At 38.3% G+C, this 57,671-nt stretch carries 54 protein-coding genes, 1 tRNA gene and 5 pseudogenes (2 of these 60 cut by a window edge); 42 read left to right on the top strand and 18 right to left on the bottom strand.

Annotated features, from left to right (window positions below; genetic code table 11):
- A protein-coding gene (locus tag SMI_RS06685) for an ATP-dependent nuclease (protein ID WP_000470932.1) crosses the window boundary here: on the bottom strand, window positions 1-1,983 show its 5' portion. 204 nt of this gene lie to the left of the window's left edge; only the first 1,983 of its 2,187 coding nucleotides appear in the window; its start codon is at window positions 1,981-1,983; the stop codon falls past the left edge of the window.
- Window positions 1,984-2,865: 882 nt separating this feature from the next.
- On the opposite strand from SMI_RS06685, the gene SMI_RS10935 reads away from it, so the two are divergent.
- The 11 genes and pseudogenes from SMI_RS10935 (at window position 2,866) to SMI_RS10565 (ending at window position 13,571) form a co-directional block, all read left to right on the top strand.
- On the top strand, window positions 2,866-5,205 hold the full coding sequence (locus tag SMI_RS10935; protein ID WP_000479259.1) for a G5 domain-containing protein: 2,340 nt from the start codon (window positions 2,866-2,868) through the stop codon (window positions 5,203-5,205).
- A 186-nt stretch (window positions 5,206-5,391) separates the two neighbouring features.
- The gene (locus tag SMI_RS06675) at window positions 5,392-6,678 is read left to right on the top strand and encodes a peptidase U32 family protein (RefSeq protein WP_000169093.1); all 1,287 of its coding nucleotides are present in this window, start codon (window positions 5,392-5,394) and stop codon (window positions 6,676-6,678) included.
- A gap of 309 nt (window positions 6,679-6,987) precedes the next feature.
- Window positions 6,988-7,188 carry a F0F1 ATP synthase subunit C gene (locus SMI_RS06670; protein ID WP_001054559.1) on the top strand — a complete coding sequence of 67 codons (201 nt, stop codon included), beginning with the start codon at window positions 6,988-6,990 and terminating at the stop codon, window positions 7,186-7,188.
- 32 nt (window positions 7,189-7,220) lie between these two features.
- Window positions 7,221-7,934: a F0F1 ATP synthase subunit A gene (gene atpB, locus SMI_RS06665; RefSeq protein WP_000392858.1), complete on the top strand. Its 714-nt coding sequence runs from the start codon at window positions 7,221-7,223 to the stop codon at window positions 7,932-7,934.
- A gap of 13 nt (window positions 7,935-7,947) precedes the next feature.
- Window positions 7,948-8,442, top strand: coding sequence for a F0F1 ATP synthase subunit B (gene atpF, locus SMI_RS06660; RefSeq protein ID WP_000558549.1), 495 nt, complete (start codon window positions 7,948-7,950; stop codon window positions 8,440-8,442).
- Window positions 8,442-8,978, top strand: a complete 537-nt coding sequence (locus tag SMI_RS06655) for a F0F1 ATP synthase subunit delta (RefSeq protein ID WP_000359027.1) — start codon at window positions 8,442-8,444, stop codon at window positions 8,976-8,978. Before atpF ends, SMI_RS06655 begins: the two co-directional genes overlap by 1 nt.
- A 14-nt stretch (window positions 8,979-8,992) precedes the next feature.
- Window positions 8,993-10,498 (top strand): F0F1 ATP synthase subunit alpha, encoded by a 1,506-nt coding sequence (gene atpA, locus SMI_RS06650; protein WP_000996630.1) that lies wholly within the window; start codon window positions 8,993-8,995, stop codon window positions 10,496-10,498.
- A gap of 15 nt (window positions 10,499-10,513) precedes the next feature.
- A complete protein-coding gene (locus SMI_RS06645) occupies window positions 10,514-11,392 on the top strand; it encodes a F0F1 ATP synthase subunit gamma (protein WP_000301214.1) in 879 nt (292 codons plus the stop codon).
- Between the two features lie 85 nt (window positions 11,393-11,477).
- Window positions 11,478-12,884, top strand: a complete 1,407-nt coding sequence (gene atpD, locus SMI_RS06640; RefSeq protein ID WP_000094352.1) for a F0F1 ATP synthase subunit beta — start codon at window positions 11,478-11,480, stop codon at window positions 12,882-12,884.
- A gap of 10 nt (window positions 12,885-12,894) precedes the next feature.
- Window positions 12,895-13,314: a F0F1 ATP synthase subunit epsilon gene (locus tag SMI_RS06635; protein ID WP_000068046.1), complete on the top strand. Its 420-nt coding sequence runs from the start codon at window positions 12,895-12,897 to the stop codon at window positions 13,312-13,314.
- A 55-nt stretch (window positions 13,315-13,369) separates the two neighbouring features.
- Window positions 13,370-13,571 (top strand): annotated as a pseudogene (locus SMI_RS10565) (hypothetical protein).
- Between the two features lie 56 nt (window positions 13,572-13,627).
- Here SMI_RS10565 and SMI_RS06630 read toward each other — a convergent pair.
- Window positions 13,628-14,002 (bottom strand): annotated as a pseudogene (locus SMI_RS06630) (IS30 family transposase); the annotation flags it as partial.
- 424 nt (window positions 14,003-14,426) lie between these two features.
- Here SMI_RS06630 and SMI_RS06625 point away from each other — a divergent pair.
- Window positions 14,427-21,851: a YSIRK signal domain/LPXTG anchor domain surface protein gene (locus SMI_RS06625; protein WP_000527121.1), complete on the top strand. Its 7,425-nt coding sequence runs from the start codon at window positions 14,427-14,429 to the stop codon at window positions 21,849-21,851.
- Window positions 21,852-21,929: 78 nt separating this feature from the next.
- On the opposite strand, the pseudogene SMI_RS06620 reads toward SMI_RS06625, so the two are convergent.
- A pseudogene (locus tag SMI_RS06620) lies at window positions 21,930-22,442 on the bottom strand (transposase); the annotation flags it as partial.
- A 191-nt stretch (window positions 22,443-22,633) separates the two neighbouring features.
- Window positions 22,634-23,647: a lactonase family protein gene (locus tag SMI_RS06615; RefSeq protein WP_000665633.1), complete on the bottom strand. Its 1,014-nt coding sequence runs from the start codon at window positions 23,645-23,647 to the stop codon at window positions 22,634-22,636.
- A gap of 201 nt (window positions 23,648-23,848) precedes the next feature.
- Between SMI_RS06615 and SMI_RS06610 the strand changes: the two genes are divergently transcribed.
- The 7 genes from SMI_RS06610 to SMI_RS06580 all read left to right on the top strand — a co-directional run bounded on the left by SMI_RS06610 (window position 23,849) and on the right by SMI_RS06580 (window position 32,174).
- Entirely contained in the window at window positions 23,849-25,015 is a 1,167-nt protein-coding gene (locus SMI_RS06610) for an IS30-like element ISSmi1 family transposase (protein ID WP_000163007.1), read from the top strand.
- 404 nt (window positions 25,016-25,419) lie between these two features.
- Window positions 25,420-27,402: a peptide ABC transporter substrate-binding protein gene (locus tag SMI_RS06605; RefSeq protein ID WP_000747539.1), complete on the top strand. Its 1,983-nt coding sequence runs from the start codon at window positions 25,420-25,422 to the stop codon at window positions 27,400-27,402.
- A gap of 117 nt (window positions 27,403-27,519) precedes the next feature.
- Entirely contained in the window at window positions 27,520-28,686 is a 1,167-nt protein-coding gene (locus SMI_RS06600; RefSeq protein ID WP_000435446.1) for an AI-2E family transporter, read from the top strand.
- Window positions 28,676-29,905, top strand: coding sequence for a tetratricopeptide repeat protein (locus tag SMI_RS06595; RefSeq protein ID WP_001065935.1), 1,230 nt, complete (start codon window positions 28,676-28,678; stop codon window positions 29,903-29,905). Before SMI_RS06600 ends, SMI_RS06595 begins: the two co-directional genes overlap by 11 nt.
- A 139-nt stretch (window positions 29,906-30,044) precedes the next feature.
- The gene (locus SMI_RS06590) at window positions 30,045-30,686 is read left to right on the top strand and encodes an amino acid ABC transporter permease (RefSeq protein WP_000120838.1); all 642 of its coding nucleotides are present in this window, start codon (window positions 30,045-30,047) and stop codon (window positions 30,684-30,686) included.
- Between the two features lie 9 nt (window positions 30,687-30,695).
- Window positions 30,696-31,325, top strand: a complete 630-nt coding sequence (locus tag SMI_RS06585) for an amino acid ABC transporter ATP-binding protein (RefSeq protein WP_000891752.1) — start codon at window positions 30,696-30,698, stop codon at window positions 31,323-31,325.
- A gap of 9 nt (window positions 31,326-31,334) precedes the next feature.
- Window positions 31,335-32,174: an amino acid ABC transporter substrate-binding protein gene (locus SMI_RS06580; protein WP_000182488.1), complete on the top strand. Its 840-nt coding sequence runs from the start codon at window positions 31,335-31,337 to the stop codon at window positions 32,172-32,174.
- 61 nt (window positions 32,175-32,235) lie between these two features.
- Here SMI_RS06580 and lysS read toward each other — a convergent pair whose 3' ends face one another.
- The 5 genes from lysS to SMI_RS06555 all read right to left on the bottom strand — a co-directional run bounded on the left by lysS (window position 32,236) and on the right by SMI_RS06555 (window position 36,801).
- Complete coding sequence (gene lysS, locus SMI_RS06575) at window positions 32,236-33,726, bottom strand: lysine--tRNA ligase (protein ID WP_000102471.1); 1,491 nt, start codon at window positions 33,724-33,726, stop codon at window positions 32,236-32,238.
- Between the two features lie 238 nt (window positions 33,727-33,964).
- The gene (locus SMI_RS06570) at window positions 33,965-34,582 is read right to left on the bottom strand and encodes a histidine phosphatase family protein (RefSeq protein WP_000780836.1); all 618 of its coding nucleotides are present in this window, start codon (window positions 34,580-34,582) and stop codon (window positions 33,965-33,967) included.
- The gene (locus tag SMI_RS06565; RefSeq protein WP_001085921.1) at window positions 34,579-35,064 is read right to left on the bottom strand and encodes an aminoacyl-tRNA deacylase; all 486 of its coding nucleotides are present in this window, start codon (window positions 35,062-35,064) and stop codon (window positions 34,579-34,581) included. The genes SMI_RS06570 and SMI_RS06565 overlap by 4 nt, the downstream gene beginning before the upstream one ends.
- Complete coding sequence (locus tag SMI_RS06560; RefSeq protein WP_000954113.1) at window positions 35,064-35,906, bottom strand: DUF368 domain-containing protein; 843 nt, start codon at window positions 35,904-35,906, stop codon at window positions 35,064-35,066. The genes SMI_RS06565 and SMI_RS06560 overlap by 1 nt, the downstream gene beginning before the upstream one ends.
- 94 nt (window positions 35,907-36,000) lie before the next feature.
- Window positions 36,001-36,801: a GH25 family lysozyme gene (locus SMI_RS06555; RefSeq protein WP_001231219.1), complete on the bottom strand. Its 801-nt coding sequence runs from the start codon at window positions 36,799-36,801 to the stop codon at window positions 36,001-36,003.
- Window positions 36,802-36,945: 144 nt separating this feature from the next.
- Between SMI_RS06555 and glmU the strand changes: the two genes are divergently transcribed.
- The 8 genes and pseudogenes from glmU (at window position 36,946) to SMI_RS06515 (ending at window position 43,129) form a co-directional block, all read left to right on the top strand.
- Window positions 36,946-38,325: a bifunctional UDP-N-acetylglucosamine diphosphorylase/glucosamine-1-phosphate N-acetyltransferase GlmU gene (gene glmU, locus SMI_RS06550; protein ID WP_000073746.1), complete on the top strand. Its 1,380-nt coding sequence runs from the start codon at window positions 36,946-36,948 to the stop codon at window positions 38,323-38,325.
- A 9-nt stretch (window positions 38,326-38,334) separates the two neighbouring features.
- Complete coding sequence (locus SMI_RS06545) at window positions 38,335-38,880, top strand: NUDIX hydrolase (protein ID WP_000393827.1); 546 nt, start codon at window positions 38,335-38,337, stop codon at window positions 38,878-38,880.
- 11 nt (window positions 38,881-38,891) lie between these two features.
- Window positions 38,892-39,203 carry a cell wall synthase accessory phosphoprotein MacP gene (gene macP, locus SMI_RS06540; protein ID WP_000517854.1) on the top strand — a complete coding sequence of 104 codons (312 nt, stop codon included), beginning with the start codon at window positions 38,892-38,894 and terminating at the stop codon, window positions 39,201-39,203.
- Between the two features lie 16 nt (window positions 39,204-39,219).
- Window positions 39,220-39,912 (top strand): 5'-methylthioadenosine/adenosylhomocysteine nucleosidase, encoded by a 693-nt coding sequence (locus SMI_RS06535; RefSeq protein WP_000689784.1) that lies wholly within the window; start codon window positions 39,220-39,222, stop codon window positions 39,910-39,912.
- A gap of 76 nt (window positions 39,913-39,988) precedes the next feature.
- Complete coding sequence (rocS, locus tag SMI_RS06530) at window positions 39,989-40,480, top strand: chromosome segregation protein RocS (protein WP_000021242.1); 492 nt, start codon at window positions 39,989-39,991, stop codon at window positions 40,478-40,480.
- Between the two features lie 69 nt (window positions 40,481-40,549).
- Entirely contained in the window at window positions 40,550-40,762 is a 213-nt protein-coding gene (locus tag SMI_RS10795) for a hypothetical protein (protein ID WP_000693546.1), read from the top strand.
- 3 nt (window positions 40,763-40,765) lie between these two features.
- Window positions 40,766-41,356 carry a 3'-5' exonuclease gene (locus tag SMI_RS06520; protein ID WP_000440246.1) on the top strand — a complete coding sequence of 197 codons (591 nt, stop codon included), beginning with the start codon at window positions 40,766-40,768 and terminating at the stop codon, window positions 41,354-41,356.
- A gap of 8 nt (window positions 41,357-41,364) precedes the next feature.
- A pseudogene (locus SMI_RS06515) lies at window positions 41,365-43,129 on the top strand (glycerophosphoryl diester phosphodiesterase membrane domain-containing protein).
- Window positions 43,130-43,201: 72 nt separating this feature from the next.
- Here SMI_RS06515 and SMI_RS06510 read toward each other — a convergent pair.
- The 5 genes from SMI_RS06510 to SMI_RS06490 all read right to left on the bottom strand — a co-directional run bounded on the left by SMI_RS06510 (window position 43,202) and on the right by SMI_RS06490 (window position 46,977).
- Complete coding sequence (locus tag SMI_RS06510; RefSeq protein WP_000981526.1) at window positions 43,202-43,501, bottom strand: YbaB/EbfC family nucleoid-associated protein; 300 nt, start codon at window positions 43,499-43,501, stop codon at window positions 43,202-43,204.
- A gap of 223 nt (window positions 43,502-43,724) precedes the next feature.
- The gene (locus tag SMI_RS06505) at window positions 43,725-44,771 is read right to left on the bottom strand and encodes a DUF6287 domain-containing protein (protein WP_000732627.1); all 1,047 of its coding nucleotides are present in this window, start codon (window positions 44,769-44,771) and stop codon (window positions 43,725-43,727) included.
- 4 nt (window positions 44,772-44,775) lie between these two features.
- Window positions 44,776-45,240, bottom strand: a complete 465-nt coding sequence (locus tag SMI_RS06500; RefSeq protein ID WP_001045102.1) for a hypothetical protein — start codon at window positions 45,238-45,240, stop codon at window positions 44,776-44,778.
- A 33-nt stretch (window positions 45,241-45,273) separates the two neighbouring features.
- Entirely contained in the window at window positions 45,274-46,152 is an 879-nt protein-coding gene (locus tag SMI_RS11040) for an N-acetylmuramoyl-L-alanine amidase family protein (protein ID WP_419991999.1), read from the bottom strand.
- Between the two features lie 237 nt (window positions 46,153-46,389).
- Window positions 46,390-46,977: a recombinase family protein gene (locus SMI_RS06490; RefSeq protein WP_001268842.1), complete on the bottom strand. Its 588-nt coding sequence runs from the start codon at window positions 46,975-46,977 to the stop codon at window positions 46,390-46,392.
- Window positions 46,978-47,285: 308 nt separating this feature from the next.
- Between SMI_RS06490 and efeO the strand changes: the two genes are divergently transcribed.
- From efeO to tatA, 5 genes are read left to right on the top strand one after another with little or no spacing between them, the layout of a single operon-like run.
- Entirely contained in the window at window positions 47,286-48,158 is an 873-nt protein-coding gene (gene efeO, locus SMI_RS06485; protein ID WP_000732985.1) for an iron uptake system protein EfeO, read from the top strand.
- 5 nt (window positions 48,159-48,163) lie between these two features.
- Window positions 48,164-49,378 (top strand): iron uptake transporter deferrochelatase/peroxidase subunit, encoded by a 1,215-nt coding sequence (efeB, locus tag SMI_RS06480; RefSeq protein WP_000136413.1) that lies wholly within the window; start codon window positions 48,164-48,166, stop codon window positions 49,376-49,378.
- The gene (locus SMI_RS06475) at window positions 49,353-51,041 is read left to right on the top strand and encodes an FTR1 family protein (RefSeq protein ID WP_000252107.1); all 1,689 of its coding nucleotides are present in this window, start codon (window positions 49,353-49,355) and stop codon (window positions 51,039-51,041) included. The genes efeB and SMI_RS06475 overlap by 26 nt, the downstream gene beginning before the upstream one ends.
- Window positions 51,042-51,773: a twin-arginine translocase subunit TatC gene (gene tatC / locus SMI_RS06470; RefSeq protein ID WP_000375157.1), complete on the top strand. Its 732-nt coding sequence runs from the start codon at window positions 51,042-51,044 to the stop codon at window positions 51,771-51,773.
- Complete coding sequence (gene tatA, locus SMI_RS06465; RefSeq protein ID WP_000512112.1) at window positions 51,757-51,927, top strand: twin-arginine translocase TatA/TatE family subunit; 171 nt, start codon at window positions 51,757-51,759, stop codon at window positions 51,925-51,927. The genes tatC and tatA overlap by 17 nt, the downstream gene beginning before the upstream one ends.
- A gap of 124 nt (window positions 51,928-52,051) precedes the next feature.
- Here the strand turns inward: tatA and SMI_RS06460 are convergent, their stop codons facing one another.
- From SMI_RS06460 to SMI_RS06445, 4 genes are all read right to left on the bottom strand, one after another.
- Window positions 52,052-52,411: a type II toxin-antitoxin system RelE/ParE family toxin gene (locus SMI_RS06460; protein WP_000221464.1), complete on the bottom strand. Its 360-nt coding sequence runs from the start codon at window positions 52,409-52,411 to the stop codon at window positions 52,052-52,054.
- Window positions 52,401-52,685, bottom strand: coding sequence for a type II toxin-antitoxin system RelB/DinJ family antitoxin (locus SMI_RS06455; protein ID WP_000213593.1), 285 nt, complete (start codon window positions 52,683-52,685; stop codon window positions 52,401-52,403). Before SMI_RS06455 ends, SMI_RS06460 begins: the two co-directional genes overlap by 11 nt.
- A 189-nt stretch (window positions 52,686-52,874) precedes the next feature.
- Complete coding sequence (locus tag SMI_RS06450) at window positions 52,875-53,117, bottom strand: type B 50S ribosomal protein L31 (RefSeq protein WP_000710764.1); 243 nt, start codon at window positions 53,115-53,117, stop codon at window positions 52,875-52,877.
- 95 nt (window positions 53,118-53,212) lie between these two features.
- Window positions 53,213-54,148 carry a DHH family phosphoesterase gene (locus tag SMI_RS06445; RefSeq protein ID WP_000350289.1) on the bottom strand — a complete coding sequence of 312 codons (936 nt, stop codon included), beginning with the start codon at window positions 54,146-54,148 and terminating at the stop codon, window positions 53,213-53,215.
- A gap of 103 nt (window positions 54,149-54,251) precedes the next feature.
- On the opposite strand from SMI_RS06445, the gene SMI_RS06440 reads away from it, so the two are divergent.
- From SMI_RS06440 to SMI_RS06395, 10 genes and pseudogenes are all read left to right on the top strand, one after another.
- On the top strand, window positions 54,252-54,695 hold the full coding sequence (locus SMI_RS06440; protein ID WP_001162128.1) for a flavodoxin: 444 nt from the start codon (window positions 54,252-54,254) through the stop codon (window positions 54,693-54,695).
- A gap of 114 nt (window positions 54,696-54,809) precedes the next feature.
- The gene (locus SMI_RS06435; protein WP_000362491.1) at window positions 54,810-55,076 is read left to right on the top strand and encodes a chorismate mutase; all 267 of its coding nucleotides are present in this window, start codon (window positions 54,810-54,812) and stop codon (window positions 55,074-55,076) included.
- Complete coding sequence (crcB, locus tag SMI_RS06430) at window positions 55,073-55,447, top strand: fluoride efflux transporter CrcB (protein ID WP_000712071.1); 375 nt, start codon at window positions 55,073-55,075, stop codon at window positions 55,445-55,447. Before SMI_RS06435 ends, crcB (SMI_RS06430) begins: the two co-directional genes overlap by 4 nt.
- The gene (gene crcB, locus SMI_RS06425; protein ID WP_012972531.1) at window positions 55,441-55,770 is read left to right on the top strand and encodes a fluoride efflux transporter CrcB; all 330 of its coding nucleotides are present in this window, start codon (window positions 55,441-55,443) and stop codon (window positions 55,768-55,770) included. The genes crcB (SMI_RS06430) and crcB (SMI_RS06425) overlap by 7 nt, the downstream gene beginning before the upstream one ends.
- 118 nt (window positions 55,771-55,888) lie before the next feature.
- On the top strand, window positions 55,889-56,236 hold the full coding sequence (rplS, locus tag SMI_RS06420; protein ID WP_001068669.1) for a 50S ribosomal protein L19: 348 nt from the start codon (window positions 55,889-55,891) through the stop codon (window positions 56,234-56,236).
- A 43-nt stretch (window positions 56,237-56,279) separates the two neighbouring features.
- Window positions 56,280-56,351 (top strand) — tRNA-Arg (locus tag SMI_RS06415).
- Window positions 56,352-56,624: 273 nt separating this feature from the next.
- Window positions 56,625-56,786, top strand: a complete 162-nt coding sequence (locus SMI_RS06410; RefSeq protein ID WP_164925523.1) for a type II toxin-antitoxin system RelB/DinJ family antitoxin — start codon at window positions 56,625-56,627, stop codon at window positions 56,784-56,786.
- A gap of 46 nt (window positions 56,787-56,832) precedes the next feature.
- A complete protein-coding gene (locus SMI_RS06405; RefSeq protein ID WP_000263130.1) occupies window positions 56,833-57,147 on the top strand; it encodes a nucleotidyltransferase family protein in 315 nt (104 codons plus the stop codon).
- Window positions 57,128-57,502 (top strand): DUF86 domain-containing protein, encoded by a 375-nt coding sequence (locus SMI_RS06400; RefSeq protein WP_001257561.1) that lies wholly within the window; start codon window positions 57,128-57,130, stop codon window positions 57,500-57,502. The genes SMI_RS06405 and SMI_RS06400 overlap by 20 nt, the downstream gene beginning before the upstream one ends.
- A 33-nt stretch (window positions 57,503-57,535) precedes the next feature.
- Window positions 57,536-57,671: pseudogene (locus SMI_RS06395) on the top strand (tyrosine-type recombinase/integrase); its annotated part runs 308 nt beyond the window's last position; the annotation flags it as partial.

Here is a 57,671-nt window from a genome sequence, read left to right as displayed (position 1 = left end):
TTTTTTATAAATTGAGAGATCTACTATTTCCTGACATGCAAAAGCAATAGCATTAAGAATATACTTAGGAATTTTGATTAAAAAGTCAATTTTTTCACCTAACTCAATTGCAAACCACCCCTTACCAACATGATTGGCTAGTTTTAACATCGCTAAATTTCTTTCTAAATATTGTTCACTTTGTATTTCTTCTTTATAAGCAGTTATTGTTTTTTTATCTTTGAATGCGTCATCTATAATTGGACTGACATAAGTTAGAATATTTTCTTTATTCACATCTAAAAACTCAATTTCAAATGTTGTATTAGCATAAAAACAATTAACCCAATTGTTTTCATTAAAAAGGGAGGATAATTTTTCTTTTCTTGCTTGACCTTTCTCTTGTGCAGTGCTTTTATACAATCGATGTTCTGATGGGATTGCCTGTTCATCTAAATCAGTTACAATAGCACACTTTCTCTGTATTCTATCATCGTCAAACAAGCTAGCGATATATTCAAACGAAGTACTACCAACATTAATCAAACCTATTCCAAGTTCGTCTAAGTTTATACCAAATAATTTTTTTACTATTTGAGGAATAAGTATTTCTTCAGCATCTCCTTCAACTAAGATAACACCTTTAGAAAAAAGCAATCCATTTCTTTTAACATCTAAATATCTCTCTACTGCGTTTATTAGATTTAGATTGTTCTTTTTTAACTTTTCTTTAGCAAATGAGTTCAGATTATTTGCTGGATTCATAACGATAGATTTGCCATTAAACGATTTTAATACATTCATCCGAGATATTTCAGACACTTCAGCTAAATGTACAGAATGTGTGGTCATGAGAATCTGAGTATAGTTTTTTTGAAGATTTAATCCTTCGAACAGAGTTTTTTGAATATGATGATGAATATGAGCTTCTGGTTCTTCAATCAACATAATATTAAGTAGTTCTCTTGAACGACACGCTTCAAATTCGACTATTTTCAAAGCTAAATAAATCATATTTAGATGTCCTAACCCTAGTAAGTCTAAGTCGATATTTTGTTCTGGCTTCATTGAAAGAAATTTTGCTAAAGAACCCATATCATCTGACATAGTTGAGGAAAGAAGATTAGGAGAATACACTGAACCAATTATGCTATTTAGTTGCCGATTAATATTTTCGCCAATTTTCCTAATTTCAGGAACACTGGTAATAGTCTCATTTAATTGCTGTATAATTGTTTTTAATGACTCAACATTATCTGATGATATTTTTGATTCAATTGTTTCCATGATTCTTTTGACAGGGTTTCGATTGTTTTTCATTTCTCTAAGAACATCTCGAAGAGCGTCAACATAAACAACCGAAATATGCTTGAAAATATCTGACATGTCAATTCTTGAGCCCAAAAGAGCTTCATCGTCTTCTTCAGGATTACTAGCTATATTGTCATTGAGTCTTCCTACCAATTTATCATAATTTTCATTGATACAGAAATTTAGATTTGATTTAGATGTGTAGTAAAATTCATAGTCGGATAGACGAATAGAATTTCTAAATTCGTTAAATTGATGAGAGTCTAATTCAGTGGAAATATCAAATAATTGCTTTCTAATAGCTTTGTTAGGTCTAATAAATAGAGAAATACTACCTACACCTTTATCTGCATTTGAAATCAATTCTTCTAAGATTGTTTGACTTTCAGAATTTAAAGAAATGGAAGCACAAATCTCATTGTCAAATTCTTCTTCGCTGATTCCTTCAAATGTCGCAGAGATAATAATCCAATGCCCTTGCCACCCATTTTGAATTCCATGAAAAAAATCTGATTCTTTCAGTGTTTTACTACTATAGTAATAACTATCATCTAATAAGATTCTCAATGCAGTAAGAGCATTGGTTTTCCCTGAATCATTCTCACCTATAATAGTATTTGTCTCATTATCGAATCGAAAGATTTCGGATTCATAATTTCTAAAATTTCGAATTTGAAGAGTAGATATAAACATAAGCAGATCTCCTAACTATTTAATTAATATGATTATATAGTAAGTTTATCATAAATTATGTTAGTAAAAGTTCTCATTATAACAATTGGGTTAAAAAGAAAATAGATAGTATTCTACCTCATATTTATTTGAAAGTAATATATAAAAGACGTTCAAATTCGAACGCCTCTCGTTAACCAAATATTGGATTCAGAATCTAGTTTTCATATATAAACAGAGTATGATTAGGTGCAAAAATTGCACTTTTATTGCACTTTTATTTTTATTTATAGTGTTTTACTGTTCTGTATATTGTTTTAACTCCCTTGATAGTATCGCATTCTGTTTTATACACTTTACGTTGAAAACAGAGTGGGAGTAAAGCTATAAATACTTTACTCTTATAGTAAATGAAAAATAAGGATTTCGAGAGAACAAAATCGTTCTCTCTTTTTTTATCTGAATATTTTAAGTAAAAGGTTAAGCTATTCTTTCATAAAACAAGACAGAATGGTTGCCTCCAAAGTCTCATCATAAGAGAACAGTTATATTCTCTGGATCTACTTTTGAGATGGTAAAAATAGATATACTGATATCCATTCCTTTTATCATATCCTTGATTTCTTAAGTTTTAAAGACAGTTTAATCAGGATTCCTTTTATATATCGATTAAGAAATAAATAATCTGTCTTGAATCCTACCATAGATGTATAAACAGTCATTTTGTTTTTTTGTTTCGTATCAGTATCAATCCGTTCTGATATTGTTTTTTGAATTTTAGAAAATTCTAGTACAGTAGTTAGGAAGTTTTTATAAATTTATTGTATTTAATTCTTGAGTTGATACCTTTACTTTTTTAGTTAATTATGTAATAATATTAACAATACAAATAAATGAAAGTTGGTGTTTCTATTGCATAAAGCAGTAAAACAAGAAAAAGGTCATGGCTATCTCCGTAAAACTAAGTTAGGTTTGTTAAGTGGTATTGTCCTAACTATGGCTTTAGGGAGTTTATTTTTAAATAGTGTTGTAAGCGCTAACGAACAATCTACTAATCCAACAACAAGCGTCCAACCAAGTCAACCGGCAGGTGAAAGTTCACAAAACGAGTTTGAAACTAGTACATCCTATGCTGTAAAAGAAGCAGAGTTGAAAGCAAAAGTAGAAGAAGTGAAAGCGCTAGGTATCACTGTAAATGAAACACCAGTTGAAAATGTTGGTACAGCTAATACTCTTTCTGAAGTAAATCCGTTACGAAAAACTGCTGAAGAAAAAGTTGACGCTGAAATTCAGTCTTTAGAATCAGCAAAAGCGGAACAAGCTCAAGCTGATGCTGATCGAGCTAAGATTGAAGAGATTAAAAATAATCACCTTATTGCAAATTATGTCAACGTAAAAGATAAGATTGCAAGTCAAGTGAATTCAAGATTAGCGTCCGATGATGTTAATAAAGAAATGACACTCAGTAATTTTACTTCTTCTGAGGGTGAAGTTCATTATTTAAATACGGGCTCAGTAGATGTAAGAACTAGAAAGGGCGTTGCAGATGCTTTAGGTCATGATGTAACTACGACTGACCCACATGTTACTGTTAAAACTGGAGCAGCTAATCTTCCGGGTTTGGAGGAACTTAGAGCTAGAGATAGTAGAGCTGGCTATAACGGATATATTGTAGAAGCGAAAAATGGTGAAACTTTTACTTACACAGTGAATCTAGATCCAACCAGTGTATTAACATCTAAATATGGTGTTGCAAGTATTGATACAAGTCTCCGTTTGAATTACACTTTACCTGAGGAAACGAAAATCTATGCAATTATTCGTGGTCAAGCAATTTTACAAGAAATTTTCGTTAAGAACTTATCTAGACGGGTTGCAGGTCAATCGGACTTAGTTAAGTACACTAAGACATTTACTTATAAAGATGCTAAAGGCCAAGAAATTCCGTTAGATAAATTACTCTCTACAATATTAAATGAACAGGCTTTCGGTGGTAAATCTGTAATTAAACCATCAGATGTACCTGAGAAAAAAATTAAAGAGTTCGAATTAAGGTCACCTATTGGCTCAACAGGACAGGTACTATACGAGTTAAGGAGAGAAAATTCTCTTATAGGTGAAAATACGATTTCATCAAGTAATTATCTAAATGCGCGTATGCCAAGAGGACAAATATCTGCTTATTTAAGTCAAAATACCTTCACCAATAAGATTCCTAAGGTTGAGATAATAGATCCAGATAAGGCTTTGAACAGTGTATCTCGTGACTATCATTTGGTGACTTATACAGAGGTTCAACATAAAGGTAAGGTTACTCAAAAGTTTGTTGATGAACAAGGTGCTGAGATTCGACCGTCTGTTACAAGTGAGGTAAAAGCAGTAGGGGAGCAAATTACATTAACTCATCCGACCGATTTGGACTTTGAAAACAAGCGTTACACCTTTAAAGAACAAGATAAACAGGATATTACTGAGATTATAAAAGGTGAAACTGTCATTACCTATGTGTATAAACAGAAGTATGAGAACAACTTACCACCTGTAGAAACAGAAACAAAAATTCCAATTACAACAACTTATGTAGAAGACAAAACAATCGACTATGGTACGGAAATTGTTGAATCGAACGGTAGCGAAGGTAAAATTGTAACTACAACACCTAAAATTGTGAATGAACTTGATGGTACTGTAACTGACGGTAAGCCGACTGAAAAAGAAACTCCTATGGTACCAAAAGTGGTTAAAGTAGGTACGAAACCAACAGTTGTAGAAACAACCATTCCATATACAACACGTTACGTAGAAGATAGTACAAAAGATAAAGATTATCGTGAAGTAACAAGACCTGGTAAAGCTGGTAAAATAACTACTACGACAACTTATACCTTGAATCCTAATACAGGTGCAGTAACACCGAACGAACCAACCACGATTACTGAAGAGGCAGTAGAAGAAGTTATCACAGTAGGTACGAAACCAAAGGTTGAGGCACCAAAGGTTGAGGCACCAAAGGTTGAGGCACCAAAGGTTGAGGCACCAAAGGTAGAAGTACCAAAATTAAAGACACCAACTGAACAATCGACAAAAGAAACTTCACAAACTCCGACTTCTGTAGCAAGTAAGAGAGAGGAATTGCCTAATACAGGTACGGAAAATCATGCTAATCTTGTAGTCTTAGGACTTCTAGGAGTTTTGAGTGGATTTGGATTTCTGGCACACAAGAAAAAAGAAGTGGAGAAATAGTTTTTCTAACTTATATTAGGAAAGGGCTCACATCTGTGGGCTTTTTCTCTTTGACAATCTTTTTGATTTAATAATCTAAAAGATTAGAATTGTCAAAACAATCTGTCTAGGCTTGATTTTATGGCTTATTTACTATAAAATGAGAAGGAAAAACGTCAAACTTTTATATTGCAAATAGGAGAAAACATGACAAAAACATTAAAACGTCCTGAGGTTTTATCACCTGCAGGGACTTTAGAGAAGCTAAAAGTAGCTGTTCAGTATGGGGCAGATGCTGTCTTTATCGGTGGTCAGGCCTATGGTCTTCGTAGCCGTGCAGGGAATTTTACCTTTGAACAGATGGAAGAAGGTGTCCAGTTTGCGGCTAAGTATGGTGCTAAGGTTTATGTGGCTGCCAACATGGTTATGCACGAAGGAAATGAAGCTGGTGCTGGTGAGTGGTTCCGTAAGCTACGTGATATCGGGATTGCCGCGGTTATCGTGTCTGACCCAGCCTTGATTATGATTGCAGCGACTGAAGCACCAGGTCTTGAAATCCACCTCTCTACCCAAGCAAGTGCCACTAACTATGAAACTCTCGAGTTTTGGAAGGAACTGGGCTTAACTCGTGTCGTTTTAGCGCGTGAGGTTTCAATGGAAGAATTGGCAGAAATCCGTAAACGTACAGATGTTGAGATTGAAGCCTTTGTCCATGGAGCTATGTGTATTTCCTACTCAGGTCGCTGTACGCTTTCAAATCACATGAGTATGCGTGATGCCAACCGTGGTGGATGTTCTCAGTCTTGCCGTTGGAAGTACGACCTCTACGATATGCCCTTTGGCCAAGAACGCAAGAGCTTGAAGGGTGAAATTCATGAAGAATTTTCAATGTCAGCCGTTGATATGTCTATGATTGACCATATTCCAGATATGATTGAAAATGGTGTGGACAGTCTAAAAATCGAAGGACGCATGAAGTCTATTCACTATGTTTCAACAGTAACCAACTGCTACAAGGCGGCTGTGGATGCATATCTTGAAAGTCCTGAAAAGTTTGAAGCGATCAAACAAGACTTGGTAGACGAGATGTGGAAGGTTGCCCAACGTGAATTAGCTACAGGATTTTACTACGGTACACCATCTGAAAATGAGCAGTTGTTTGGTGCTCGTCGTAAAATTCCTGAGTATAAGTTTGTCGCTGAAGTGGTTTCTTATGATGATACGACACAAACAGCAACTATTCGTCAACGGAACGTTATTAACGAAGGCGACCAAGTTGAGTTTTATGGCCCAGGTTTCCGTCATTTTGAAACTTATATTGAAGATTTGCATGATGCAAAAGGCAATAAAATTGACCGCGCTCCAAATCCAATGGAACTCTTGACAATCAAAGTCCCCCAACCTGTTCAAGCTGGAGATATGGTTCGAGCTCTCAAAGAAGGTCTTATCAATCTTTATAAGGAAGATGGAACCAGTGTCACAGTTCGTGCTTAATAAGCAAGCAGGAGATGAAAGATTTCTAGTTGCTTTCCCTTTAATCCTGCTCACTAAAAGAAGTCAAAGAAAATATATCAATTTCCATCCGAGATTTCATCTCGGATTTTTTCAATATTTTTCAGAAAGACTTAGATAATGGACGAATTTATAACAAGTTTTTTACAAAGTTTTCTATACAATAGACTCAAAAATAGTAAAATTATAAATAATTTTCATTAAACGCTTTCAATGTTAGTAAAAAGTTGACAAATCCAATTTTTAGGACTAAACTAAGTAAGTAAATTTTAATTAAAAGGAGAATTCGTCATGAATTTAACATTTTTCGGTCTATGTCTTGCCTGTATGGGTGTATCTCTTGGTGAGGGTATGTTGATGAATGGTTTGTTGAAATCAGTAGCTCGCCAACCAGATATTATCGCTGAGTTTCGTAGTTTGATGTTTTTAGGGGTTGCCTTTATTGAAGGAACTTTCTTCGTAACTCTTGTCTTCTCATTTATTATTAAATAACGAAATATAAATTGGAGAAGGGAGAATGTTAGATGGAAGAAAGTATCAATCCAACCATCAATATTGGTCCTGTTACCTTTGATTTAACTTTGACAGCCTTGACTTTGCTGTCTGTGTTTCTGATTTTTGCATTTATCTATTGGGCAAGTCGTAATATGACGTTGAAACCCAAAGGTAAACAAAATGTACTAGAGTATCTCTATGATTTTGTAATTGGATTTACAGAACCTAACCTTGGTTCCCACTACATAAAAGATTACTCACTCTTTTACTTATGTTTATTTCTTTTTATGGTCATCGCCAATAATCTTGGTTTGATGGCTAAACTTCAAACAACAGATGGGACAAACCTTTGGACATCGCCAACTGCAAATCTTTCATTTGACCTTGTCTTGTCTTTCTGTATTATTTTGATGGCGCACATTGAGGGGATTCGTCGCCGTGGGATTAAACAATACCTAAAAGGTTTTGTAACTCCTGCATTTATGACACCGATGAATCTACTTGAAGAAGTCACGAATTTCCTTTCTCTTGCTTTGCGGATTTTTGGGAATATCTTTGCAGGTGAAGTAATGACAAGTTTGCTTCTCTTACTTTCACATCAGGCTATTTTTTGGTATCCAATCGCATTTGGAACAAACTTAGTTTGGACTGCATTTTCCGTGTTCATTTCTTGTGTACAGGCCTATGTCTTTACACTATTGTCCTCTATGTACCTAGGAAATAAAATTAATGATGAAGAGTAGAAAGGAGTAACTGATGCACGTAACAGTAGGTGAATTAATTGGTAATTTTATTTTAATCGCTGGCTCTTTTATCCTTTTGCTAGTCTTGATTAAAAAATTTGCATGGTCTAATATTACAGGCATTTTCGAAGAAAGAGCTGAAAAAATTGCTTCAGATATTGACAGAGCTGAAGAAGCACGTCAAAAAGCGGAAGTATTGGCTCAAAAACGCGAAGATGAATTGGCTGGTAGCCGTAAAGAAGCTAAGACAATCATTGAGAATGCGAAAGAAACAGCTGAGAAAAGTAAAGCTAGTATTTTAGCAGATGCTAAACTAGAAGCAGGACGCTTAAAAGAAAAAGCGAACCAAGAAATTGCTCAAAATAAAGCTGAAGCTTTACAAAGCGTTAAGGGTGAGGTAGCAGATTTGACAATCAGCTTGGCTGGTAAAATCATCTCACAAAACCTTGACGGTCATGCCCATAAAGAACTCATTGATCAGTATATCGATCAGCTAGGAGAAGCTTAATGGACAAGAAAACAGTAAAGGTAATTGAAAAATACAGCATGCCTTTTGTCCAATTGGTTTTAGAAAAAGGGGAAGAAGATCATATCTTTTCAGACTTAGCTCAAATCAAGCAAGTTGCTGAAGAAACAGGTTTACCTTCTTTTTTAAAAAAAGTGGCAGTAGACGAGTCTGACAAGGAAAAAATAATTGCTTTCTTCCAAGACTCTGTGTCACCTTTATTGCAAAACTTGATCCAGGTTCTTATCTACAATCACAGAGCAAATCTTTTTTATGATGTGCTTGTAGATTGCTTGAACCGACTTGAAAAAGAAACAAATCGATTTGAAGTGACGATTACTTCAGCTCATCCTTTAACTGATGAACAAAAGAGTCGTTTGCTCCCTTTGATTGAGAAAAAAATGTCTCTGAAAGTAAGGAGTGTAAAAGAACAAATCGATGAAAGTCTCATTGGTGGTTTTGTCATTTTTGCCAATCACAAGACAATTGATGTGAGTATTAAACAACAACTTAAAGTTGTTAAAGAAAATTTGAAATAGAAAGTGGTGTTCTTTTGGCAATTAACGCACAAGAAATCAGCGCTTTAATTAAGCAACAAATTGAAAATTTCAAACCCAATTTTGATGTGACTGAAACAGGTGTTGTAACCTATATCGGGGACGGTATCGCGCGTGCTCACGGCCTTGAAAATGCCATGAGTGGAGAGTTGTTGATTTTTGAAAACGGCTCTTATGGGATGGCTCAAAACTTGGAGTCAACAGACGTTGGTATTATCATCCTAGGTGACTTTACAGATATCCGTGAAGGCGATACAATCCGCCGTACAGGTAAAATCATGGAAGTCCCAGTAGGTGAAAGTCTGATTGGTCGTGTTGTGGACCCACTTGGCCGTCCAGTTGACGGTCTTGGAGAAATCCACACTGATAAAACTCGTCCAGTTGAAGCGCCAGCTCCTGGTGTTATGCAACGTAAATCTGTATCAGAACCATTGCAGACTGGTTTGAAAGCTATTGACGCCCTTGTACCGATTGGTCGTGGTCAACGTGAGTTGATTATCGGTGACCGTCAGACAGGGAAAACAACTATTGCGATTGACACAATCTTGAACCAAAAAGGTCAAGATATGATTTGTATCTATGTCGCGATTGGACAGAAAGAATCAACAGTTCGTACGCAAGTAGAAACACTTCGTCAGTATGGTGCCTTGGACTACACAATCGTAGTGACTGCTTCTGCTTCACAACCATCTCCATTGCTTTTCCTAGCTCCTTATGCTGGGGTTGCCATGGCAGAAGAATTTATGTACCAAGGGAAGCATGTTTTGATTGTTTATGATGATTTATCAAAACAAGCGGTAGCTTATCGTGAACTGTCACTCTTGCTTCGTCGTCCTCCAGGTCGTGAAGCTTTCCCAGGGGATGTTTTCTATCTTCACAGCCGTTTGCTTGAGCGCTCAGCTAAAGTTTCTGATGAACTTGGTGGTGGATCAATTACAGCCCTACCATTTATCGAGACACAAGCAGGAGATATCTCTGCCTATATCGCAACCAACGTGATTTCTATCACTGATGGACAAATCTTCCTCGGTGATGGTCTCTTCAATGCGGGTATTCGTCCAGCCATCGATGCGGGTTCATCTGTATCACGTGTAGGTGGTTCTGCACAAATCAAAGCCATGAAGAAGGTTGCTGGTACACTTCGTATCGACCTTGCTTCATACCGTGAGTTGGAAGCCTTCACTAAGTTCGGTTCTGACTTGGATGCAGCAACACAGGCTAAGTTGAACCGTGGACGTCGTACAGTTGAAGTCTTGAAACAACCTGTTCACAAACCATTGCCTGTTGAGAAACAAGTAACCATTCTCTATGCTTTGACACATGGTTTCTTGGACACTGTTCCAGTAGATGATATTGTTCGTTTCGAGGAAGAGTTCCATGCCTTCTTTGATGCTCAACATCCAGAGATTTTGGAAACCATTCGTGATACAAAAGACTTGCCAGAAGAAGAAGTCTTGGATGCTGCGATTACAGAGTTTCTCAATCAAACCAGCTTCCAATAAGAATAGAGGTGTCAGATGGCAGTATCTCTAAATGATATTAAAACAAAAATCGCCTCAACAAAAAATACGAGTCAAATCACTAATGCCATGCAAATGGTATCAGCTGCTAAGCTTGGTCGCTCTGAAGAAGCTGCTCGTAACTTCCAAGTTTACGCTCAGAAGGTTCGTAAACTTTTGACAGATATCCTACATGGTAATGGAGCTGGTGGTTCAACCAATCCGATGTTGATTAGCCGTCCAGTTAAGAAGACTGGCTATATCGTCATTACTTCAGACCGCGGTTTGGTTGGAGGGTATAATTCTTCTATTTTGAAAGCCGTTATGGAGTTAAAAGAAGAATACCATCCAGATGGTAAAGGATTTGAAATGATCTGTATCGGTGGAATGGGAGCTGATTTCTTTAAAGCTCGCGGTATTCAACCACTTTATGAACTACGTGGCTTGGCAGATCAACCAAGTTTTGATGAAGTTCGTAAGATTATTTCAAAAACTGTTGAAATGTATCAAAATGAGCTCTTTGATGAGCTTTATGTCTGCTACAACCACCATGTCAATACGCTAACCAGTCAAATGCGTGTGGAACAAATGCTTCCGATTGTTGACTTAGATCCAAATGAAGCGGATGACAGTTACAGCTTGACCTTTGAATTGGAAACTAGCCGAGAAGAAATTTTGGAGCAGTTGTTGCCTCAGTTTGCAGAAAGTATGATTTATGGTGCTATTATCGATGCTAAGACAGCTGAAAATGCTGCGGGTATGACAGCCATGCAAACAGCGACAGATAATGCTAAGAAAGTCATTAATGATTTGACAATTCAGTATAACCGTGCCAGACAGGCGGCGATTACACAAGAAATTACAGAAATCGTAGCAGGAGCTAGTGCCTTAGAATAGGCACTAGTCCAGCTCGTATGAAAATGAACTTAGGACCTAGTTGAGCTAGGAACCGACAGTATCTTATATAGAATAGGAGAAGGAGATGAGTTCAGGTAAAATTGCTCAGGTTATCGGTCCCGTTGTAGACGTCTTGTTTGCAGCAGGGGAAGAACTTCCTGAGATTAACAATGCACTTGTCGTCTACAAAAATGACGAAAGAAAAACAAAAATCGTCCTTGAAGTAGCCTTGGAGTTGGGAGATGGTATGGTCCGTACTATCGCCATGGAATCAACAGATGGTTTGACTCGTGGAATGGAAGTATTGGACACAGGTCGTCCAATCTCTGTGCCAGTAGGTAAAGAAACTTTGGGACGTGTCTTCAATGTTTTGGGAGATACCATTGACTTGGAAGCTCCTTTTACAGAAGATGCAGAGCGTCAGCCAATTCATAAAAAAGCTCCAACTTTTGATGAGTTGTCTACCTCTTCTGAAATCCTTGAAACAGGGATTAAGGTTATCGACCTTCTTGCCCCTTACCTTAAAGGTGGTAAAGTTGGACTTTTCGGTGGTGCCGGAGTTGGTAAAACCGTCTTAATTCAAGAATTGATTCACAACATTGCCCAAGAACACGGTGGTATTTCAGTATTTACCGGTGTTGGGGAACGTACTCGTGAAGGGAACGACCTTTACTGGGAAATGAAAGAATCAGGCGTTATCGAGAAAACAGCCATGGTATTTGGTCAGATGAATGAGCCACCTGGAGCACGTATGCGTGTTGCCCTTACTGGTTTGACAATCGCTGAATACTTCCGTGATGTAGAAGGCCAAGACGTGCTTCTCTTTATCGATAATATCTTCCGTTTCACTCAGGCTGGTTCAGAAGTATCTGCCCTTTTGGGTCGTATGCCATCAGCCGTTGGTTACCAACCAACACTTGCTACGGAAATGGGTCAATTGCAAGAGCGTATCACATCAACCAAGAAGGGGTCTGTAACCTCTATCCAGGCTATCTATGTGCCAGCGGATGACTATACTGACCCAGCGCCAGCAACAGCTTTCGCTCACTTGGATTCAACAACCAACTTGGAACGTAAGTTGGTACAATTGGGTATCTACCCAGCCGTTGATCCACTTGCTTCAAGCTCACGTGCCTTGGCACCTGAAATCGTTGGAGAAGAGCACTATGCAGTTGCTGCTGAAGTAAAACGTGTCCTTCAACGTTACCATGAGTTGCAAGATATCATTGCTATCCTTGGTATGGATGAGCTTTCTGATGAAGAAAAGACTTTGGTTGCTCGTGCCCGTCGTATCCAGTTCTTCTTGTCACAAAACTTCAACGTTGCGGAACAATTTACTGGTCAGCCTGGTTCTTATGTTCCAGTTGCTGAAACTGTACGTGGCTTTAAGGAAATCCTTGATGGTAAACATGACCACTTGCCAGAAGATGCCTTCCGTGGTGTAGGTTCTATCGAAGATGTAATTGCAAAAGCTGAAAAAATGGGATTTTAAGAGGTGATCTATGGCTCAGTTAACTGTCCAGATCGTGACACCAGATGGTCTCGTCTATGATCACCATGCCAGCTATGTATCGGTTCGAACTCTGGATGGTGAGATGGGGATCTTGCCACGACATGAAAATATGATTGCGGTTTTAGCAGTTGATGAAGTAAAGGTAAAACGTATTGATGATGAAGAACACGTGAACTGGATTGCAGTAAACGGAGGCGTTATTGAAATTGCCAATGATACCATCACAATCGTTGCTGACTCTGCAGAACGTGCTCGAGATATCGATATCAGTCGTGCAGAACGTGCCAAACTTCGAGCAGAGCGTGAAATTGAAGAAGCACAAGACAAACACTTGATTGACCAAGAACGTCGTGCTAAGATTGCTTTGCAACGTGCCATTAACCGGATTAATGTCGGAAATAGACTATAAGAAAAAAGGAGTCTGAGACTATTGTCCCAGACTTTTTTTATTTTCAGGAGGGAAAATAATAACAGAATTACAATCACCACGCTATATTGTCATTTCATTTTTAATACGTGAAATGGAAGTTGATATTGTTGAGGTCATAACTATTATGGCTGAATTAGAAAACAGTGGCTTGGTTCAGGGAATCAAGTGGAAATTTAATACTCAAAGAACATGGAAGAGCGCACAAAATCTCCTCATCTGAAAGTGTTTCAGATTAAGTTCCGCTATGGTGGAAGTTAGTGTGAGACGTTTGAATGGGGTTGAAGGTTAATTTTTAGAACTTATGTTGGAGTAATGTAGACGACTGACAGATTTCTTCTGCAGGTATTTTCGAAATACCAAGAAGCTTAGGAATCTCTTCTCCGTAAGTAAAAGCAAGGAGTTCATGGGCTGACTTTCCATTCAAAGCAGCGGGTTTGACACTGTTGACATGCGAACAAACGAGATTGATGTCCTCTTGAGTTAAGTTGTCAAAAGAAGTTCCCTTTGGTAGAATATCTCGAATCAGCGTGTGATTTTTCTCAATTCTGCCTTTCTGGTCAGAGCGATTAGGGTCACAAAAGAAGAGTCTACTCTCTCCTCGAACATCCATTTCGATGTCATCAACCCTGGCAAAGTCTTCACCATTATCTGTCAGAATGACAGGGAAATTAGCAGATATGAAAGTAGATAGTTTTTTAGTTAGCTGAATTTAGTAGTGTAATCAATACTAAAATTAATATGTCTGAATTGAACTAAACATGTTTTTATAAGTAACTTTCAAACGGAGAGTTTTGCTGTGATTAATAGTATTATTTTTTACAACAAATAGGTTAATTCCAACGATGGGTCCATCTATCAAATAACTTGCAATAACATGTATAAAAATACATTGCGCAGATGTCATAAAATTGTCTACTTTCGCGAAATACTTTTTTTTTTTTGTAAAAATTTAAGTCTAATCAGTTGAATATAAATAAAAAATACAGTAAAATAGTATGTATAAGTAATCATATTAGAATTGCATGCTGTTCTTAGTAACAGCAAGTATTTTGTATGGATACTAAACTAAATAAATTTTCGAGGAGAAGATAATGGGAAATAAACCATCTATGAGTCGTTCTGAACGTTTACGCCGTGAAAAAGTCACGCGTTACTCAATTCGTAAATACAGTTTTGGAGCAGCTAGCGTAGCAGTTGCTGCACTTTTCATGTTTTTGGGTAATGGAGCGGTGTCTGTTCAAGCCGATGAAATCCAAGAACCAAAAACAGCTGATGTTCCAACTAAAGAAGTTGTTTTGGATAAGACTCAATTGAAAAGCTATATCGCTGAAATTGAAGAGAAAATTTCAGCGGGTAAATACGCTAATAAGACTGAGGAGAGCATCGCTCTTTTAAATTCTGAATTAGCTTCTGCCAAATCTGTCCTTGCTTCTGCAACTAGCCAAGATGAACTAAAAGCAGCTTATAACAAATTTGTCACTGTAGTAAGCTCAAAATTGCAAAATAAACCTGTAGAGAAAAAAGAAACACCAGTAGTAGATACTACAAATGGTAAAGAAACTGTTGGTAAAAAAGCAGAAAATACAGAGAAAAAATCTGATTCTAACTCAATTGAAAATACAGGTTCTAATGATTCACGTAATGGAAAAGCGTTAGATCGAGATAATGCTTTCCGTACAGAAGCTGTTACGAATAAGAAACCAGTTGGGAATATTCCATTCTCTAATGCGACTGCAAAAGATATTTATGTTTATAAAGGTGAAGAAACAAACATTGAATTATCAGCAACAGATGATTCTGGAAAACTTAAGGACATTCGTATAGCTGAGGGTTCAAGAGGAATTGATGCTGCTGGGGCTGCTGGCGGTAGAATAAATAATCAGTATGGACTAACGTTCTCATCTCAGAGAAATGAAACTGAAGGAATTGTAGCGACACAAGATAATCCTGCTAAGGTAACGATTACAGGGACAGTATCAGTGCCAAATCGACCAACTTATACAGGTAAGTTAGTGACACGTTATCTAGTCGCTGAAGATTTAGATGGGGCAGTATTCTCAGAACCTAGTGGAAATCAGGAAAATGCGAATCCACTACCAGAAGGCTACTTTAAGTTATGGGTTCGTGAACAAACTCAAAAATATGATATTCAAGTACAAACAAATGAAGCTGGTAAGATTGCTGTTGCCGATGTAAACAATCTTTCTCAAGCTGATTTTGAGAAAATTAAAAATAATATAAAAATTACTTATAATACAGCAGACGATGCAAGATTGCTTGATAAAAACGGTAAATTAGTAGAAAATGCTTCGAACTACATTGACACTGTAACGAAACAAGCAGATCAGATTGTTGTTACTTATAAAGACGGCTCAAGAGATTCTGTTGCTTTAACGAGTGTTTTACGCAATAATCCTATACCTACAGTAAAAGTGCCATATTCAAACCAAGCAGAGAAACAAGTTTATGTTTATAAGGGTGAAAATACGGATTTAACATTCACAGCGAATGATGATACTACTGTAAAAGATATGTACTTGCGTGGACCTGGAGATGTTAACTGGAATAATACTGAAGCTTTTGGATTCACAACAGGTAAGATTGATAATGGTGTTGTTACTGGTAAGGGTACAATTTCTGATAATAAACAGGAAGCAACCATTACAATGACAGGTGAAACCAATCTGGATGCGGGTAAACAATGGACAAGTTATGTTGTTGCTAATGACAATGATAACTTTAGTTCAATGCCAGCAGATCGTAACTTTAATGCTTTAGATATTGATCCTGATGCAAAATCTAAACCAGGATATATTCGGTTTGTCGTTAAAGATCAAACATCTAAGTATGATATTAAGGATTTAACTGATTCTACACGTATAACTGTTAATGATATTGATAATATTACAGCAACAGATTTAGCAACGATTAAGTCAAGATTGAAATTAGAGTATTCTTCAACAAATGATGACGAACGACTTGCAAGTCTAAAAGGTACAGCAGTTACTAATCCTACTTCATTAATTGATACTGTTGCAGTATCGACAACTGACCCTTCTAAGCTTGTTGTAACATATAAAGATGGTTCTGTAGATACAATTGAAAAAAGTAAAGTTTTAAATGTAAGACCGAAAGGAATTATCCCGTTCTCTAATCCAGCTACAAAAGAAATCTATGTTTATAAAGGCGAAGAAACAAATATAGAATTATCAGCAACTGATGATTCCGGAAAAATTAAAGATATTCGTATTGCTGAAGGTGGTAGAGGAAATGATGCTCCAGGTGCTGCCGGCGGTAGAATAAGAGATCAATATGGATTAACAACAGGTTACCAAAGAAATGAAACAGGAATTGAAGCAACTGAAACTAATCCAGCAAAAGTAACGATTACAGGAACAGTGTCAGTATCAGGTCAACCAAACTTTAAAGGTAACTTAATGACAAGATACTTAGTTGCAGAAGATTTAGAAGGTGCAACATTCTCTGACCCTAATGGTAATAGTGATTCAGGTAAGACAGTAGACCAAGTGCCAGAAGGATGGTTCAAACTAGTAGTTCGTGAACAAACTCAGAAATATGATATTCAAGGACAAACAGAAGAAGCTAATAAAATAGCAGTATCTGACATTAACAATTTATCAAATGATGATTTTGAAAAAATTAAAAATAACATTAAGATTCAATACAATACTGCTGATGATGAAAGATTAAAAGATAAAAATGGATCATTAGTAGAAAATGCTTCACAATATATTAAATCTATAACTAAAGAAGGCGATAAAATTGTAGTTACTTATAAAGATGGTTCTACAGATAAGTTAACTCTAACAGAAGTAGTAAAACTAGACAAACAGCCAGCAATTGATGCAGTAAACACCGCAGCAACTGAGAAAATTGCAGCAATCAACTCAACGCCAAACGCTACTGATGAAGAAAAAGCAGCGGCAATTGCTAAAGTAAATGCTGATAAAGAAAAAGCATTAACAGCAATTAATGATGCTAATGTAACGACAAAAGCAGAATTAGATAAAGCGAAAGAAGCAGGTACAACAGCAATCGCAGGGGACAATCCAGTAGTAGCGAAAAAGGCTGCTGCTAAAGCAGATGTTGAAGCAGCGCGCCAAGCGAAAGCCGATGCAATTAATGCTGATAAAAATCTAACACAAGCAGAAAAAGATGCGGCTCTTGCTAAAGTTAATAAAGCAGCTGAAGATGCAACAAAAGCTATCGATGCAGCAACGACAGATGCAGCTGTAGATACAGCAAAAGGTACTGGAGTAACAGAAATTGGGAAGGTTAATCCAGTAGCAAAACAAAATGCTAAGGATGCTATTGGGAATGCATTAACAGCTAAGAATCAGGAAATCGATGATCGTAAGGATTTAACACAAGCAGAAAAAGATGCGGCTAAGGCTGAAGCTAAGAAATTAGCGGATGCGGAACTTACAAAAGTTAATGCTCAACCTGATAATGCAGAAACGGCTGAAGCAGCAGCAGCGGCACAAAAACTTGTTAACGATGCAGAAGATAAAGGTGTTGCAGATGTAACGTCTGTATACCCAATTGCTAAAGAAGAAGCGAAAAAAGCAGTAGCAGATGAATTAGCCAAGAAAGAAAAAGAACTGGATGATCGTAAAGATTTAACAACAGAAGAAAAAGCAGCAGCTAAGAAAGAAGCGAAAGACTTAGCTAAAAAGGCTACAGATGCCATCAACGCTCAACCAGCGATTGCAGATACTTCAGATAAAGCAACAGCGGCGCAACAAGCAGTAGACACAGCTAAAACTACGGGTGTTGCGGAAGTTAAAGCAGTAAATCCAGAAGCGGTTAAGAAAAATGTGGCTAAGAAAGCAATTGAAGATGCATTAACAGCTAAAAACAACGCAATTGACGCTCGTGATGATTTAACACCTGAGCAAAAAACAGCAGCAAAAGAAGCAGCGAAAGCAAAAGCAGATGCAGCTAAAGATGCTATTGATAAAGCAACAACAGATGCGGATGTAGATCAAGCTAAAACAGATGGTGAAACAGCAGTTGCAAATGTAACTCCAGTAGCAAAAAAACCAGCTAAACAAGCAATCGCGAAAGCATTAGAAGATAAAAATGCCGAAATCGACAAACGTACGGACTTAACAGAAGAAGAAAAAGCTACAGCTAAGAAAGAAGCGAAAGATAAAGCTGATGCACAATTAGCAGAAATCGCTAAACAACCAGATGTAGCAGATACACCAGAAGCTGCACAAACAGCGCAAACAGCAGTAGATGCAGCTAAGAAAACAGGTGTTGACGAAGTAACTGCAGTAAATCCAACAGCAGTAACTAAACCAGAAGCTAAAAAAGCAATTGATGCTAAATTAGCTGAACAACTAAAAACTATCGAAAGTACTCCAGATGCTACAGATGATGAGAAGAAAGTTGCAGCAGACGCAGCTAAAGCTCTAGCAGCTAAAGCTAAGGCAGAAATCGACAAAGCAGGAACAGATGCAGATGTTAAAGCTTTAGAAGACGAAGCAAAAGCTGAAATCGAAAAATCTTTACCATTAGTTGAAGATAAACCAAATGCTCGTAAAGCAATTGACGAAGAAGCAACAGCTAAAAAAGCAGCAATTGATTCACGTACAGATTTAACTCCTAAAGCAAAAGAAGATCTTAAAGCTCAAGTAGATAAGATTGCAGAACAAGCTAAAAAATCTGTAGATGCCGCTAAAACAGCAGAAGCTGTTGATGGAATTGAAGAGTCAGATAAAGCGGCTATTAAAGCTGTAGGTGAAGTGAATATTCCGGCTGATAAAGTTCTTGTAAATGACCCAAGTACTTTAACAGACGATGAAAAAGCTAAGGTCTTAGAAGCTGTTAAGAAAGTAAATCCAGATGCTAAAGAAATTACTCAAGATGCAGATGGAAATATTACTGTTACAACTCCAGATGGTCATCAGGAAACCATCACTCCTGAACAAGTTGTGAAAACGTCTGATACAGCAAATGAACCAAAAGCAGGAAATGATGTAGTTAAACCAGCGAATAAAGTGGTTGTAGCAGATCCAGCTAAATTAACAGATGCTGAAAAAGAAAAAATTAAAGCAGCTGTAGAAGCAGTAAATCCAAATTCTGTAGTAACAGTAGATGAAAAAGGAAATGCTAAAGTATCAACTCCAGATGGACAAACACAAGTGATTCCTGTAGATGAATTAGTACGTACTGCTGAAGATACTAAGAAACCAAATGCAGGAAACGACATCAATACACCATCAGATAAAACAGTCGTAGCAAATCCAGAAGCCCTTACTCCAGAAGAGAAGAAAGCTATTGAGGATAAGGTTAAAGCCGTTAACCCAGGAGCTACAGTAGTAGTAGATGACAAAGGTAACGCAACTGTTACAACACCTTCAGGTAAGACAGCGGTTATTCCAGCAGCTGATTTGACGAAGACAGCAGAAGCGGCGGCTAAACCAAATGCAGGCGACGATGTAGTTAAGCCAGCGTCTAAGACAGTAGTAGCCAATCCAGAAGCCCTTACTCCAGAAGAGAAGAAAGCTATTGAGGATAAGGTTAAAGCCGTTAACCCAGGTGCTACGGTTGTAGTAGATGACAAAGGTAACGCAACTGTTACAACACCTTCAGGTAAGACAGCGGTTATTCCAGCAGCTGATTTGACGAAGACAGCAGAAGCAGCGACTAAACCAAATGCAGGCGACGATGTAGTTAAGCCAGCGTCTAAGACAGTAGTAGCCAATCCAGAAGCCCTTACTCCAGAAGAGAAGAAAGCTATTGAGGATAAGGTTAAAGCCGTTAACCCAGGAGCTACGGTGGTAGTAGATGACAAAGGTAACGCAACTGTTACAACACCTTCAGGTAAGACAGCGGTTATTCCAGCAGCTGATTTGACGAAGACAGCAGAAGCAGCGTCTAAACCAAATGCAGGCGACGATGTGATTACCCCAGCGTCTAAGACAGTAGTAGCTAATCCAGAAGCCCTTACTCCAGAAGAGAAGAAAGCTATTGAGGATAAGGTTAAAGCCGTTAACCCAGGAGCTACGGTTGTAGTAGATGACAAAGGTAACGCAACTGTTACAACACCTTCAGGTAAGACCGCGGTTATTCCAGCAGCTGATTTGACGAAGACAGCAGAAGCAGCGACTAAACCAAATGCAGGCGACGATGTAGTTAAGCCAGCGTCTAAGACAGTAGTAGCCAATCCAGAAGCCCTTACTCCAGAAGAGAAGAAAGCTATTGAGGATAAGGTTAAAGCCGTTAACCCAGGAGCTACGGTGGTAGTAGATGACAAAGGTAACGCAACTGTTACAACACCTTCAGGTAAGACAGCGGTTATTCCAGCAGCTGATTTGACGAAGACAGCAGAAGCAGTCGCTAAACCAAATGCAGGCAATGATATCAACACACCGGCGGTTAAAACAGCAGTTGCTAAGAAAGATGCTTTAACTGATTCAGAAAAAGAAGCAGTTAAGACAGCAGTAGAAGCAGTTAATCCAGGTGCTAAGGTAGTAGTAGATGACAAAGGAAATGCGACAGTTACTACGAAAGATGGTAAGACAGCCGTAATTCCTGCTTCTCAACTAGTTATTCCAACAGAAAAACTTGCAGACCTATCTGAGCAAAATGGTGTGAATATTCCAGCTACACGCACCTTGGTAGCAGATAAGAATAACTTAACTCCTGAAGAAATTGCTAAGATTAAGGTTGCTGTGGAAGCTGTAAATCCAGGCTCAACAGTTGTTGTAGATGAAAAGGGTAACGCGACAGTAACCACAGTAGATGGAAAAACAGCAACAATTTCAGCTGAACAATTAGTTAAAGATGAAGCAGATGTAGCAACTAAAAACAATGGTGAAAATCTTAATCTTGATTTTGAAAAACAACTTGTAGCTGATTTGGACAACTTAACAGACGCGGATAAAGCGGGAGCTAAAGCCAAAATTATGGCAGCTAACCCAGATGTAGCAGAAGTAATCTTCGATGATAAAGGAAATGCAACGGTTATTTTGAATAATGGTAAAGCATATACAGTTTTAGCTAAAGATATCTTTAAAGAAATTCCTTATGTTCCATCATATAATCGAGGAAATAATAGAATTAATAACGCTGAAACGATAGTCGATAAATCGAAGTTAGAAGGTGCTATTCGTCAATTGGATAAGCTAATCATCCAAGAATCAGCTAAGCTTGATGCAGAAACTGTGAAAGAAGCGAACGCATTATTAGCAGCCGCTAAAGAAGTATTTGCCAATGCAAACGCAACTCAAGCAGAAGTGGATGCAATGGTTAAACGTATAGAAGACTTCATGTTGAAAGTTTCTCCAGCAACTAATCATGCAATTCTAGCTAATGACCAAGCTACTCAAGCCACAAACGCTAACCAAGAAACAGCTAACGTGAATACAGTGGCTAAAGAATTGCCTAACACAGGTACAGAAGCTAACGCTAGCCTCGCAGCGCTTGGACTTCTTGGAGCCCTAGGTGGATTTGGACTTCTTTCTCGCAAGAAAAAAGAAGACTAAAAACTCATAGTTTTTAAGAAGATGATTCGTCATCTTCTTTTTTTGGCTCTTTGTCAACTGTAGTGGGTTGAAGAAAAGCTAAGCTCGAGAAAGGACAAAATTCGTCCTTTCTTTTTTGATGTTCAGAGCAATAAAAATCCGTTTTTTGAAGTTTTCAAAGTTCCGAAATCCAAAGGCATTGCGTTTGATGAGTTTAATGAGATTATTCGTTGCTTCTAATTTGGCGTTTGAATAGGGTAGTTGAAGGGCATTGACAATCTTCTCTTTATCTTTGAGGAAGGTTTTAAAGACAGTCTGAAAAAGAGGATGAACCTGCTGCAGATTGTCCTCAATGAGTCCGAAAAATTTGTCAGGCTTCTTGTCCTGAAAGTGAAACAGCAAGAGTTGATAGAGATGGTAGTGGTGTTTCAAGTCTTTTGAATAGCCCAAAAGCTTGTCTAAAATCTCTTTATTCGTCAAGTGCATACGAAAAGTAGGATGATAAAAACGTTTATCGCTTATTTTCCGACTATCTTGTTGGATGAGTTTCCAGTAGCGCTTGATAGCCTTGTATTCATGAGACTTTCGATGAAATTGATTCATAATTTGGATATTGAGGTCTTTGATATCTAGCAGTTTTGTGATAAAATGTAATTGTTCCATATGATTCTTTCTAATGATAGTTTGGTCGCTTTTCATTATAGATGATATGGGACTTCTTTTCTACAACAAAATAGGCTCCATAATATCCATAGGGGATTTACCCACTACAAATATTATAGAGCCCGTTTTTTTATGTTTTCTTAAGGGGCAAAACTGATGCAGACTGCTTCTGGGACATGAAAGTCATTAGAAAGTTCTGCTAGACGTCCAGTTTCAGAATTGCGTTTAAAGACGGTTGCATTGTCAGAGTCTTGATGGACAGCAATGACAAATTCTTGGTCTGGTGTCAAATCAAAATCACGTGGAGTCTGACCATGTGTCGGAACGATTTCTAACAACTCTAAGCTACCGTCCGCAAGGATTGTATATACTACGATAGAATCATGACCACGGTTAGAGGCGTAGAGGTATTTACCATCTTTAGAGAGACGAATGGCAGCAGTACCATTAAATCCTTCGTAACCGTCTGGTAGAGTTGAAATGACTTGCATGCGTTCAAATTCACCAACACCATCGTAGATTAGAACCTCGATAGTGCTATTGAGTTCACAAATGAGATAAGCGATTTTATAATGGTTATGAAAAATAATATGGCGTGAGCCTGCTCCTGGCTGGCTATGATAGGTATAGAGCTTAGATAATTTTCCTTCTGAATCAAGATCATAAGTAATTACTTGGTCAGTACCCAAGTCGCAGGTCACTAGATAGTGGTCAGGTGTTAAATCTGTATAGTGAACATGTGGAGAAGCTTGATTTTCATGTGGACCTTGGCCACTGTGTTGATCAACATCACTAAGTAGAAGACGACCATCTTCCTGACGTTTATAAACAAGGACCTGTCCCTTGTGGTAATTTGCCGCGTAAACCAAATCACGCTTTTCATCAACGGCAACATAACAGTGGGGGGCTCCCTCTTCAACGACGTGATTTAATAAGTTACCATTAGTTTGATAGGCTGCAATTCCCCCCTTATCGTCTTGACTACCAACAGTGTATAAATGTTGGTGCTGGTCAAAGGCAAGGTAGGTTGGACTTGGCTCAGTAGCAAAAAGTTCTAGATTTGAAAGCTGACCAGTTTCTGTATCGAAGTCTGCCTTGTAAATCCCTTGGGAAGTACGACGTGTATAAGTTCCAAAATAAACAGTTTCTTTCATAACTTTACCTCTATATAAAGATAAGACTATTATATCACAAAAATGCTACTATGAAGAAATCAAGATTAGCAAGAGCTTTACCTAATTCTTTTGACGTAACTTCTCAAAGTAACTTCCATCTCTCTCCCAAAACTGGAAGTTAGTCTCAGACGATGAATTATGCTAGAATTAAGTCTGAGACTTTTCGTGAGGAGGTACCTCATGACGAAAAAACAAAAACATCTCACTCTAGAAGACCGTATTGACATCCAAACTGGAATCAGCCAACAGGAGACTTTCCGTTCCATCGCTGAGAAGATGGGGAAAGACCCGTCAACGATTTCAAAGGAAATCAAGCGCAATCGCATCATGCATCCAACATCCGTCAAATCTGATTGCACGGATTGCCCTCTTCTCAAAAAAGCTCCTTATGTCTGTAACAACTGTCCAAAAAAGAGGACGGATTGTGGGTTTAACCGCTATCTTTACTACGCGAAAAAGGCACAGGAGCAGTACGAGACTATGTTGAGGGAATCCAGACAGGGCATTCCCCTAAACAAGGAAAGTTTTTATCAGATGGACAAGGTCTTAACCCTAGGCATCCAGAAGAAACAAAGCATCTACCATATCATTCAGACACATAACCTACCTGTGTCGAAAGCTACGGTGTATCGGCATGCCAAGCTGGGCTATCTGACAGCCAAGCCCATTGATTTCCCTCGGATGGTCACGTTCAAGGAACGCAGAAAATCCAGAAAAGTAGCTATTCCCAAAGAGCTGAAAATTGGGCGGACCTATCAAGATTTCCAAGAGTTACGAGAAACTGATGATTTCTTCAAATGGTTGGAAATGGACACGGTCATCGGCAGACCTGGTGGAAAGCTACTGCTCACCTTCAACGTTTCCTTCTGTAATTTCCTCTTCGCCTTGCTTTTGGACAACAAGACTGCTCTGGAAGTCGCCACTAAATTCGCAGCTTTGAAAGAAAGAGTCATGGACGGAGGGTATGCGTTCCATCAGCTGTTCCCTGTCATTCTCACAGACAACGGATCTGAGTTCGCCTATGTGGAGGAGCTTGAGCGAGACATTGATGGGAAGTCTCACCTCTACTTCTGCGACCCTAGCCGTCCTGACCAGAAGGGGCGGATTGAGAAGAACCATACGGTTTTGCGAGCCATTCTTCCCAAGGGCACTTCCTTTGACCAACTGACTCAGAAAGACGTCAATCTAGTCATTTCCCATGTCAATTCCTTGAAACGAGAAGAGTTTCAAGGAAAATCTGCTTACGACGTCTTCACCTTCACCTTTGGCGAGGACATCGCTGCTCTTCTGGGTTGCCAATTTGTCAAACCAGAAGACACACACTTATCACCTGATTTATTGAAATAAAGGGAATTTTCCCCTCTAACTACACATCTTATCACCATCGAAAAGTCTCACACTAAACGCTAGCAACTGGAATTTACTCTAAGACGACTCTGTTTTAGGGCTATTTGTCGTGCACTTTTTTCTGAGTCTTTTCGCTTTTGAACCCTTATATATCAAGAAAAAGAAAACCAGTGGAAGTTAGTCTAAGACGGATTTCCACTGATTTCACGCATTTTTCTCATACTAAAAGCTAGGTTGTGGGAAACTGGAAGTTAGTTTTAGAAGTTACCTTTTCTTTTACTCGTAACTTCTCAAAGTAACTTCCATCTCTCTCCCAAAACTGGAAGTTAGTTTTAGAAGTTACCCATTGATTTACTTAATAAAAGTGCTATAATAATCCTATACAAATTGCAAAGGAGTTTTTTATGAAAAAACGTGTTTTCTTAGCAGCAGGAGTTGCTGTACTCTCGGTAGCTGTTCTAGCAGCTTGTTCATCTGGTAATGGGAATAAGGAAGCAACTAAACCAGTTACTTATACCTATGTATTTTCATCAGATCCTGCGACTCTGGATTATACAGTTTCTGGGCAAAAGTCTACAAAACAGATTACTGGTAATGTCATTGATGGACTACTGGAAAATGATCAATATGGTAATCTGGTCCCATCAGTTGCAGAAGATTGGACTGTTTCAAAAGATGGCTTGACTTATACATATAAAATTCGTAAGGGTATTAAGTGGTATACCAATGAAGGCGAAGAATATGGAGAAGTTAAGGCTCAGGATTTTGTGACTGGTCTAAAACACGCTGCTGACAAGAAATCAGAAGCACTTTATCTTGTACAGGATTCTATTAAAGGATTAGATGACTATGTAAATGGGAAAACAACCGATTTTTCTACTGTTGGTGTAAAAGCAACAGACGATTATACTGTAGTCTATACTTTAAACCATCCAGAATCTTTCTGGAATTCGAAGACAACAATGGGAATTCTTGCTCCTGTTAGCGAAGACTTTTTAGCTTCTAAAGGAGATGACTTTGGTAAGGCGACTGATGTAACAAGCATTCTATATAATGGGGCTTATCTTTTAAAAGGTCTTACATCTAAATCTTCTATTGAAATGACTAAAAACCAAAACTATTGGGATAAACAAAATGTCTTTATTGATGATATTAAGCTGTCTTACTTTGATGGTCAGGATGCAGACTCTCTAGGACGTGGTTTTGATGAAGGAAATTATCCTGCAGCACCTCTATTTAAAAACTCTGCTAACTATGAACGGCTAAAAGAAAAATATAAAGATAACATTATTTATAGTCAACAACAAGGAACTACTTTCTATATTTCGACGAATATTGACCGTGTTGCCTACAATCACACCGCTAAAACAAGTGATGTAGAAAAATCATCTACTAAGAAGGCTTTGTTGAACAAAGATTTCCGTCAATCCTTGGCTTTTGCTACAGATCGTAAAGCAGGAATCTCTCAAGTATTTGGGGACGAAGTAGCACCGCGTAAATTACGTACAAGTTTAACCCCTCCAACATTTGTACAGGTAGGAGAGCAGTCATTTGGGCAAGTAGCTAAGGCAGAATTGGATAAATTAGATGGTGTATGGAAAGATGTCAGTCTTGATGATGCCCAGGATTCACTTCATAATGTAGATAAGGCTAAGACTAAATTTGAAGCTGCCAAGAAAACTCTTCAAGCTGATGGAGTACAGTTCCCTATTCATTTAGATATTCCAGTATCTTCTACTCGTCCAGAATTTGTGCGTCAAGCTCAATCTTATAAACAATCCGTCGAGGAAGCTATTGGAGCAGATAATGTTGTAGTTGATATTCAACAAGTTTCTGACGATGAATTGGCAAGTATGACAGTTCTAGCTACTTCTAATACTAATACTGACTGGGATATTAATGCAAATAGTGGATGGGGACCTGATTATGCAGATCCGTCAACTTATCTAGATATATTTGATCCAACATCTGGACCAAATCTTCTTGGCTCCTTAGGCGTAGTACCAGGTAAAGACAGTTCAGCAATCAAAGCGGTTGGGTTAGATAAGTTTAAAGAGTTAATTACTGATGCTAATAGTGAGAAAACAAATCTTGAAAAACGATATGCTAAATATGCAAAAGCTCAAGCTTGGTTAACAGACAGTGCCTTGGTTATTCCTGTACACTCAGATGGTGCCCAAATGCTAGTAACGAAGAAAGTTCTAGGTACTGGTGCCGGTGGCTGGGTAGGTGATAAGACCAGTGAAAATAGCTACAAGTATCTGAAAATTCAAGATAAGATAGTCACTACTAAAGAAATGGATGAGTTCCGCAAGAAATTTGCTGATGAAAAAGCCAAATCCAATGCTGATTATCAGAAAAACTTAGACCGTCATATTCAAGACTAATCGAATCTCCTCTTTTGAGGAGATTTTTTATGTCGCGGTTTCCATGTAAGCACTTTAAAAAAGAGTTATTTTGCTTTAAAAATGGTATAATGAGAGAATAATAGAAAGGAAGTATTTATGGAACAAAAAGAGAAACATTTTAGCCTATCTTGGTTTTTCAAGTGGTTTTTGGATAACAAGGCAATTACGGTATTTTTGGTGACCTTATTATTGGGACTGAATCTTTTTATTTTAAGTAAGATTAGTTTTCTATTTTCACCGGTTTTAGACTTTTTGGCAGTCGTGATGTTGCCAGTTATTCTATCTGGTTTACTATACTATTTACTGAATCCCATTGTTGATTGGATGGAGAAACACAAAATCAATCGTGTTATAGCGATTAGTATTGTCTTTGTCATCATCGCTCTCTTTATCATTTGGGGCTTGGCAGTGGCTATTCCAAATCTGCAACGTCAAGTTTTAACATTTGCAAGAAATGTACCAATCTACCTTGAAGATGCAGACAGAGTTATTAATGATTTGGTGACCAAGCGTTTGCCAGATGATTTCAGACCTCAATTAGAACAAGTTTTGACCAATTTTTCTAGCCAGGCTACAGTTTGGGCAAGTAAAGTTTCTTCACAAGCAGTCAATTGGGTGAGCGCCTTTATTAGCGGGGCTTCTCAAGTGATTGTTGCCTTGATTATCGTTCCGTTCATGCTCTTTTATCTCTTACGTGATGGGAAAGGCCTACGTCACTATTTGACCCAATTCATGCCAACGAAATTGAAGGAGCCTGTAGGACAGGTTTTATCAGATGTGAATCAGCAGTTGTCCAACTATGTTCGAGGGCAAGTAACAGTAGCTATTATTGTAGCAGTAATGTTTATGATTTTCTTTAAGATTATTGGTCTACGCTATGCAGTTACATTGGGAGTTACTGCTGGTATTTTAAATCTGGTTCCTTATTTGGGTAGCTTCTTAGCCATGCTTCCTGCCCTAGTATTGGGCTTGATTGCTGGGCCAGTCATGCTCTTAAAAGTAGTGATCGTCTTTATCGTAGAACAAACTATTGAAGGCCGTTTTGTCTCTCCATTGATTTTGGGAAGTCAATTAAACATCCATCCCATTAATGTTCTCTTTGTTTTGTTAACTTCAGGATCCATGTTTGGTATCTGGGGAGTCTTGCTCGGTATTCCAGTTTATGCTTCTGCTAAGGTTGTCATTTCAGCCATTTTTGAATGGTATAAAGTAGTTAGTGGCCTATATGAACTAGAGGGTGAGGAAGTTAAGAGTGAACAATAGTCAACAGATGTTACAGGCTTTGGAAGAGCAAGATTTAGCCAAGGCAGAACATTGTTTCGTCAAAGCTTTAGAAAATGATCCAAGTGTTCTTCTGTATGAGTTAGCTACTTATCTTGAAGGGATTGGTTTTTATCCTCAGGCCAAGGAAATTTACCTGAAAATTGTAGAGGATTTCCCAGAGGTTAACCTCAATCTGGCAGCTATTGCTAGCGAGGATGGTCAAATCGAGGAAGCATTTGCGTATCTTGAGGAAATCCAAGCTGACAGTGACTGGTACGTTTCGGCTTTGGCTCTGAAGGCAGACCTTTACCAGTTGGAAGGTTTGACAGATGTGGCGCGTGAGAAATTATTGGAAGCCTTGACATACTCAGAAGATCCTCTCTTGATATTGGGATTAGCAGAGTTGGATAGTGAGTTGGAAAATTACCAAGAGGCTATTCAAGGCTATGCCCAGTTAGATAATCGTACTATTTATGAGCAAACAGGCATTTCTACCTATCAACGAATTGGCTTTGCCTATGCCCAGTTAGGGAAATTTGAAACGGCCACAGAGTTTTTAGAAAAAGCCCTGGAGTTAGAATACGATGACCTAACAGCTTTTGAGTTAGCCAGTCTTTACTTTGATCAAGAAGAATACCAAAAAGCTGTCCTCTACTTTAAGCAGATCGATACCATTTCTCCTGACTTTGAAGGCTATGAGTATGGTTATAGTCAGGCCTTGCATAAGGAACATCAAGTTCAAGAAGCCCTGCGTATCGCTAAGCAAGGCTTAGAGAAAAATCCCTTTGAAACTCGCCTCTTGCTAGCTGCTTCACAATTTTCTTATGAATTGCATGATGCCAGTGGTGCAGAAAATTACCTCCTTACTGCTAAAGAAGATGCTGAGGATACGGAAGAAATCTTACTCCGTCTAGCTACTATTTATCTAGAACAAGAGCGTTATGAGGACATTCTAGACTTACAAAGTGAGGAGCCAGAAAATCTCTTGACCAAGTGGATGATTGCTCGTTCTTATCAAGAAATGGATGATTTGGATACTGCTTATGAGCATTACCAAGAGTTAACAGGAGATTTGAAGGATAATCCAGAGTTTCTGGAACACTATATCTACCTCTTGCGTGAATTGGGCTATTTTGAAGAAGCAAAAGTCAATGCGCAAGCTTACTTAAAACTGGTTCCAGATGATGTACAAATGCAAGAATTGTATGAGAGATTGTAAGAATATATTTTTAAAACTGTATCTTATCATTTTTGATAGATATAGTTTTTCTTTTTGAAAGAGAATTTTTTTACAAAAATTCTTGGTTATTTTGTTTATTTATGCTATAATAGGAACAATTATTTTTAGGAGGTGCAGTATGTCTTATTTGTTTGAGATATTACCGAGTTTATTGAGCGGTGCAAGCATGACTTTACAGGTTTTTGCACTGGTCTTGATTTTTTCTATTCCCTTGGGCGTTTTGATTGCCTTTGCCTTGCAAGTCCATTGGAAGCCCCTCCATCATCTGATTAACATTTATATCTGGATCATGCGAGGCACACCCTTGCTCTTGCAATTGATCTTTATCTATTATGTGCTCCCAAGTATTGGGATTCGTTTGGATCGCCTTCCTGCGGCCATTATTGCCTTTGTTCTCAATTATGCGGCTTACTTTGCTGAAATTTTCCGTGGTGGGATTGATACCATTCCTAAAGGTCAATATGAGGCTGCTAAGGTCTTGAAGTTTAATTCTTTTGACACAGTGCGCTATATTATCTTGCCTCAGGTGACCAAAATTGTTCTTCCTAGTGTCTTTAATGAAGTCATGAGTTTGGTCAAGGATACTTCTTTGGTCTATGCTCTAGGAATTTCAGATCTTATCTTGGCTAGTCGAACAGCTGCCAACCGTGATGCTAGTCTGGTCCCAATGTTCTTGGTAGGAGCCATTTACTTGATTTTGATTGGTATTGTGACCATTCTTGCCAAAAAAGTTGAGAAGAAGTACAGTTACTATAGATAGGAGGCTGCCATGTTAGAATTACGAAATATCAATAAAGGCTTTGGTGAAAAGCAAATTTTGTCCAATTTCAGTCTAAAAATTCCTGAAAAGCAAATCCTGGCTATTGTAGGACCTTCTGGTGGAGGTAAGACAACCCTCTTACGTATGCTTGCGGGTCTTGAAACCATTGATTCAGGACAAATCTTTTATAATGGAGAATCTTTGGAACTGGATGAACTGGAGAAGCGGAATTTACTGGGATTTGTCTTCCAAGATTTTCAACTTTTTCCTCATTTATCAGTTCTAGATAATTTGACCTTATCTCCTGTGAAAACAATGGGAATGAAGCAGGAAGAGGCTGAGAAGAAGGCGCGAGGGCTTTTGGAACAGTTGGGACTGGCAGGGCACGCAGATGCCTATCCTTTCTCACTATCTGGTGGGCAAAAGCAACGGGTGGCCTTGGCGCGTGCTATGATGATTGACCCAGAAATCATTGGCTACGATGAACCAACTTCTGCACTTGATCCAGAATTGCGCTTAGAAGTGGAAAAACTGATCCTGCAAAATAGGGAACTTGGGATGACGCAGATTGTGGTTACCCACGATTTACAATTCGCTGAAAATATCGCAGATCAGATTCTCAAGGTTGAGCCCAAGTAGGAGGTGCCGATGACTAATAAGAAAATTGCTTTAGTATTGGTTTCTCTCCTGACTCTCTTTTTAACAGCTTGTACTCAGAAGGCTAGTGATCCAAAGCAGGATAACTGGGATAAATATCAAGAGCAGGGGACCATTACTATTGGTTTTGATAATACCTTCGTACCCATGGGTTTTGAAGAAAAGAATGGACAGTATACAGGATTTGATATTGACTTAGCACAAGCTGTCTCTGAAAAATTAGGTTTTAAGGTTCAATTTCAACCAATCGACTGGGATATGAAGGAGACAGAACTGCAAAATGGAACCATAGATGCCATCTGGAATGGCTATTCTGCCACTGATGAACGCCGAGAGAAAGTTGCCTTTAGCATTCCATATATGGAAAATCAGCAAGTTCTGGTGACGAAAAAAAGCCAGTGGATTCATTCAGTAGAGGATATGAAGGATAAGACCTTGGGAGCCCAAGCCGGTTCTTCTGGTTACTTAGATTTTGAAGCCCAGCCAGACTTACTGAAAAATCATGTCAAAGACCAGAAGGCCAATCAATACCAGAGTTTCAATGAGGCCTTGATTGATTTGAAAAATGATCGAATCGATGCCTTGTTGATTGACCGAGTATATGCTAATTATTATCTCCAGTCTGAAGGAATATTAAATGACTACAATGTCTTTTCGGCTGGATTTGAAAGTGAATCTTTTGCAGTCGGAGTTAGACCAGCAGACAAAAGACTACTACAAGCATTAAACCAAGCCTTTATTGCACTACACCAAGAAGGAAAGTTCCAAGAAATCAGCCAAAAATGGTTTGGAGAAGATGTGGCAACAAAAGAAGTGAAAAGTAGAGATTGAGTTTTTCCTCAGTCTCTTTTTGTATCGAAAAATCCCCTGGCAAGTACCAGAGGATAAGAGCTTATTTCATTGTTGGGAAGAGTAATACATCACGGATAGTGGTTGTATCAGTAAGGAGCATGCAGAGACGGTCGATACCGATTCCCAAACCACCTGTAGGTGGCATACCATATTCAAGGGCTTCAATGTAGTCGTAGTCGATACCTGTCGCTTCATCATCACCAAGTTCTTTAGCTTTAGCTTGGGCTTCAAAACGGCTAAGTTGGTCGATTGGGTCATTGAGCTCAGTAAAGGCATTACCGTACTCCTTAGTCATGATGAAGAGCTCGAAACGGTCAGTAAAGCGTTGGTCTTCAGGATTCTTCTTAGCAAGTGGAGATACAGCTACTGGATGCCCATAGACAAAGGTTGGTTGGATCAAGGTTTCTTCAACAAACTCTTCAAAGAAGGCATTGATAATGTGGCCAACTTCAGTGTAGTGTTTCTCAACTGGAACTTTCTTCTCAGCAGCGATAGCTTTGGCTTCCTCGAAAGTCATGTCTTGCCAGAAATCGACACCAGTAATTTCTTTGATAGCCTCCACCATGTGAACACGTTTAAATGGTTCGTTAATCTTGATTTCAGTTCCTTGATAGTTGACTGGGCCGTCGCCTTTAACTGATTTAGCAGCGTGTTGGATAATGCCTTCCGTCAAATCCATGATGTCTTGGAAGTCTGCATAAGCTTGGTAGACTTCGATAGAAGTGAACTCAGGGTTATGAGTCGCATCCATTCCTTCGTTACGGAAGATACGGCCGATTTCATAGACACGCTCCATACCACCCACGATAAGGCGTTTTAAGTGAAGCTCAGTCGCGATACGAAGCACCATGTCAATGTTTTGGGCATTGTGGTGAGTGATAAATGGACGGGCAGCAGCACCACCAGCTTCGTTGTGAAGAACAGGTGTTTCTACTTCAAGGAAACCTTTTTGGTCAAGGTAACGACGGATTTCAGAAATGATTTTTGAACGAGTGACAAAACGCTCAAAGCTTTCACGGTTAGAAATCAAGTCAAGGTAACGTTTACGGTAAATTGTTTCAACGTCTGTCAAACCGTGGAATTTCTCAGGAAGTGGGCGAAGTGCTTTAGACAAGTGAGTAATGTGAGTAGCCTTGATAGAGAGTTCTCCCATATCAGTACGCATCACTTCGCCTTCTACACCAAGGAAGTCACCAAGGTCTGCTTTTTTGAAGATTTCATAGTTTTCTTCACCGACAGCATCCTTACGAACGTAGATTTGGATTTGACCTTCACGGTCTTGAAGGTGGGCAAAACCTACTTTACCTTTACCACGTTTGGTTACCAAGCGTCCTGCGATAGTAGCTGTTTCGTTTTTATCGTGTAATTGTTCTTTATCGAAGTCGGCATATTTATTTTTTAATTCTTGTGAATTTGCAGTGCGTTCAAAGCGTTTTCCGAAAGGATCGATTCCTTGTTCACGAAGCGCAGCCATTTTTTCACGGCGAACGATTTGCTGATCATTTAGTTCTTCCATATGTTCTGTTGACATGGGATCCTCCTAGTTTTACTCAAAATTGAATACGATGAGTCATTTTTTGCGACACTCCCATTCTATCATAAATAAGCAAGAAATTCACGGATAATCTTTCAAAACTAAAAAGAACTTGACGTGAATACTCTTCGAAAATCTCTTCAAACCACGTCAACGTCGCCTTGCCGTACTCAAGTACAGCCTGCAGCTACCTAGTTTGCTATTTGATTTTCATTGAGTATAAAATCAAGTTCTGTTATTGATAGGAAGTATCATTCCAAGTATCGAGAGTGAATGTTTCAAAATCATGGGTTTCTAGAATGGTTAGGCTGGCATTTGCTAGACCGCCATCTTTACGAAGAAGTGGTTCTTTATATCCTAGAAGAGTACGAAGACTGGCAGTAAGATTAGCACCGTGGCCGACAATTAGAATACGCTCAGCCGGACTATCTTTTAATGATTTGATAAATTGGATGGTCCGTTGCGTGGTGCTATAGAGGGATTCGGCTCCGAACATTTGAGTGTCAAACTTGGCAAGATTAGATCGGAAAGCTTTGATTTGTTGTGGGTAAATAGCTTCCAAGGTTGCGATTTTCAAACCTTCCAACTTCCCCAGCTGCCATTCACGGAGATTAGGAACACTTTCTAAAGGACAGGGGGTCTGGAGTTGACTTTGGATAATTTCAGCAGATTTGACCGCTCGAGGTAAATCACTTGAATAAATCTGATTAAAAGGAACATCCTTGAGATACTGGCCTAGTCGTTTTAGGGTTTCAATGGATTCAGGAAGAAGGGGAGAATCTCCACTAGCACCTTGAAAGCGTCCTTCTTGGTTCCAGACTGTACGACCGTGGCGGACAAAGTAGAGTTTCATTCTTGGCTGCCCTCCAAGATATCTGCAAAGTCAGCTTTTACAAAGTTAGCCAAGTCTTGTGGAGCGACGATAATGCTGTGACCAACCTCCCCAGCAGAGACAATCATTTGATCCAATTCTAGAGCAAGCTTATCGATAAAAATGGGGTAATTGTGTTTCTGACGAATTCCGACAGGATTATTGGCTCCATGAATGTAACCAGTTGTTTTTTCCAAGTCCTTTTGTGGAATCATGCTCACTTTTTTATTGCCAGAAATTTTGGCTAGTTTCTTTTCCGACAAGTGTTGAGTGATAGGGACAATTCCGATAATCGGTCCTGTCTTGTCTCCCAAAAGAGCCAAGGTTTTGAAAATCTGATCTCGTTCATAACCTTGAGGAAGTTCTCCTTCAAGGGCATTGATTTGAATCCCCTGATGTGGGATACCTGCTTTAGACAGGATTTGTTCTACCAATGTTTTTTTGACTTTAACTTTTTTTGCCATTATTTATACTTATCCTCCAATTGGCTCATCCAAATACCAAGCCAGATTCCCAACGCAAAGAAGAAGGCGATGATGACATATCCAACAAGAGAAAGGCCAGTGTATTGGATACTTTCAGCGTTTCCTGCATTTGGAATCAAGATTAAAAGGGTACTTGATAAGACGATTCCGATGATGAAATGATAGACGCGTGAGTGATAGTTGTTTAAGGCATAATCCATCAATTTTGAAAAAATGATGAGAGTTGCACCTGCCCCGATTCCAATCGGGAAGAAGGTTCCCAAGAGGTCAAAGGTTTTAAAACCAGCCAACATAGGAGCATAGAGACCTAAAATCAAAAGTAGATTTGATGGACTGAGGCCAGGAACCAATACGCCAAGAGCCAGCAGTGCACCAGCTAGGACGAAATTAAGAAAGTTGGCGTTTAAGGTTCCAACGATAAAATTTAAGGCATAGAGTCCTAATCCAGAAATGATAAAAGTTGTCCAGAACCAAGCCAAATCAATCTTGTCTCGGTCAGATTCTCGAGTTGATTCTTTGAGGAGGCTAGGAACTGTACCAATGATGGCACCCGCAAAGCTCCATAAGACAAAGACCTGATAATTTTCAAGTAGGTATTCAATCGGGTAAGAAAATAAGCCGATTCCCAGAAGCATACCAATGGCAACTGGTATAAAATACAAAACATTTTCTTTAAAGTCTTTAAAGGGATGAGCCAGAAAACCAATCATTCGTTCATAGATTCCTAAGATTGCTGCTAGAACCCCTCCGGAAATTCCCGGTAGAATAAATCCAAGAGCAATGACAATCCCTTTAATAACACGTGCTAACCATGAAAGCATATTTTTCCTCCAACTATTTCTATTTCAAAAAATCCTTACTATATTGTATCACAATCAAACACAAAAAGAAAAAGCAAATGATAAACAAATGCTTTTAAGGTTTTAAAAAGAGTTTTCTAAAGGTTTCTTCTTTGTTTTTTAAGGAAGAAATGACGTTGATGTCCAAATCGTGGTCAAAGCCAGCAATTTTTCCTTTAGACGTGTACTGGTGAATGTCGTAATCTAAATCAGTCTTAGGAGTAGCTTCGTAAAATCCTGAGTCAGAACCATAGGAAGGAATCCAAACAGACGTAAACTTGTCTGTATCAATACTGTGTTCTTCCATGAAGTAGACTCCGACGTAGATGCCGATATTTTTAGCACCTAGTGATTCTAGTTTTGCTCGAAAGGCTTCAACACCTTCGTTCATATTGGACATGGTTTTTTCTTCCACATCTAGCCAATAGTAACTTGGACTGTATGGCGAAGAGGCGTTATAAAATACCTCGGCAGCCTTTTCCATTTCTTGGACATTTTTTCCAGCTACATAGGCATAGACACCGATTGGGACATTTCGTTTTCGAAACTCAGTGATATGGGTTTTAAAGGCCTTATCAACACCATTAACAAAGGAAGCATCGTTCTCTTTGGACGTTTGAGCACCACTGTGAACACGAACAATAGCGCCTGAAATATTTTGTGAGAGGGCATCGTAGTTGATTTCCTCAGGACGCTGCCAGCCAGAGAGGTCAATAATCGGTTTGTCTAAGTGTTTCAAAGCCTGTGCTTCAATCTGTGCTATATTGGATTTTGTTTTAAAGGATTGGTTGTCATTAAGTGGGCGATTGATGATTAAAATGAAAATTATAATCCCAAAAAAACTAAATAAAATAAGTGGATGAATTTGTTTTCTCATATCTCATAATTTTACCCTAAAAATGAAAAAAAATCAAAAAAAATGGGTTAAGGAAAGGACTTTGGAGCATTTTTTCATTCAAGAGCGCGGAATGATTTGAAATATGGTATAATAAAAGGGAATTTCTAGAGAAAAGAGAAGATTATGTCAAATTATGCCATTATTTTAGCAGCGGGTAAAGGGACTCGCATGAAATCTGATTTGCCAAAAGTGTTGCACAAGGTTGCGGGTATTTCCATGCTGGAACATGTTTTCCGTAGTGTGGGAGCTATCCAACCTGAAAAGACAGTAACAGTTGTGGGACACAAGGCAGAATTGGTTGAAGAGGTCTTGGCTGGACAGACAGAATTTGTGACCCAATCTGAACAGTTAGGAACTGGTCATGCGGTTATGATGACAGAGCCAATCTTAGAAGGGTTGTCAGGTCACACCTTGGTTATTGCAGGAGATACTCCTTTAATCACTGGTGAAAGCTTGAAAAGCTTGATTGATTTCCACATCAATCATAAAAATGTGGCCACTATCTTGACTGCTGAAACAGATAATCCATTTGGCTATGGACGAATTGTTCGTAATGACAATGCTGAAGTTCTTCGCATTGTTGAGCAAAAGGATGCCACAGATTTTGAAAAACAAATCAAGGAAATCAACACTGGAACATATGTTTTTGACAACGAGCGTTTGTTTGAGGCTTTGAAAAATATCAATACCAACAATGCTCAAGGTGAATACTATATTACAGATGTCATTGGCATTTTCCGTGAAGCTGGTGAAAAAGTTGGTGCCTATACGTTGAAAGATTTTGATGAAAGTCTTGGGGTAAATGACCGTGTAGCACTTGCGACAGCTGAGTCAGTGATGCGTCGTCGCATCAATCATCAGCACATGGTCAATGGGGTTAGCTTTGTCAATCCAGAGGCAACTTATATTGATATTGATGTTGAGATTGCGCCTGAAGTTCAAATCGAAGCCAATGTTACCTTGAAGGGGCAAACGAAAATTGGTGCTGAGACTGTTTTGACAAATGGTACATATGTAGTGGACAGCACTATTGGAGCAGGAGCTGTCATTACCAACTCTATGATTGAAGAAAGTAGTGTTGCTGACGGAGTGACAGTCGGTCCTTACGCCCACATTCGTCCAGGTTCAAGTCTAGCTGCCCAAGCACATATTGGAAACTTTGTTGAGGTTAAAGGGTCTTCAATCGGCGAGAATACCAAGGCTGGTCATTTGACTTATATCGGAAACTGTGAAGTGGGTAGCAAGGTTAATTTCGGTGCAGGAACCATTACAGTCAACTATGATGGTAAAAACAAATATAAGACAGTCATCGGTAACAATGTCTTTGTTGGTTCAAATTCAACCATTATTGCGCCAGTTGAGTTAGGTGACAATTCTCTCGTTGGAGCTGGTTCAACTATTACTAAAGACGTGCCAGCAGATGCGATTGCAATTGGTCGTGGACGTCAGGTTAATAAAGACGAATATGCAACACGCCTTCCTCATCATCCTAATAATCAGTAGGAGCCTATCATGGAATTTGAAGAACAAACGCTTAGCCGAAAAGAAATCTATCAAGGACCAATATTTAAACTGGTCCAAGATCAGGTTGAATTACCAGAAGGCAAGGGAACGGCCCAACGGGATTTGATTTTCCACAATGGAGCTGTCTGTGTTTTAGCAGTAACGGATGAACAAAAACTCATCTTGGTCAAGCAGTATCGCAAAGCTATTGAGGCTGTCTCTTACGAAATTCCAGCCGGAAAGTTGGAAGTAGGAGAAAATACAGACCCTGTTGCAGCAGCTCTGCGTGAATTAGAGGAAGAAACAGCCTATACAGGGAAGTTAGAACTCTTGTACGATTTTTACTCAGCCATTGGCTTTTGTAATGAAAGGTTAAAACTATACCTAGCAAGTGATTTGACAAAAGTTGAAAACCCGCGTCCGCAGGATGAAGATGAGACCTTGGAAGTCCTTGAAGTGAGCTTAGAAGAAGCCAAGGAATTGATTCAATCAGGTCATATCTGCGATGCCAAGACAATTATGGCTGTTCAGTATTGGGAATTGCACAAAAAATAGAGGAGGTCAGTATGGGTAAACCTTTATTAACGGATGAAATAATCGAAAGAGCTAATAGAGGCGAAAAAATTTCAGCTCCTCCTTTGCTAGATGATGAGGAGACAAAGATTTTACCAACCTCTTCTTCCCGTTTTGGTTATGCCAATCCTAAGGGACATGGCTTTAGCCAGGAAACCTTGAAGATTCAGGTCGAACCGTCTATTCATAAAAGTCGTCGCATTGAAAATACCAAGAGAAATGTCTTCAATTCTAAGTTAAATAAAATCTTATTCGCAGTCATCTTTCTCTTGATTTTGCTTGTCTTAGCAATGAAACTTTTGTAATCGAAAAGGAATTGAAATGAAAATAGGAATTATTGCGGCTATGCCAGAAGAACTGGCTTATTTGGTCCAGCATTTAGACAATGCCCAAGAGCAAGTTGTTTTGGGGAATACCTATCATACAGGCACCATTGCCTCTCATGAAGTCGTTCTTGTAGAAAGTGGAATTGGTAAGGTCATGTCTGCTATGAGTGTGGCGATTTTGGCTGATCATTTTCAAGTGAATGCTTTGATTAACACGGGATCAGCTGGGGCAGTAGCAGAGGGTATTGCTGTTGGGGATGTTGTGATTGCTGATAAATTAGCCTATCATGACGTGGATGTCACAGCTTTTGGATATGCTTATGGACAAATGGCGCAACAACCGCTTTATTTCGAATCAGATAAAACCTTTGTTGCCAAACTCCAAGAGAGTTTATCTCAGTTAGAGCAAAACTGGCATCTTGGTTTGATTGCTACAGGAGATAGTTTTGTTGCAGGAAATGACAAGATAGAAGCGATTAAGTCCCATTTTCCAGAAGTTTTGGCTGTTGAGATGGAAGGGGCAGCTATTGCTCAGGCAGCGCATGCCCTTAATCTTCCAGTCTTAGTCATCCGAGCTATGAGTGACAATGCCAACCATGAAGCAAACATTTCTTTTGATGAGTTTATTATCGAAGCTGGACGTCGCTCTGCCCAAGTCTTATTAGCCTTTTTGAAGGCTTTAGATTAAGCGAAAATTTGACAGTTTTTCTAGCTTATGATAAGATTTAAGTAAAGAAAAGCTAGAAAACGTTTCAGAGGATATTATGAGTATTGAAATGACCGTCAGTGAGATTGCAGAGGTCTTAGGATTATCTCGCCAAGCAATCAATAACCGTGTCAAAGAATTACCAGAAGAAGACACAGATAAAAATGACAAAGGGGTAACAGTCGTTACCAGAAGTGGCTTGATTAAGCTAGAAGAAATCTATAAAAAAACGATTTTTGAAGATGAGCCTGTCAGTGAAGATGTCAAGCAACGTGAACTGATGGAGATTCTGGTTGATGAGAAGAATGCAGAAATTCTTCGTCTTTATGAACAATTAAAAGCCAAGGATCGTCAGTTATCAGAAAAAGACGAGCAGATGCGTATCAAAGACCGTCAGATTGCTGAGAAAGACAAACAACTCGATCAGCAGCAACAATTGACCCTTCAAGCCATGAAGGATCAAGAAAATCTTAAGCTAGAGCTGGACCAAGCAAAAGAAGAAGTCCAATCCACTAAGAAAGGCTTTTTTGCTCGTTTATTTGGAGGATAATCAAGGAGCTGTTTAGGTTACATGCTAACCTGATGGCTTCTTTTGTTTCTAAAATTTAAGTAATACTCAATGAAAATCAAAGAGCAAACTAGGAAGCGAGCCGCAGGCTGCTCAAAGCACTGCTTTGAGGTTGTAGATAAGACTGACGAAGTCAGCTCAAAACATGTTTTTGAGGTTGCGGATGAAACTGACGAAGTCAGTAACTATATCTACGGCAAGGTGACGCTGACGTGGTTTGAAGAGATTTTCGAAGAGTATAAAACAACAGTAGAGGAGAGGTAGAAAATGGAACGATTAGAAGATTACATTGCTTTTGATTTAGAATTTAATCAGCACGAAGGGCAAACACACTTGATTCAAGTATCGGCAGTGCGTTTTAGAGATGGTCAGGAAATCGATGCCTATGATTCCTATGTCCATACTAGTGTGCCTCTAAAGAGTTTTATCAATGGATTGACGGGGATTACAGCTGAGACCTTAAAAGATGCCCCTCCAGTGGAGAAAGTTATAAAAGATTTCCAAGAGTTTGTGGGTTCTTTGCCGATGGTTGGATACAATGCTGCTAAAAGTGATTTGCCTATTCTAGCAGAGCATGGTTTAGACTACAGCACGCAGTATAAGGTGGATTTGTATGATGAAGCTTTTGAACGTCGGAGTTCAGATTTACATGGTATTGCCAATCTCAAGTTGCAAACTGTTGCCTCATTTCTTGGATTTCAAGGTCAGTCTCATAATAGTCTAGAGGATGCTCGGATGACGGCGCGTGTTTACGAGTCCTTCTTAGAGTCAGATCAAGCTAGAGAATTATTAGAGACAGAAAGTAGCCTATCAAACAATCCTTTTGGAGGCTTGGACTTGTCTCAATTATTTGACTAGGAGTGCCTATGAAACCTGAAAAACCTAAAAATCTAGGTTTTAGGAAAATCTACTTTAATCTAGATAAAATTCTCTTTCTTTTTTTCTTGATATTCATGATGATTGAGTTTGTCTGGTTACCATTTAATTCTTGGATTGCTGGACTTTTGCTCCGTCAGACAGGTTATCTCTTTCTTTCCTACAACAATATTTTTGCTATTATAAAGGGTTCTCCCTTTGTTAGTCTTGCTTTATTTATTTTGGTAATCGTTAATTTACTGGTCGCCTATTACCAGATAGGACTTCTCTTTATCGGAGCTCGCCACCTCCTCTATCATGAAAAGAGAACCCTACTGGAGTACAGTCGCAAGGTTTTTCGTCAAAGTTTCTTGTTTATGAGACAAGTGACGATTTCCAAAATGGCCTTTATTTTCTTTTATATCATGATGCTTTTTCCATTGATTCGAAAGATTTTAAAGATTTATTACCTCAATAAAATTGTCATTCCTGACTTCATCGTTGATTATGTGGAAGACAAGTATTGGCTAGTAGGTATAGTGGTTACTATTTTGGCTTTACTTCTATTTTACATTTCAGTGCGTTTCATGTTTGCCCTACCTCAACTTTTGTTTGAGAAAAAGACCGTCAAAGAAGCAGTCAGATACAGTCTAGAGAAAACCAGAAAGCAATCCTGGTTTTATATCTGGAACTTGCTTTGGATTGTCGTCAAAACCTACCTATTTTTCATTCTTTTATTGATTCCAATATTAGCAAGTCAGGCCTTGATGGATGGTCTGACTCATAAGGAATCTCTTGTACTGGGGATTATCAACTTTGTCTTGATTAAAAATTTCCACTATACAGCCTTGACTTACTTTCTCATTAAATTTGTTTCCTTCTTAACAGGAGAAGAACTAGAAATCACACCAAGGAGAAAGAAAGACCACTGGATGAGATGGGGAGTGATGGGCTGTGCTTGTATCTTTTTCGCTCTCGAGGGTTATGTTTATTTGGAAGCTCCAGTAGCACATAAACCTTTAATTATCTCTCACAGGGGAGTATCTAAAAAGAATGGTGTGCAAAATACCGTCCAATCACTAGAGAGGACAGCTCAGCTAGAGCCAGACTTTGTTGAGACGGATGTTCAGGAAACAAAAGATGGCCAGTTTGTCATGATGCATGATGCCAATATCAAGAATCTTACAGGAGTTAATGCCAATCCTCAGGATTTAACTTTGAAAGAATTAACCAAACTTGATATTTCAGAAAATGGCTATCATACCAAGGTGTCCAGTTTTGATGACTACCTTAACAAAGCCAATGAATTGCATCAGAAACTTCTTATTGAGATTAAGACCAGTCGAAAAGATAGCCCAGATATGATGAAACGATTTATGGAAAAATATGGAACGGTTCTTAAGCAGAATGGTCACCAAATGCAATCCTTGGACTACCATGTGATTGACCAGGTTTTAGCCTACGATTCGCAAATTCCAGTTTATTTCATCCTACCTTACAATAGTATTTTCCCAAGAACGAAAGCTACAGGTTATACCATGGAGTATTCAACTTTGGATGAAAATTTTGTCAACAAGCTTTGGAATACCGATCAGAAATTGTACGTTTGGACCATCAATAGTTCAGAGTCCTTTGATAAATCTGTTCATTTGGGAGCAGATGGCATGATCACACATGTCTTGGAAAGTGATTCAAGACCAGGTAACCATTGCCCAAGAAGACCCAGAGTATACTGAATTGCTTTTCAAACAAGCCATGGAATTCTTTAATTTTTAGTAAGCAAAAAGAGGAACAATTGTTCCTCCCACGATAAACAAGTATTCTTTTGAATGCTTGTTTTTCTTATACTTAAAATGGCAATTTTCCAGCGAAAGCACCCAGTTTTTTCTTGGTAGTCTCATCGATTTGTTCAAGAGCTGAGTTGATGGCTTGAACAGTCATATCAGAAAGAGTTTCAAGGTCTTCAGGGTCAACGACAGCTGGATTGAAGTCAATGCTGACAACTTTCTTATCTCCAGTTAAGGTCGCTTGAACAAGGTCTTGAGCAGATTTGCCAACAAATTGCATAGCAGCAAGTTCTGCTTGACTTTGTTCCATTTGTTTTTGAAGTTTTTGTGCTTGGCGCATCATGTTTTGCATGTTCATCATGGTGATTTACAGTTTCCTTTTTACAATTATTTTCCTTTTTATTTTATCAATTTTGATGTTAAAAGTCTAATCTTTTTCTGAGTGAATTCATTTAGTATCAATAGGGATGCAAAGGGAATAAAAATATAGGATAGATATTCTAAGAGCATAAGAATATTTATCCTATATGTATTTATGAAATGTTACCAGATATTTTTTGAGCTAGTTTAAGAGTTTACTAACACTATTCTACCTTGTAGAAAAATCCCTCAATACTGCCATTGATAAGTTGTTGTCCAAACCATAAACGATCTTGTGTTGTATCAGATGGGTCAGTATAGCCATTATCTGGAGAAGAGGTGACAGACATGGTTAATGAAACTCCAGCTGGTAAAAAGGCAATAGCTGCACCAGCACCTCCATCTTTAGAAATAGAATTTGCCTTTAGATAGTGGTCAATTTCTTTAGCGTGTTCAATTGAAATTTTGGACTGATCACTTACTAACCCATTTTTGTCAAAAGTGAATTCGATACCTGAACGATTCCTCCAAGTTCCTGAGACACTAGAAAAATCCCTATTTTGAATTGCAGAAATATCCATCCCTTTACTTTCTGCTGGAAGGGAAGATTCTTCACTTATGAGATTTGTGACAGATTTCCAAGAGAAAGATCTTATGTCAAGGGAAGGTGGTTTTGTCCCCAGTCCCTCTTCTGTATCTGATTCACTAATTAACTCTAACTGTGTTCCATCCTGATTTAATTTGTATAGTTTAAGTTGGATTTGATTAGTAGATACTCGGGTAGATAATTGAAAATAACCATTTTCTAAAGGATTAAAATGTACTCGCTCTCCAATAAAGTCCAGATTGTTTTCTGCATTGGTCAGTCGAATAACTTCACCATTTTTAAGAGTTCGAATATCTAATAAATCGTAATAGTTAGAATCCATTTTTAGGGCAATCAAAAGTTCGTCCGTACCATTTTGGTCTAAATCATACAAGCTGTATTGTAGTCCAGAGTATTCTTTAGGATAAGTATTTTTTAAGTTTGCTTTTGAATTGAGCTCTTTAGGTGAAGCTGATGAACCATCTAATACTTTGGCATATTCTTTAAGGACAGGATTATATAGGGTGTAATCATTTTTCTTCTCTTCCGATGTGGAAGTAGGCGAACTGCTACTAGAAGTAGTTGTTTCAGAACTTTCTGAGGAAGTGTTTTTACTCTGAGGTTGGCAAGCTGTTAAAATGGAGATAGCTAAAACACTGATACTGAATAGAAATAATTTTTTCATGTATTTAATCTTGCAATTCTAAGCCTTGGGCATCTTGGTGCCATTTGCTACCAGTTTTGGACGTTAAAACTTGAATAGTAATTATAATATTCCAAATAGCATTTGCTAGTAAAACAAATGGCGTTAAAATAGGAATGATAGCTAGCAGAGTTATGCCAATACGCTTGTATCCTTGTTTAGAATTTCCGATGTAAAAATCGTATCCACCAAGTGCTCCTAAAAATAGGGCAAATAAAGCTGCGGCCAGTTTAGATTTATCACTCACTCCATTTGAATGTTGGCTAGAGCTAGTTGGAGATGTATTATCTATTTTTGAAACAATATACTCATCACCGTTTTGATAAAATTCTACGTAATCACCTACTTGTGGTTCAAAACCAAAACTTTTTCTTGAAATTGCAGTAAATTGGCCATTATCACCTTTTCCAACATAAACTGTTTCATCTTCAATTTTTATAACTTTGTTCATTTAATTGTCTCCTTAATCTATTTCTATTGTATGTTAAACCCACTCACCGTTGTAATTAACACGATAGCCATCAGGGGTCGTTGTATTGATTGCTAGTGCACCAGAGCTATAAGCATAGTACCATTTACCAGATACCTTCATCCAGCCAGTTTTCATAGCGCCTGAGTCTTGAAGATAGTACCAGCTACCGTTATCTTTGACCCAACCTGTCTTCATAGCGCCTGAGCCGTCGAGGTAGTACCAACTGCCGTCTTTTACCCAACCAGTTTGCATCCAACCAGAGTAGTCAAAACGATACCAAACACCATTGATTTTTTCCCAGCCATTAGTTGTATAGGAACCGTCGGCGTGTTTATACCACCAACGAGAACCAGATTGTAGCCAACTATCTGAGATATTAGAATTCGAACCTGATTGAGTTGTTGTGTTCGTATTTGAATTTGTAGAAGGATTTCCGATAGTCACCTCTTTTCTAACTTTAAAGACACGTTTTCTTGTATCAGTTAAGTCACCGTAAGGCGAACCAGCTTCTCCAGACATCTCCAAAATATATGTTCCATCTGGAAATTGTTCTGAAACAAAAATATCACCTTTAAATTGATTGCTATAAAATAAAGGTTGTAAAAATTGATCACTGACATCTTTAGTTAGACCACTAAAAATGACATCATTATAATGTTGGTAAACAATTTTTCCACTAGCTTTCTCAATTAGAGTAACATTTCCCTTAGCAGCATTATCACCTCCATGTGGTAGTGGCTCTGAAAGTTTTCCTTCGAAGCTAAGTCCAAAATAATCAATTTCAACCTTTGTAATTGTTGCTTCTATTTGTTTTTCAGTACTCGTATTCTCGCTAGCTGATATTTGATTAGCTGTGATAACTCCAGTGCCAAGAAGTGATAGAGCTGAGATAGTTGCAAGTGTAAATTTTTTAGTTTGTTTGTGCATTCATTTAATACTCCCTATTTTTATTTGTTGTAAAGTAATCAGTTTGTCCAAAAACCTAGACTTTTTTGGACAAACTTGATAGAATGGTAGTGTAATAATAATCGGTCAAGATGCTGGATTTTAGAACCTTTTTTCTAACGAAAATGATTCTAAAATAAAGTGTATTTCCTGTACAAAAAATCCTAGGTTTTTTGACAGGAACTATGAATTTTTTATCCAATTATGAAAGGTGCTTTTTGATACTCCTAAGATGTCTGCACCTTCTCGTAAGGTTATTTCTTTTTTCGTATATTGAGCTATCACATCAGGGAGATTATTCGGAACAAGCAATTTTGGTCTACCGAATTTTTCCCCTTTTTTCTTTGCTTCTCGTATTCCTTCCATTTGTCTTTGTTTGATTTGTTCTCTTTCAAACTGTGCCACATAAGATAGAACTTGCAAAACGATGTCAGATATTAGTTTTCCTGTGATATTGTCATCGCTATTCTTTGTGTTTAATAAGGGGAAATCTAAAACAGTTATATTTACTTTCTTTTTCTTAGTAATTGATTGCCATTGTTCTAAAATTTCATCATAGTTTCTTCCCAATCTATCAATTGACTTAATAACTAATTCATCATTCTCCTTCAAGGTAGTTAATAATTTTTGATATTCGATTCTGTCAAAATCCTTTCCTGAAACATAATCAATAAAAATATTTTCTTTTGCTAATTTGTTTTCTACCAAGGCTGAAAATTGTCTATCGATATTTTGTTCTCTTGTAGATACTCGAACATAGCCATAGCGCATAATAACTCTCCTTTTTACACTTATTGTAAAATATAAAAGAAGGTTAGACTTTATAAAAGAGCTATGTACTCAATTTTTATCAATTATCTTTTAGTTTAAGCCTCAAAAAAGAAATATTAAAAATATTAATAGGTACAGAGAATTGATTATAAAAACTTCATGAATAAGGGGCTAATTCATACAAATTGTAAGCTAAATATCAGTCTAAATACATTAAATTTTCTGACAATTTATTGAAAAATGAGTGAAAATATGCTATAATGAAACGTAAAATTAATTCAGGTTTTCTGAACCAATAGGAGTAAACAATGAAAAAACTAGGTTTTGTCCTTTTATCTTCAGCCTTGCTATTGACAGCTTGTGCTACTAACCAATCTAAGCCAAGCAATACAAGTGATTCATCTAAAGTGACAGCCTTGTCTGAAGACAAGCAGAAAATGCTTGATAAGGCCACTGCTGACTATAAGACTTTTGTTCAAGAGCAAATCGATAAACTCTTGACAGATACGGAAGGCTTTGTCAAACTGTTGAAAGAAGGTAAGCTAGAAGAAGCCAAAAAGGTTTATCCATTGATTCGTATGTCTTATGAGCGTTCAGAACCAATTGCTGAAAGTTTTGGTGAGTCAGATGTCAAGATTGACTTCCGTTTGGCAGACTATATGGACGAAAACAAGACAGAAGAAGGTTGGTCAGGTTTCCACCGTATCGAGCGTATCCTTTGGGAAGAAAATACCACTAAAGGAACTGAAAGCTATGGTGATCAGTTGGTAAATGATATCAAGGAATTGAAAGCTAAGATTGCAACTGTAGATGTGGACTACAAGGTCATGTTGACTGGGGCAGTTGACTTGCTTAACGAAGTTGCAACAAGTAAGATTACAGGTGAAGAGGAAATTTATTCTCATACAGACTTGTATGACTTCCGAGCCAATATTGAGGGAGCAGAGAAGATTTTCCAACTCTTTAAACCTTTGCTTGAAAAATCAGACGCTAACCTAGTTAAAGAATTGGAAGCAGATTTCAAGTCAGTTAATAGTTTGTTGGACAAACACATGACCGACAAGGAACACTACAAGCTCTATACTGATTTGACAAAAGAAGATACCAAAGAATTATCAGAAGCTGTGACAAAACTTGGTGAACCTCTATCACAAATGGGTAAATTTCTTAGTGGAGAATAAGAGTCATGACTGAAAAAGACGAAAAGTTTTTTGAGAAGAAAATGAACCGTCGAGAATTTCTAAAAAAAGCAGGGATTGGAGGGGCTGGTTTAGCACTAGGACTCTCTGGTGCTTCTGCTTTTTTCGCACCTAAGCTAGGAAGTCAGGAAAAAATCTCGTACGGAAATGAAAAAATTGCTTTTTATGGCAAGCATCAAGCTGGGATTAGTACGCCCATGCAAAAGAATATCTATTTTGTTGTCTTGGATTTGCATACGACGGATAGAGATAAGATTATCCAATTATTCAAGGATTGGACGAATTATAGTGCCAAGTTAGTTGAGGGAGAGTTGGTCAAAAAAGATGGACAGAATGCTCTCTTGCCTCCGAGTGATACTGGTGAAACAGTCGGGCTTAACCCTCATCGTTTGACGCTGACTTTTGGTGTGTCTGCAAGTTTCTTGAAAAAGATGAACTTGGAAAACAAGCGTCCTCAAGTGTTCAGGGGTTTACCGCCTTTTCCTAAAGAGCAATTGCGTGAAAAATATACTGGTGGGGATATTGTGATCCAGGCCTGTGCCGATGATGAGCAAGTTGCCTTTCATGCGATTCGTAACCTCATCCGTAAGGGGAGAAATGCAGTGACCCTTCGTTGGAGTCAGTCTGGTTTTGCAGCTATCGGTGATCGAATGGAGACTCCGCGTAACCTCTTTGGTTTTAAAGATGGAACAGCAAACCCAACCAAGGAGAAAGACTTTGACCGCGTTATCTGGGCTGATAGTAAGGACTGGATGGAAAATGGTTCTTATATGGCAGTTCGTCGAATTCAGATGTTTTTAGAGACCTGGGATCGCACTAGTCTTGAAGAACAAGAAAATACCTTTGGCCGTTATAAGGAAAGTGGTGCCCCTTTTGGTAAGAAAAATGAGTTTGATGAAGTGGATTTGAGTCTCTTACCTGATGATTCGCATGTTCGTTTGGCTAAGGAAGTAGACAAGCCCCTTTTGCGTCGTTCTTATTCTTACTCAGATGGCATTGATGAAAAAACTGGTCAGTTTGATACAGGTTTGCTCTTCATTTCTTTCCAGAAGGATCCAGATAATTTTGTCAAGGTTCAAACTAACCTAGGTGCTACTGATAAGATGAATGAATACATCACTCACATTGGTAGTGGACTTTTTGCTTGCTTTGGTGGTGTGGAGAAAGGAGGCTACATTGGTCAGAAATTATTGGAAGGCTAAAAGCTGGTTACTAGTTTTAGCTTTGTCACTTTTAATTCTTTCCCCAGTAGGTGCCCAAGAAAGCTTGAGTTCTTACTTTGTAAAAATCACAGATGCTTCTAAAGCGGTCAAAAATGGCAATCAGTCTGAGGCCCAGAACCTCGTTAAAGAGATGGCATCAGATTTCGAGAGAGTAAAAGACAGCAATTCTGAGGCTGGTAAAGTCGTTAAGGAAAAGTTAGCTCAATCAGGCGAGATTACTGAAGACAAACTTACCGAAATTTCTGCAGCCTTATTGACCTTTGAAAAAGAACAAAATCCTGTTGACTTAGATGCGGAAAAGGAAAAATTGGTCAATCGTCTAAGTCCTCGTTTTGAAGCCTTGGAACAAGCCATTGCCTCCAAAGATTTGGAAAAGGTCCGAGAAGCCTTTAAGAAAATGAATTCCACTTGGACCATCAATGAAAGTGTGGTTCGTGACAATAGTACAGCTCATTATGGCCGTGTTGAAACAGCCATTTCCTTCCTGCGTAGTAGCATGGAAACTGAACCTACAGATTTTAACTCCATCCAGACTTCCTTTGAGGATTTAAAAAAGGCCATTGATGATTTTGTAACTGGAAAAGAAGTAGTAGAAACATCTTCGGATTTGACTCTCAAAGACGGTATTGCCCTTTTGAAGAAGGCTTTGGAACAATTCCAAGCTGGTGACCAAGCATCAGGAGCAGCCAGTATGAAGGAATTCATCACTATCTGGTCAACGATTGAAGGTTCTGTTAGCACGACCAATCCTTCCCTCTATACTCGAGTGGAAAGCGAAAGCCCTGTGATTATGGTCAAGGGAAGTGAGAAGGAATACCAAGAAAAATTAGAAAAACTGATTGCAGATTTATCACAAATTGATACTAGCGCACGTTACAATGCCTTTGATGCCATGCTGATTCTCCTAAGAGAAGGTGTGGAGGCTCTCTTAATCGTTATGGCCTTGGTAACGACCTTGAAAGCAGCCAAGATGCGAAAGGGACTCAAGTGGGTTTATGGTGGTGCTATCACAGGGATCATGGCAAGTCTGGTTATTGCTTTCATCCTGCAAATTGCCTTTCCAGCAGTAACATCAGGCTCCAATCGTGAAATCATCGAAGGAGCAGTGGGGATTTTTGCGGTAGCTATGATGATTTTGATTGGAATCTGGCTTCACAGCAAATCCTCGATCAAAAAATGGAATGCCTTTATGGAGTCCCAAATGGAAACAGTGACCAAAACAGGCTCCTTTATTTCCATGTTTGCCCTCAGTTTTCTAGCTGTTTTCCGTGAGGGAGCAGAAACCATTCTCTTTTATGTTGGGATTTTACCAAGAATTTCCAGCTTTGAATTTGTCTTTGGAATTTCACTTGCCTTGCTAGTTTTAGTAATTATTGCCGTTCTGATGAACAAGGCCAGTCAATTCTTCTTGCCACATAAGGTCTTCTTTATCCTAACTTGGATGATTTATGCTCTGGCTTTCAAGATGCTGGGGGTTAGTGTCCATGCGCTTCAGTTGACCAATATGGCGCCAAATCACTTGCTGACAGGCTTTCCTACAATCGACTTACTTGGAATTTATCCAAGTTGGGAAGGCTTGACCAGCCAGCTAATCTTTGTTGTTATTGTCTTGATTGTCACTTTTAGACAGGGTGAAAAATAAATGGATAGAAAAGAATTGACAATCGTGGAACATCTGGTAGAATTTAGAAAGAGATTATTGGCTGTAGTCATTTGTTTCTTTTTGGTATTCTGTGTTTCTCTGCTTTTTGCAGACCAGATTTACCAGTATGTGACCCAATCTTTTCAGCAAAAGTTGATTGTTTTAGGCCCTAATGATATTTTATGGATATACATACGTTTGGCTAGTCTGATGGCCTTTACCATCACCCTACCTTACACAGTTTATCATATTTGGTCTTTCATTAAACCTGGTCTGAAGAAAGAAGAAGCTAGAGCTGTCTTTGCCTATATTCCAGCTAGTTTCCTTTGTTTTCTAGTTGGACTGGCTTTTGGTTTTTACTTTGTAACACCAGCCTTACTTCAGGTTTTGTTAGGGTTGGGAGAGGGATTATTTGAAACGCAGTTAACCGCCCAAAATTATCTGTCTTTTGTTTTTCAAACGACCTTGCCCTTGGCCCTGATTTTTGAATTGCCAGTTATCATTGCCTTTTTGACGTCGATTGGACTCATTGGACCAGAATTATTGGTAGCTTATCGCCAATATGCATATTTTATCTTATTGGTACTTGCAGTCATCTTGACACCAGCTGACTTTGTTAGTGATTTGGCAATGACTGCGCCCTTGATTTTACTCTATGAATTGAGTGTTGCTATCAGCAAATACATTATGAAACGCAAGCAGAAAGGAGAGAAAAATGGGAATCTTACGTGATATCGGAGCACCAGGATTGATTATCATCGTTTTAGGAGCTCTCTTGATTTTTGGACCAAAACGATTGCCTGAACTAGGTGAGTCAATCGGTAAAATGCTATCTGAATTTAAAAAAGCAGTTAAAGGAACTGAAAATCAAGATAAGGAAGACTAAACCTTGTCAAATAAAAAAACTTTGTACTCTAGAAACCATCGCGTGGCTAGCTAGAGTGCAAAGTTTTTTGAGTTTTTAGTTAAAACGAAGACTAAGTACAAGGTTATTAAGAGAGCAGTGGGCATTAAAATGATGATTTTGAGTTTTTATTATTTTTGCTTTGTAGCAAGGTAACATAGTCGCTTTTTGTGTGGAATAAGTGGGAAAGAAAAACAGTTTTTTGAGCTTGATCGATAAAGTAAAGCAAGATATATTGCCCGATAATTTTCCCTCGCGTGGGGTACTTACTGTTGATTTTTAGTCCTATTTTTTCATCTGCATCAAAGCCAGCTTCAGGAAAAGTTTCTAAACTTTTTAAGCCGTCTAAAATTCTGGCTACAGTATTCTTAGCAGACTGAGGTGATAAAAGAACAGTAGTAATGTAGCCATGAATACTGTCAATTGCCTGACTCACTTCAGTAGAAAGAATCACTTTATAAGTCATATCGTAGCCTCATATTGTCTAGGGAAGTTCCTTTTCCGGATTCGTATTCTCTTAAGGCTCGTTCAGATTGGGCTTGTAGTTCCTGAATCAATCGCTCACGATGTAAATCTTCTGCAGTTTTTATTGGCAAATCCTGTTCAAGTACAATCTGCTCGATAAAAAGACTAATAGCATCCGTCATAGTCATTCCTTTTTCTTTGATGATAGCTCTAGCTTGTTCCATTGATGACTCATTGATTTTAAAATTGTATTGTTTAGTAAGTGATGTCGTCATGGTATATCTCCAATCTATACGATATATATCTAGTATATATCTTTTATATTTTTTAGGCAAGAGAAAACTTTGTAATCTAGAAACCATCGTGTGACTAGCTAGAGTGCAAAGTTTTTTTGAGTCTGGAACATGAAAACAGCAGTTGATTTCAAGAAAGAAAAAAGAACAGCCGAAACTGTTCTCTTATCATTATTTGAGACCGTATTTTTTGTTGAAACGATCCACGCGTCCATCTGCTTGAGTGAACTTTTGACGTCCAGTGTAGAATGGGTGTGAGTCTGATGAAATTTCCACACGGATCAATGGGTAAGTTTCGCCTTCGAACTCAACTGTTTCGTTAGAGCGTTTTGTTGAACCGCTAAGGAATTGGTAACCAGTAGTTGTGTCCATGAAGACAACTGGGCGATATTCTGGATGGATATCTTTTTTCATTTTGCAATAGTTCCTTTCTGCCATGGTCTCTTTGCGAGCCATAGATTGTTACCATACTAGTCTATCAGATTCTGAAAAGTTTGGCAAGTATTTTATCAGTTTTTAAGCAAGTTTTTTAACTTTTGGTAGATGATTTCGTTTTCCTCTAGGCTATAGGAATTAGCACCACTTGCTAGAGGGTGACCTCCACCATCATGTTCCTTGGCGATTTCATTGATAGGATGGATTTTACTACGTAAGCGGACACGGTAGTGGCCGTCAGCCTGTTCCACAAAAATTCCCCAGAGACTCACACTGTCAATACGTCCAGGAGCACCGACAATGGCTGCAGTTTCAGCATCGGTGACGTTGAATTGTTTCAAGACTTCTTGACTCAGGATAACTCGCGCTGCACCATTTTCATCCACTTCCAGATGGTCATAGATGTAGCCTTGCAGTTTAGCAATTTTGTAGCTCAAAGTGTCCATTTTGCGAGTGAGAGTCGCAAAGTCAAAGTTCTGTTCTCTCAGATAGGCAGCAAGGCGGAGGGTCCGTGCAGTGGTAGAAGGGTAGAGGAAGCGACCTGTATCACCAACAATTCCTGCAAAGAGCAACTCAGCAGCGCAATCTGACAAGGCCAGTTGGGTTGTTTGGGCAAATAGGGTAATCATCTCGCTAGCACTGCTTGAACTAGTATCCACCCATGATAGGTCACCATATACATCATCATTTGGATGGTGGTCAATCTTAATGAGAAAATCACCTTGACGATAGCGTTTATCATCGATACGAGCAGTATTAGCTGTATCACAGACGATGACAAGGGCACCTTGGTAGGTACTATCTTCAACAAGATCCATTTCAGCCATCCAAGTAAGAGTTGGTTCATCAAAACCAACTGCTTTGATAGTTTTTTCTGGGAAATGATGTTTGAGAAGAGCTTTCAATCCCACTTGACTTCCCAAAGCATCAGGATCTGGTTTCATATGACGATGAATGATAATCGTGTCGTATTCTTTGATTTTTTCTAAAATTTGATGGCAAATGTCCATAAATAACCTCAATTCTTTCTCATTTCATTGTAGCACAAGAATTTTTATTTTTAAAATGAAAAAGATGTGATATAATGGAGAAAGATAAATTGAGGAGGACGATATGGCATTAGCAAAAATTGTATTTGCCAGTATGACCGGTAATACCGAAGAAATTGCAGATATTGTAGCAGACAAATTACGTGACTTGGGCTTGGATGTCGATGTTGATGAATGTACAACTGTTGACGCTTCAGACTTCTTGGAAGCAGACATCGCTATCGTTGCGACCTATACTTATGGCGACGGAGAATTGCCAGATGAGATGATGGACTTCTACGAAGACCTAGCAGATCTCAACTTGAATGGCAAAATCTACGGAGTGGTTGGCTCAGGAGATACCTTCTACGATGAATTCTGTAAGGCTGTCGATGACTTTGACCGTGTCTTTGTTTCAACAGGGGCAGAAAAAGGTTCTGAGTGTGTCAAAGTTGATCTTTCTGCTGAGGAAGAAGACATTGAACGCTTGGAACAATTCGCAGAAGAATTGGCTGCTAAAGTAGGATAAGCATAAACGTGCGCTGATGTAATCAATCAGTGCATTTTCTTATCGAGAGTTGGGATTTTACTAGCCTAATTGATGGCTTTTTGATACAATAATTCAAATAAAGGAGGAGACTGTATGGATTTAGATAGTATTCGTCAAGAAATTGATCAAATCGACGACCAAATCGTCAAACTGTTAGAAGAAAGAATGCACTTAGTTGAGGGTGTAGTTGCCTATAAGAAAGCTTCAGGTAAACCGATTTTAGATACTAAGAGAGAAGCGGTTATTTTTGAAAAGGTTAGAAGTCGTGTAGGAGACAAGCGCTATCAGGAGACTATTGTCGCGACTTTTTCGGACATACTCAAACGTTCGCGTGATTATCAGGATCAAAACATCAAATGAAAAAAGAACCATTTTATCCGCTAGGAATTTTTCTAGCTGCCATGGTGGGTGGACTTGTCCGCTATCTAGTTTCCACTTGGTTACCAGCCAGCCCTGATTTCCCCTTGGGCACCCTTCTTGTTAACTATCTAGGCATTTTCTGCTTGGTGTATCTTGTTAAGGGCTATTTAGTCTATAAGGGAACCAGTAAAGGCGTTGTTTTAGCACTGGGGACGGGCTTTTGTGGGGGGCTAACAACCTTTTCTAGCCTCATGCTTGATGCTGTAAAACTGCTTGATACAGGGCGTTATCTTAGTTTAGTCCTGTATTTGCTTTTGAGCATCGGTGGAGGACTGCTTTTAGCTTACTATTTAGGGAGGAAGAAATGGTAATGGTCTATCTTGCAATTGCTTGTGGTTTCGGAGCTCTAGTACGTTATTTCTTTTCTCGCTATAATCAAGCTTCTAAATTGCCACTCGGAACGCTCATAGCCAATCTTTTGGGTTGTTTTTTAATTGGATTATTCTACAATCATGTGGAGTCTAAGGAAGTCTATGCTATTCTAGCAACTGGATTTTGTGGAGGTTTGACAACTTTTTCCACCTTGAATGACGAACTCCAAAGACTGCTAAGTGATAAGAAGGTATTCTATTCTTATTTAGCTTTGACCTACCTAGGTGGTTTAGTAGCGATTTTTTTAGGAATTCTGCTATAAATTTCTTTACTTTTTTGTGGAAATTTGGTAAACTGTATCTTGTGTGTAATGGACGCACAAAAATACAGTTTATCCGCTGAGGAGGGTGCCTCAAGATTGACAAAGATAGGAGAATAAAATGAATCCATTAATCCAAAGCTTGACTGAAGGTCAACTTCGTACAGATATCCCATCATTCCGTCCTGGTGACACTGTTCGTGTACACGCGAAAGTTGTCGAAGGTAACCGTGAACGTATCCAGATTTTTGAAGGTGTTGTTATCGCACGTAAAGGTGCTGGCATCTCAGAAAACTACACAGTTCGTAAAATCTCTAACGGTGTAGGTGTTGAGCGTATCTTCCCAATCCACACTCCACGTGTTGAAAAAATCGAAGTTGTACGTTACGGTAAAGTACGTCGTGCTAAATTGTACTACTTGCGTGCTCTTCAAGGTAAAGCAGCTCGTATCAAAGAAATCCGTCGTTAATTCGACTAAAAAACTCTGCTTTTTTCAGCAGAGTTTTTATCTAGCTCCCTTAGTTCAATGGATATAACAACTCCCTCCTAAGGAGTAGTTGCAGGTTCGATTCCTGCAGGGGGCATTTTTAGAAATGTAAAGAAAACAAAGAAAATTTAAAGTGTTTATTTAATGGCTATTTCCACAATTTTATTTTTAAAATAGGTTAGTATTTTTGGAATCTTTGACCAAAGTGTGACCAAAATTTGACCAAAAATAATTTTAACTCAATGAATATAGAATAAAGTAGATCAGGAAGTTGGTCTATTTTATTTTGTATTTACTGATATATAAAAAGTTGAATTGTCTTACTCAAGGTGATACAATAGATATACAGAATAAATCAAGGAGAATTGCTATGTCACAAATTGCTGTAAGAGTAGATGATGAATTGAAAAAAGAAGCGACTGCGATTTTTAATGAGTTGGGGTTGGATATGTCAACTGCTGTGAAGTTGTTTTTGAAGCAAAGTGTGTTGACAAGAGGCATTCCTTTTGATGTTAAACTTGATTCTGAGTAAGCTGAAATAAAAGTATGGCTATATATGATATAAAAGGGGTTCAGTTATGGTTTATACAATAGATCAGATAAAGGAAAAAATTGTTCCTGTTGCTAAACAATATGATTTGTCTAAAATTTATCTATTTGGCTCTTATGCTAGGGGCGAAGCTGATGGAAAAAGTGATGTTGATATTGCTTTGGAGTTAGAGGATGATTCTATATATTTTGATGTATATGGTAGACTTTTGACTATTTTTGATGGTAATATAGATATTCTATTGGTTAGTGATTTACTTTCTCCAAAAACAAATATTGGGAAGTTAGTCAAGAAAAATTTTTTGAATGATAGAGAGGTTATTTATGAGAAGTCAATCTCTTGAAACTGATATAGCATATTTGAAGGATATGGTTTTATATCTTGATAAGGCTGTTGCTGTTTTGGATAAAGCAAGAAGATATAATTTACCTTTAGATGATGATATGGTAGTTGATTCTATCGCTATGAATTTAGGACAAGTAGGAGAACAGTTATCCTTAGGAAAATTATCAGAGGAAGTAAAACAGAAGTATTCTGATAGGATAAATTGGGTTCAGATAAAAGGTTTTAGAAATTTTATTTATCATAATTATTCCAACTTAAATTTTAAAATTGTAGAAGGTATATTGAAGGAATCTGTTCCCAAAACGAAAGAATCTTTATACTCGATTATAAGAGAATTAGAAGGTGAATTATAAAATAGAAAATATTATTTTTCAGAAAGACAAATTATAAAAATGTATGGAAGATTTGCTAGAAATCGACAAATTTTGTTTCTCAAAAAACGAATACTTCCATAAGAGAAATTTTTATTGATGAAGATTTAATATCTGTATTGGATGCATTGAAAGAGGAACAAGATAAGAT

The sequence above is a fragment of the Streptococcus mitis B6 genome, from assembly GCF_000027165.1.
In the GTDB taxonomy this organism is placed as follows: domain Bacteria; phylum Bacillota; class Bacilli; order Lactobacillales; family Streptococcaceae; genus Streptococcus; species Streptococcus mitis_AR.
Note: the sequence above shows the minus strand (reverse complement) of the source record. Positions and strands in the feature narration are given on the sequence as shown.

Excerpts from the sequence above, each read along its gene's own strand:
- SMI_RS06675 (WP_000169093.1), top strand. The coding sequence starts at position 5,392 with ATGACAAAAACATTAAAACGTCCTGAGGTTTTATCACCTGCAGGGACT.
- SMI_RS06670 (WP_001054559.1), top strand. The coding sequence starts at position 6,988 with ATGAATTTAACATTTTTCGGTCTATGTCTTGCCTGTATGGGTGTATCT.
- atpB (WP_000392858.1), top strand. The coding sequence starts at position 7,221 with ATGGAAGAAAGTATCAATCCAACCATCAATATTGGTCCTGTTACCTTT.
- atpF (WP_000558549.1), top strand. The coding sequence starts at position 7,948 with ATGCACGTAACAGTAGGTGAATTAATTGGTAATTTTATTTTAATCGCT.
- SMI_RS06655 (WP_000359027.1), top strand. The coding sequence starts at position 8,442 with ATGGACAAGAAAACAGTAAAGGTAATTGAAAAATACAGCATGCCTTTT.
- SMI_RS06645 (WP_000301214.1), top strand. The coding sequence starts at position 10,514 with ATGGCAGTATCTCTAAATGATATTAAAACAAAAATCGCCTCAACAAAA.
- atpD (WP_000094352.1), top strand. The coding sequence starts at position 11,478 with ATGAGTTCAGGTAAAATTGCTCAGGTTATCGGTCCCGTTGTAGACGTC.
- SMI_RS06635 (WP_000068046.1), top strand. The coding sequence starts at position 12,895 with ATGGCTCAGTTAACTGTCCAGATCGTGACACCAGATGGTCTCGTCTAT.
- SMI_RS06625 (WP_000527121.1), top strand. The coding sequence starts at position 14,427 with ATGGGAAATAAACCATCTATGAGTCGTTCTGAACGTTTACGCCGTGAA.
- SMI_RS06615 (WP_000665633.1), bottom strand. The coding sequence starts at position 23,647 with ATGAAAGAAACTGTTTATTTTGGAACTTATACACGTCGTACTTCCCAA.
- SMI_RS06610 (WP_000163007.1), top strand. The coding sequence starts at position 23,849 with ATGACGAAAAAACAAAAACATCTCACTCTAGAAGACCGTATTGACATC.
- SMI_RS06605 (WP_000747539.1), top strand. The coding sequence starts at position 25,420 with ATGAAAAAACGTGTTTTCTTAGCAGCAGGAGTTGCTGTACTCTCGGTA.
- SMI_RS06600 (WP_000435446.1), top strand. The coding sequence starts at position 27,520 with ATGGAACAAAAAGAGAAACATTTTAGCCTATCTTGGTTTTTCAAGTGG.
- SMI_RS06590 (WP_000120838.1), top strand. The coding sequence starts at position 30,045 with ATGTCTTATTTGTTTGAGATATTACCGAGTTTATTGAGCGGTGCAAGC.
- SMI_RS06585 (WP_000891752.1), top strand. The coding sequence starts at position 30,696 with ATGTTAGAATTACGAAATATCAATAAAGGCTTTGGTGAAAAGCAAATT.
- SMI_RS06580 (WP_000182488.1), top strand. The coding sequence starts at position 31,335 with ATGACTAATAAGAAAATTGCTTTAGTATTGGTTTCTCTCCTGACTCTC.
- lysS (WP_000102471.1), bottom strand. The coding sequence starts at position 33,726 with ATGTCAACAGAACATATGGAAGAACTAAATGATCAGCAAATCGTTCGC.
- SMI_RS06570 (WP_000780836.1), bottom strand. The coding sequence starts at position 34,582 with ATGAAACTCTACTTTGTCCGCCACGGTCGTACAGTCTGGAACCAAGAA.
- SMI_RS06565 (WP_001085921.1), bottom strand. The coding sequence starts at position 35,064 with ATGGCAAAAAAAGTTAAAGTCAAAAAAACATTGGTAGAACAAATCCTG.
- SMI_RS06560 (WP_000954113.1), bottom strand. The coding sequence starts at position 35,906 with ATGCTTTCATGGTTAGCACGTGTTATTAAAGGGATTGTCATTGCTCTT.
- SMI_RS06555 (WP_001231219.1), bottom strand. The coding sequence starts at position 36,801 with ATGAGAAAACAAATTCATCCACTTATTTTATTTAGTTTTTTTGGGATT.
- glmU (WP_000073746.1), top strand. The coding sequence starts at position 36,946 with ATGTCAAATTATGCCATTATTTTAGCAGCGGGTAAAGGGACTCGCATG.
- SMI_RS06545 (WP_000393827.1), top strand. The coding sequence starts at position 38,335 with ATGGAATTTGAAGAACAAACGCTTAGCCGAAAAGAAATCTATCAAGGA.
- macP (WP_000517854.1), top strand. The coding sequence starts at position 38,892 with ATGGGTAAACCTTTATTAACGGATGAAATAATCGAAAGAGCTAATAGA.
- SMI_RS06535 (WP_000689784.1), top strand. The coding sequence starts at position 39,220 with ATGAAAATAGGAATTATTGCGGCTATGCCAGAAGAACTGGCTTATTTG.
- rocS (WP_000021242.1), top strand. The coding sequence starts at position 39,989 with ATGAGTATTGAAATGACCGTCAGTGAGATTGCAGAGGTCTTAGGATTA.
- SMI_RS10795 (WP_000693546.1), top strand. The coding sequence starts at position 40,550 with ATGAAAATCAAAGAGCAAACTAGGAAGCGAGCCGCAGGCTGCTCAAAG.
- SMI_RS06520 (WP_000440246.1), top strand. The coding sequence starts at position 40,766 with ATGGAACGATTAGAAGATTACATTGCTTTTGATTTAGAATTTAATCAG.
- SMI_RS06510 (WP_000981526.1), bottom strand. The coding sequence starts at position 43,501 with ATGATGAACATGCAAAACATGATGCGCCAAGCACAAAAACTTCAAAAA.
- SMI_RS06505 (WP_000732627.1), bottom strand. The coding sequence starts at position 44,771 with ATGAAAAAATTATTTCTATTCAGTATCAGTGTTTTAGCTATCTCCATT.
- SMI_RS06500 (WP_001045102.1), bottom strand. The coding sequence starts at position 45,240 with ATGAACAAAGTTATAAAAATTGAAGATGAAACAGTTTATGTTGGAAAA.
- SMI_RS06490 (WP_001268842.1), bottom strand. The coding sequence starts at position 46,977 with ATGCGCTATGGCTATGTTCGAGTATCTACAAGAGAACAAAATATCGAT.
- efeO (WP_000732985.1), top strand. The coding sequence starts at position 47,286 with ATGAAAAAACTAGGTTTTGTCCTTTTATCTTCAGCCTTGCTATTGACA.
- efeB (WP_000136413.1), top strand. The coding sequence starts at position 48,164 with ATGACTGAAAAAGACGAAAAGTTTTTTGAGAAGAAAATGAACCGTCGA.
- tatC (WP_000375157.1), top strand. The coding sequence starts at position 51,042 with ATGGATAGAAAAGAATTGACAATCGTGGAACATCTGGTAGAATTTAGA.
- tatA (WP_000512112.1), top strand. The coding sequence starts at position 51,757 with ATGGGAATCTTACGTGATATCGGAGCACCAGGATTGATTATCATCGTT.
- SMI_RS06460 (WP_000221464.1), bottom strand. The coding sequence starts at position 52,411 with ATGACTTATAAAGTGATTCTTTCTACTGAAGTGAGTCAGGCAATTGAC.
- SMI_RS06455 (WP_000213593.1), bottom strand. The coding sequence starts at position 52,685 with ATGACGACATCACTTACTAAACAATACAATTTTAAAATCAATGAGTCA.
- SMI_RS06450 (WP_000710764.1), bottom strand. The coding sequence starts at position 53,117 with ATGAAAAAAGATATCCATCCAGAATATCGCCCAGTTGTCTTCATGGAC.
- SMI_RS06445 (WP_000350289.1), bottom strand. The coding sequence starts at position 54,148 with ATGGACATTTGCCATCAAATTTTAGAAAAAATCAAAGAATACGACACG.
- SMI_RS06440 (WP_001162128.1), top strand. The coding sequence starts at position 54,252 with ATGGCATTAGCAAAAATTGTATTTGCCAGTATGACCGGTAATACCGAA.
- SMI_RS06435 (WP_000362491.1), top strand. The coding sequence starts at position 54,810 with ATGGATTTAGATAGTATTCGTCAAGAAATTGATCAAATCGACGACCAA.
- crcB (WP_000712071.1), top strand. The coding sequence starts at position 55,073 with ATGAAAAAAGAACCATTTTATCCGCTAGGAATTTTTCTAGCTGCCATG.
- crcB (WP_012972531.1), top strand. The coding sequence starts at position 55,441 with ATGGTAATGGTCTATCTTGCAATTGCTTGTGGTTTCGGAGCTCTAGTA.
- rplS (WP_001068669.1), top strand. The coding sequence starts at position 55,889 with ATGAATCCATTAATCCAAAGCTTGACTGAAGGTCAACTTCGTACAGAT.
- SMI_RS06410 (WP_164925523.1), top strand. The coding sequence starts at position 56,625 with ATGTCACAAATTGCTGTAAGAGTAGATGATGAATTGAAAAAAGAAGCG.
- SMI_RS06405 (WP_000263130.1), top strand. The coding sequence starts at position 56,833 with ATGGTTTATACAATAGATCAGATAAAGGAAAAAATTGTTCCTGTTGCT.
- SMI_RS06400 (WP_001257561.1), top strand. The coding sequence starts at position 57,128 with ATGAGAAGTCAATCTCTTGAAACTGATATAGCATATTTGAAGGATATG.